This is a genomic window from Bradyrhizobium ferriligni (genome assembly GCF_056837965.1).
Window position 1 is genome coordinate 1 of the sequence record NZ_JBXEJO010000080.1, and the last position, 46,035, is coordinate 46,035.

Annotated in this window: 35 protein-coding genes; 23 read left to right on the forward strand and 12 right to left on the reverse strand. The window is 63.8% G+C overall.

Annotation, left to right across the window (positions count from 1 at the left end):
* Window positions 1–387: 387 nt before the first annotated feature.
* The 3 genes from AC1VNY_RS34945 to AC1VNY_RS34955 form a co-directional block, all read right to left on the reverse strand.
* Window positions 388–1,194: an IclR family transcriptional regulator gene (locus AC1VNY_RS34945; RefSeq protein ID WP_026193034.1), complete on the reverse strand. Its 807-nt coding sequence runs from the start codon at window positions 1,192–1,194 to the stop codon at window positions 388–390.
* Between the two features lie 200 nt (window positions 1,195–1,394).
* Window positions 1,395–3,128 carry an FAD-dependent oxidoreductase gene (locus AC1VNY_RS34950; protein ID WP_482408589.1) on the reverse strand — a complete coding sequence of 578 codons (1,734 nt, stop codon included), beginning with the start codon at window positions 3,126–3,128 and terminating at the stop codon, window positions 1,395–1,397.
* A gap of 10 nt (window positions 3,129–3,138) precedes the next feature.
* Window positions 3,139–4,341, reverse strand: a complete 1,203-nt coding sequence (locus AC1VNY_RS34955; protein ID WP_482408590.1) for an ABC transporter substrate-binding protein — start codon at window positions 4,339–4,341, stop codon at window positions 3,139–3,141.
* Between the two features lie 352 nt (window positions 4,342–4,693).
* Here AC1VNY_RS34955 and AC1VNY_RS34960 point away from each other — a divergent pair, with 352 nt between their 5' ends.
* From AC1VNY_RS34960 to AC1VNY_RS34970, 3 genes are all read left to right on the forward strand, one after another.
* Window positions 4,694–5,623: an aspartyl/asparaginyl beta-hydroxylase domain-containing protein gene (locus AC1VNY_RS34960; RefSeq protein ID WP_482408591.1), complete on the forward strand. Its 930-nt coding sequence runs from the start codon at window positions 4,694–4,696 to the stop codon at window positions 5,621–5,623.
* A 240-nt stretch (window positions 5,624–5,863) separates the two neighbouring features.
* The gene (locus tag AC1VNY_RS34965; protein WP_482408592.1) at window positions 5,864–6,763 is read left to right on the forward strand and encodes a helix-turn-helix domain-containing protein; all 900 of its coding nucleotides are present in this window, start codon (window positions 5,864–5,866) and stop codon (window positions 6,761–6,763) included.
* A gap of 136 nt (window positions 6,764–6,899) precedes the next feature.
* Entirely contained in the window at window positions 6,900–7,943 is a 1,044-nt protein-coding gene (locus AC1VNY_RS34970) for an alpha/beta hydrolase (protein ID WP_482408593.1), read from the forward strand.
* Window positions 7,944–8,185: 242 nt separating this feature from the next.
* Here the strand turns inward: AC1VNY_RS34970 and AC1VNY_RS34975 are convergent, their stop codons facing one another.
* The gene (locus tag AC1VNY_RS34975) at window positions 8,186–8,341 is read right to left on the reverse strand and encodes a hypothetical protein (protein WP_018272638.1); all 156 of its coding nucleotides are present in this window, start codon (window positions 8,339–8,341) and stop codon (window positions 8,186–8,188) included.
* Between the two features lie 431 nt (window positions 8,342–8,772).
* Here AC1VNY_RS34975 and AC1VNY_RS34980 point away from each other — a divergent pair, with 431 nt between their 5' ends.
* The 4 genes from AC1VNY_RS34980 (at window position 8,773) to AC1VNY_RS34995 (ending at window position 14,413) form a co-directional block, all read left to right on the forward strand.
* The gene (locus tag AC1VNY_RS34980) at window positions 8,773–10,470 is read left to right on the forward strand and encodes an NAD-dependent malic enzyme (protein ID WP_482408594.1); all 1,698 of its coding nucleotides are present in this window, start codon (window positions 8,773–8,775) and stop codon (window positions 10,468–10,470) included.
* Between the two features lie 224 nt (window positions 10,471–10,694).
* A complete protein-coding gene (gene ggt / locus AC1VNY_RS34985) occupies window positions 10,695–12,377 on the forward strand; it encodes a gamma-glutamyltransferase (protein ID WP_482408595.1) in 1,683 nt (560 codons plus the stop codon).
* 274 nt (window positions 12,378–12,651) lie between these two features.
* Window positions 12,652–14,016, forward strand: coding sequence for an MFS transporter (locus AC1VNY_RS34990; protein WP_482408596.1), 1,365 nt, complete (start codon window positions 12,652–12,654; stop codon window positions 14,014–14,016).
* A 19-nt stretch (window positions 14,017–14,035) separates the two neighbouring features.
* Window positions 14,036–14,413, forward strand: a complete 378-nt coding sequence (locus tag AC1VNY_RS34995; RefSeq protein WP_129965142.1) for an SPW repeat protein — start codon at window positions 14,036–14,038, stop codon at window positions 14,411–14,413.
* An 89-nt stretch (window positions 14,414–14,502) separates the two neighbouring features.
* Here the strand turns inward: AC1VNY_RS34995 and AC1VNY_RS35000 are convergent, their stop codons facing one another.
* The gene (locus AC1VNY_RS35000; protein ID WP_063710734.1) at window positions 14,503–14,775 is read right to left on the reverse strand and encodes a hypothetical protein; all 273 of its coding nucleotides are present in this window, start codon (window positions 14,773–14,775) and stop codon (window positions 14,503–14,505) included.
* A gap of 208 nt (window positions 14,776–14,983) precedes the next feature.
* Between AC1VNY_RS35000 and AC1VNY_RS35005 the strand changes: the two genes are divergently transcribed.
* Window positions 14,984–15,208, forward strand: coding sequence for a hypothetical protein (locus tag AC1VNY_RS35005; protein ID WP_080650390.1), 225 nt, complete (start codon window positions 14,984–14,986; stop codon window positions 15,206–15,208).
* 67 nt (window positions 15,209–15,275) lie between these two features.
* Here the strand turns inward: AC1VNY_RS35005 and AC1VNY_RS35010 are convergent, their stop codons facing one another.
* Window positions 15,276–15,977, reverse strand: a complete 702-nt coding sequence (locus tag AC1VNY_RS35010) for a fumarylacetoacetate hydrolase family protein (RefSeq protein WP_018272631.1) — start codon at window positions 15,975–15,977, stop codon at window positions 15,276–15,278.
* Window positions 15,978–16,130: 153 nt separating this feature from the next.
* Here AC1VNY_RS35010 and AC1VNY_RS35015 point away from each other — a divergent pair, with 153 nt between their 5' ends.
* Window positions 16,131–17,309: a dipeptidase gene (locus AC1VNY_RS35015; RefSeq protein ID WP_482408597.1), complete on the forward strand. Its 1,179-nt coding sequence runs from the start codon at window positions 16,131–16,133 to the stop codon at window positions 17,307–17,309.
* 7 nt (window positions 17,310–17,316) lie between these two features.
* On the opposite strand, the gene AC1VNY_RS35020 is transcribed toward AC1VNY_RS35015, so the two are convergent.
* On the reverse strand, window positions 17,317–19,128 hold the full coding sequence (locus AC1VNY_RS35020; RefSeq protein WP_018272629.1) for an ABC transporter ATP-binding protein: 1,812 nt from the start codon (window positions 19,126–19,128) through the stop codon (window positions 17,317–17,319).
* A 109-nt stretch (window positions 19,129–19,237) separates the two neighbouring features.
* Window positions 19,238–20,251, reverse strand: coding sequence for a UDP-glucose 4-epimerase GalE (gene galE, locus AC1VNY_RS35025; protein ID WP_018272628.1), 1,014 nt, complete (start codon window positions 20,249–20,251; stop codon window positions 19,238–19,240).
* Window positions 20,252–20,389: 138 nt separating this feature from the next.
* Here galE and AC1VNY_RS35030 point away from each other — a divergent pair, with 138 nt between their 5' ends.
* Window positions 20,390–21,430: a glycosyltransferase family 4 protein gene (locus AC1VNY_RS35030; protein ID WP_026193029.1), complete on the forward strand. Its 1,041-nt coding sequence runs from the start codon at window positions 20,390–20,392 to the stop codon at window positions 21,428–21,430.
* Here the strand turns inward: AC1VNY_RS35030 and waaF are convergent.
* Window positions 21,412–22,476 carry a lipopolysaccharide heptosyltransferase II gene (gene waaF / locus AC1VNY_RS35035; protein ID WP_018272626.1) on the reverse strand — a complete coding sequence of 355 codons (1,065 nt, stop codon included), beginning with the start codon at window positions 22,474–22,476 and terminating at the stop codon, window positions 21,412–21,414. The genes AC1VNY_RS35030 and waaF overlap by 19 nt on opposite strands.
* Before the next feature lie 135 nt (window positions 22,477–22,611).
* Between waaF and rfaD the strand changes: the two genes are divergently transcribed.
* From rfaD to AC1VNY_RS35065, 6 genes are all read left to right on the forward strand, one after another.
* On the forward strand, window positions 22,612–23,592 hold the full coding sequence (gene rfaD, locus AC1VNY_RS35040; protein WP_482408598.1) for an ADP-glyceromanno-heptose 6-epimerase: 981 nt from the start codon (window positions 22,612–22,614) through the stop codon (window positions 23,590–23,592).
* Window positions 23,593–23,610: 18 nt separating this feature from the next.
* Entirely contained in the window at window positions 23,611–25,083 is a 1,473-nt protein-coding gene (gene rfaE1 / locus AC1VNY_RS35045) for a D-glycero-beta-D-manno-heptose-7-phosphate kinase (protein ID WP_018272624.1), read from the forward strand.
* An 8-nt stretch (window positions 25,084–25,091) separates the two neighbouring features.
* Entirely contained in the window at window positions 25,092–26,372 is a 1,281-nt protein-coding gene (locus tag AC1VNY_RS35050) for an O-antigen ligase family protein (protein ID WP_018272623.1), read from the forward strand.
* A gap of 81 nt (window positions 26,373–26,453) precedes the next feature.
* Window positions 26,454–28,367 (forward strand): nucleoside-diphosphate sugar epimerase/dehydratase, encoded by a 1,914-nt coding sequence (locus AC1VNY_RS35055; protein WP_026193028.1) that lies wholly within the window; start codon window positions 26,454–26,456, stop codon window positions 28,365–28,367.
* Between the two features lie 36 nt (window positions 28,368–28,403).
* Window positions 28,404–29,618: a glycosyltransferase family 4 protein gene (locus AC1VNY_RS35060; RefSeq protein ID WP_041482679.1), complete on the forward strand. Its 1,215-nt coding sequence runs from the start codon at window positions 28,404–28,406 to the stop codon at window positions 29,616–29,618.
* On the forward strand, window positions 29,615–30,556 hold the full coding sequence (locus AC1VNY_RS35065; RefSeq protein WP_026193027.1) for an NAD-dependent epimerase/dehydratase family protein: 942 nt from the start codon (window positions 29,615–29,617) through the stop codon (window positions 30,554–30,556). The genes AC1VNY_RS35060 and AC1VNY_RS35065 overlap by 4 nt, the downstream gene beginning before the upstream one ends.
* Here the strand turns inward: AC1VNY_RS35065 and AC1VNY_RS35070 are convergent.
* Both AC1VNY_RS35070 and AC1VNY_RS35075 read right to left on the reverse strand, forming a co-directional pair.
* Complete coding sequence (locus tag AC1VNY_RS35070) at window positions 30,548–31,576, reverse strand: MraY family glycosyltransferase (protein ID WP_080650439.1); 1,029 nt, start codon at window positions 31,574–31,576, stop codon at window positions 30,548–30,550. The two genes, AC1VNY_RS35065 and AC1VNY_RS35070, sit on opposite strands and share 9 nt — an antisense overlap.
* 8 nt (window positions 31,577–31,584) lie before the next feature.
* Entirely contained in the window at window positions 31,585–32,550 is a 966-nt protein-coding gene (locus AC1VNY_RS35075; protein WP_018272618.1) for a lysylphosphatidylglycerol synthase transmembrane domain-containing protein, read from the reverse strand.
* A 353-nt stretch (window positions 32,551–32,903) separates the two neighbouring features.
* Here AC1VNY_RS35075 and AC1VNY_RS35080 point away from each other — a divergent pair, with 353 nt between their 5' ends.
* The 6 genes from AC1VNY_RS35080 (at window position 32,904) to AC1VNY_RS35105 (ending at window position 41,328) form a co-directional block, all read left to right on the forward strand.
* The gene (locus AC1VNY_RS35080; protein WP_482408599.1) at window positions 32,904–34,316 is read left to right on the forward strand and encodes a mannose-1-phosphate guanylyltransferase/mannose-6-phosphate isomerase; all 1,413 of its coding nucleotides are present in this window, start codon (window positions 32,904–32,906) and stop codon (window positions 34,314–34,316) included.
* Window positions 34,317–34,577: 261 nt separating this feature from the next.
* Window positions 34,578–35,582 (forward strand): Gfo/Idh/MocA family protein, encoded by a 1,005-nt coding sequence (locus AC1VNY_RS35085; RefSeq protein ID WP_026193025.1) that lies wholly within the window; start codon window positions 34,578–34,580, stop codon window positions 35,580–35,582.
* Between the two features lie 33 nt (window positions 35,583–35,615).
* Window positions 35,616–36,767 (forward strand): DegT/DnrJ/EryC1/StrS family aminotransferase, encoded by a 1,152-nt coding sequence (locus AC1VNY_RS35090; RefSeq protein WP_018272615.1) that lies wholly within the window; start codon window positions 35,616–35,618, stop codon window positions 36,765–36,767.
* A 43-nt stretch (window positions 36,768–36,810) separates the two neighbouring features.
* The gene (gene murJ / locus AC1VNY_RS35095; protein WP_018272614.1) at window positions 36,811–38,340 is read left to right on the forward strand and encodes a murein biosynthesis integral membrane protein MurJ; all 1,530 of its coding nucleotides are present in this window, start codon (window positions 36,811–36,813) and stop codon (window positions 38,338–38,340) included.
* Between the two features lie 128 nt (window positions 38,341–38,468).
* Window positions 38,469–40,778, forward strand: coding sequence for a xanthine dehydrogenase family protein molybdopterin-binding subunit (locus AC1VNY_RS35100; RefSeq protein ID WP_482408600.1), 2,310 nt, complete (start codon window positions 38,469–38,471; stop codon window positions 40,776–40,778).
* 103 nt (window positions 40,779–40,881) lie between these two features.
* Window positions 40,882–41,328 (forward strand): c-type cytochrome, encoded by a 447-nt coding sequence (locus tag AC1VNY_RS35105; RefSeq protein ID WP_018272612.1) that lies wholly within the window; start codon window positions 40,882–40,884, stop codon window positions 41,326–41,328.
* Window positions 41,329–43,827: 2,499 nt separating this feature from the next.
* On the opposite strand, the gene AC1VNY_RS35110 is transcribed toward AC1VNY_RS35105, so the two are convergent.
* A complete protein-coding gene (locus AC1VNY_RS35110) occupies window positions 43,828–44,337 on the reverse strand; it encodes a WbuC family cupin fold metalloprotein (protein ID WP_482408601.1) in 510 nt (169 codons plus the stop codon).
* Between the two features lie 354 nt (window positions 44,338–44,691).
* Between AC1VNY_RS35110 and AC1VNY_RS35115 the strand changes: the two genes are divergently transcribed.
* Window positions 44,692–44,826, forward strand: a complete 135-nt coding sequence (locus AC1VNY_RS35115; RefSeq protein ID WP_482408602.1) for a hypothetical protein — start codon at window positions 44,692–44,694, stop codon at window positions 44,824–44,826.
* Window positions 44,827–46,035 lie beyond the last annotated feature (1,209 nt).

Here is a 46,035-nt window from a genome sequence, read left to right on the forward strand (position 1 = left end):
ATGTCGATTCCGACGTAACGAAGAGCTATGATCACGGTGCCTGTCCCTGTGATGCGAGGTCTGTTGGCGCAGCCTCGTGCAACTGTTCAGGTTGATAGATGGAACGGGCGGGAGACCGAGCCGGCTCGCGGCGTCAAGCGCCAAGGACCCAACGGCTTCCCGCCCACCACATCCTGACAGACTTCCAAGACACAGGGACCCATACGCCGCGGCGGATGTAGTCGGCGGGACTCGTCATTCCAGCATCGCACAACAATGAACTTCGGTGGTTATGGGTCCCGGCCTTCGCCGGGACGACGATGAGGATGGTTCTGGGTTCATGATGTCTGCCAAGCTCTCGGTGTAATCACCCGCGCATACGCATGAGAGAGCGGCAGAACACTCGGATCACTTCACCTCAATATCGACAGCCCGCGCCGTGCCGTGCCCCAGCTGCCGTGAGATATCGCCGGCGCAGGCCCGCAACGCAGTTGCGATCGCACTGTCCCAGCTGGCGTCGAAGGTGCCTTCCGGCCCCATCGCGGTGATGACCAGCGCGACGTGGCCGGCGTGATCGAACACCGGCGCGGCGAAGGCGTTGACACCGGGCAGGGGATCTCCGATCGCCCGCGCCAGCCCGCGGCTGCGGACCTCGGCGAGGATCTCGTCCGTCTTCGCGTCCACCGGCGCACGTTTCGGATTGTAGCCGACGCCGAGGCGATCGAGGCCGCTCTCGAGCGCGGTCCTGATCGCGTTCGGCGGCATGAAGGCGGCGAAGGCGCGGCCGGTCGCGGTCTCGAGCAGCGCCACCACCGATCCGACGCGCATCGCGATATGCACCGGATGGCTCGGCTCCTCGAGCCGCACCACGGTCGCGCCGTGGGTGCCCCAGACCGACAGCGACACCGCGTGATTGATGCTGTCGGCGAGCGTTGCGATCCGCGGCGTCGCGATCCGCACCGCGGACTGCCGGCGCAGGCTGATCAGGCCGAGCTCGAGCGCCAGCGCCCCGATCTCGTAACGGCCGGTGACCTCGTCCTGCTCGATCAGGCCGATGCGGGAAAAGCTGACCAGATAGGGATGCGCCTTGGCCGGCGGCATGCCGGCTTCGCGCGCGAGATCGCGCAGCATCATCGGTTCGCCGCTGCGGGCCAGCGCGCGGAGCAATTCTCCGCCGACCTCGATCGACTGTATGCCGCGGCTCTCTCTCGTCATGTGGCCCTGTTCGCGTTCCGGATTCGCACTTAGCTGGAAAACCTTGCCGTCCGCGAGACGCGAGGCGGCGGGATCAATCTGGCGCGTCATATCCGCCTCTATCACCGTCACCCTGAGGAGCGCGCATCTCGCGTGCGTCTCGAAGGGTCGACGGCCCCACTGGTGGCCGTGCATCCTTCGAGGCTCGCTCCGCTCGCGCCTCAGGATGACGGGTTTGAACTGCCCCTCTGCTCCGCTGCCACACCTGCAATGTGCTTGCCCGCGATGTAGCCGAAGGTCAGCGCGGGCCCGAGCGTGATGCCGGCGCCGGGATAGTTGCCGCCCATGATGCTCGCCATGTCGTTGCCGGCGGCATAGAGGCCGGCGATCGGCTGGCCGTCGGCGTCGAGCGCGCGGGCATTGGCGTCGGTCCTTATGCCGGCATAGGTGCCGAGATCGCCGATCACCATCTTGATGGCGTAGAACGGCCCGCGCTGGATCGGCGCGATGCAGGGGTTGGGCCCGTGCAGCGTATCGCCCTGGTAGCGGTTATAGGCGCGCGAGCCCTTGCCGAAGGCGGGGTCACGGCCCTCCGCCGCGGTTGTGTTGAACTCCGCGACGGTCGTCTCGAGCGCCTTGGCGTCGATGCCGGCCTGCGCGGCGAGTTCTGAAAGCGTCGCGCCGCGCTTGAGATAGCCGGTCTTCAGATGATGGCCGAGCGGCATCGGGCGCGGCGGCACGCAGCCGAGGCCATATTTGCGGAGCGTCTCGTGATCGCAGATGAGATGTGCCGCAATCTCCTCGCCGGGCTTCGCCGCCTTGATCATCGCCTGCACGAAGTCGTGGTAGGAATTGCCTTCATTGGCAAAGCGCCTGCCGTCGGCCATCACCGCGATCACGCCCGGCTTGGCGCGATCGATGAAATGCGGCATCACGCCCTTCGAGCCGTCCTTGCGCGTCGTGACCGAGACCGGCACCCAGGCTGCGGCATTCGGCAACGAGTCGTCGACGCGGCCGCCGGCGGATTCCGCAAGGCGCAAGCCGTCGCCGGTGTTGCCGACAGGGCCCGGCGAGTAATGCTCTTTTCCGGTCGGCGCATGCGGAAACATCTTCTGCCGTCGTGCGACGTCGTGCGGAAAGCCACCGCAGGCGAGCACCACGCCATGCTTGGCGTTGACGCGGATCGTGCGCCCTTCGCGCACGACGATTGCGCCGCGCACCACACCGTTCTCGACGATCAATTCGCGCACCGGCGAGTTGAGCCAGAGCGGGATCTTGAGGTCGAAAGCGGATTTCGCCAGCCGGCCGGCAAGCGCGTTGCCGTTGGTCAGCGTCATGCCGCGGCCGTTGCGCATCACGTCGATGGCGTGTTTCGACAGCCGTTTGGCGACATAGGCCGCCGAGGTCAGCGATCTCGTCGCGCGCATGAAATGCACGATCTCCTTGCCGGAGCCGAGCATCATGCCGAACACGGTGAGCTCGGGCAGGGGGCTGCCGAGATCCTTGAGGGCGTCGCCGAGCTCGTGGGCGTCGAACGGCCGCGTCACCATCGAGCGGCCGCCCTGCGCGCCGCCGGGCGCTTCCGCATGATAGTCCGGGAAGGTCAGCGGCATGTCGAAGCGCACCGCGGTGCTGGTGGTGAAGAAGTCGACCGCCTTCGGCCCCTCGGTCAGGAACGCATCGACGCGCGCAGCGTCAAAGCTGTTGCCGGCCTCATGGCGCAGATAGGTTTTCGCCTGATCGGGGCTCTCCTCGATGCCCCAGGCCTTGGCCAGCGAGGTGCCGGGAATCCACAGCCAGCCGCCGGAGCGGGCGGTGGTGCCGCCGAACCGCAGCTCCTTCTCGACCACCAGGACCTTGAGGCCGTGATGGCCGGCGGTGACCGCCGCCGACAGCCCGGCGCAGCCGGAGCCGACGACCAGCGCGTCGCAATCATAAGCTTCTTCGTTGGCCACGCGATCGATCCTATTTCTTGAGCAGTGGGCACTTCGACTCGGAGACCGGACGATACGCGTCCTCGCCCTTCACCGTCTTGACGATGTCGAGATAATCCCACGGCTCCTTGGATTCCGAAGGCTTCTTCACCTTCGCCAGATACATGTCGCGGATCACGCGGCCGTCCTCGCGCAGCTTGCCGCCATGCACGAAGGTGTCCTCGATCGGCAGCTCGCGCATCTTGGCCATCACCGCTTTGGGATCGTCGGTGCCGGCGGCCTGGATCGCCTTGAGATAATGGAGCACCGAGCCGTAGACGCCGGTCTGGATCATGGTCGGCATCACATTGGCGCGGGCGTAGAACTTCTTTGACCAGGCGCGCGTTTTCTCGTCCATGTTCCAGTACGACGACGTCGTCATGTAGGTGCCCTGCGCGGCGTTGAGTCCGATCGCATGCACGTCGGTGTCGAACATCAAAAGGCCGACCAGCTTCTGGCCGTCCTGCACGAGGCCGAACTCGCCGGACTGCTTGATCGAATTGTCGGTGTCCTGGCCGGCATTGGCGAACGCCACCACGTCGGCCTTCGAGCTCTGCGCCTGTAGCGCAAAGGAGGAGAAGTCGGCGGTGTTGGTCGGATGCTTGACGCTGCCGAGCACCTTGCCGCCCATCTCGTTGATGAAGCGCGTCGCGTCCTTCTCGAGCTGCTGGCCGAAGGCGTAATCCGCGGTGACGAAGAACCAGGACTTGCCGCCTTCCTTGATCACGGCCGAGGCCGTCACCTTGGACAGTGCGTACGTGTCGTAGGCGAAATGCACCGTGTTGGGGCTGCACAGTTCGTCGGTCAGCGAGCTCGCGCCGGGACCGGAGAGGAGCGCGATCTTGTTGCGCTCGCGCACCATGTTGTGCACGGCGATCGCGATGCCGGAATTCGGGATGTCGACGACGGCGTCGACCTTGCCGTTATCGAACCAGCCGCGCACGATCTGTACGCCGACATCGGTCTTCATCTGGTGGTCGGCGGAGATGATCTCGATCGGCTTGCCGAGCACGGTGGGGCCGAATTCCTCCACCGCCATCTTGGCCGCCTCGACCGAACCCGGGCCCGAATTGTCGCGGCCCCAGCTCGACAGGTCGGTCAGCACCCCGATGCGCACGACGTCATCCGAAACCTGGGCGTGAGCGGCCGTGGTCATCGCCGCGACAATGGCTGCCGCCAGAAACTGTCTCATCATTCCTCCCTCTGGGTGTCCGCGCTCTTCGGCGGGTCATCTCAGGATTAGGAATTGTCTAATCGGTTTGTCAATGGCGAATTAAGTGTGTGAATAGTGTCACAAGGTTGGCGCCGGCGCGGCACGGCGCTTCACATTTGGTGAGCGAACGCTTACGTGGCTCATCCGGGACGGCACCGCGGCAAGGCTTCCGGCTCATTTGTCAGACCGCGCCGCAGTGCCAAGTCACTATGAAACAGGGGAATTTTCGCGGACGGCGACGCGTTTCGCCGCCCGGACCGGGCCACCCGTGAAGGGTAAGGCTCCTGCGGGGCGGGCACGAAGGGCGTCGGCGGGCAGCGATCATAGACGGATCATGTTGAGACAGCTCTTCGCGCCGCAGCTCGTCATTCTTTACGTGCTGGTGGCCTCTACGCTCTACGTTCACTTCCGCGGCAAGCAGCGGTTGCGCTTCGCCCGCCAGCTCGGCGATCACTCGACCTACCTCGCGCCCTACAATGTGCTGATGTATGCCGGCTCCGCGGTGCCCAACACGCCGGTGATCCCGGTCGAGCAGTTTCCCGAGCTCAAGAAGCTCTCCGACAATTGGGAGACGATCCGCGACGAGGCCACGCGGCTGTTCGACGAGGGCTTCATCCGCGCCGCGGCCAAGAACAACGACTGGGGCTTCTATTCCTTCTTCAAGAGCGGCTGGAAGCGCTTCTATCTGAAATGGTACGACGACTTCCTGCCCTCGGCGCGGACGCTGTGCCCGAAGACGGTGGAGCTGCTCAACTCGATCCCGAGCGTGCATGGCGCGATGTTCGCGATGCTGCCGCCGGGCGGCAAGCTTGGGGCGCACCGCGATCCCTTCGCCGGCTCGCTGCGCTATCACCTTGGCCTGGTGACGCCGAACTCGAAACAGTGCCGCATCCTCGTCGACGGTGTCGAATGCGTCTGGCGCGACGGCGAGGCCTTCATGTTCGACGAGACCTTCATCCACAGCGCCGAAAACAAGACCGACGTCAACCGCATCATCCTGTTCTGCGACGTCGAGCGCCCGATGAAGTACGGCTTCATGACGGCGATGAACCGCTGGGTCAGCCACAACATCGTCAAGGCGTCGGCCACCCAGAACGTCGACGGCGAGCATGTCGGCGCGCTGAACAAGGTGTTCGGCAAGCTCTACGAGGTCCATCTCGCCAGCCGCAAGGTCAAGGAGTGGAATCGGAACGTGTATTACACGCTCAAATATTCCGCGACCGCGCTGATCCTCGGCCTGATCGTAATGTCGGCGCTGCACTGATTGCAGAGGCGTTGCCGCGTTGAAAGCAAAAGCCCCGGAGCTTTTTTGGGCGTGCAATCAGCGATGCGCGACGCCCGCTCTCTGGAGCAGCAGCGGCATGTGCTCAGGACTTGTGTGGCCTTTTTGACCCAAACGAGAGCTTGAACGATAGCCGGAGCGGCTGTGGCGCGGATATTGCCTTTCTGCTTGGGATGCGCTTACGCAGTCTTAAGTGGTCCCGCAAGGCGGCTTGGAGATCTCATGCAAGGCCAAACACAGGGAAATCTGAAGTACCCGGATTCGACGCTGCTCAGGTCGTCCGATGGCTTGGGCTGGGCAACAATATCCGCCGACCTTCGAACGCACCGCAGCTGGCAAGGACAGCCTTCCACCGTCGCGTCGCACGTCGAAGTGACCGTAGCGGTCCGTGGTTCGGATGAGGCCGTCGCGACCTGCAAGGTGGCCGGAAAATGGCACCCGGTGCCGTTGCAGACAGGGACAATCTGGCTCAATCCGGTCGGAGCCAAGGCCGACGAAATCCGTATCTCCGCGAGCGAGGTGCGCGCCCTGCACTTGTATGTGCCCACTTCGGCATTTGCGCGGCTAAGTCATGATTACAATCTGCCCCTACTGCCTGGCAATTCGGTCCGCTACTCATCCGGTGTGCAGGATGAAATGATCAGGCAGATCGGGCTGTCGATGCTGTCGGAGATGGAATGCCCGACCGCGGCGGGGCGCATGCTGGCGGAAACCTCGTCACTCTTCCTCGCTGCGCGGCTCATGCAAGCGCACGCCGAGTCCATGATCGCCGGCGGCGTGTCGGTCTCCGCTCAACGTTTGGAAAATGGCAGGCTGAAGCGCGTGCTCGCCTACGTCGAAGAGCATATCGATGACGACGTTACGGTAACTGAACTCGCCGACGTCGCTTGTCTCAGCGTCTTTCATTTTACTCGGGCGTTCGCTGCGGCAATGGGGGTGCCTCCGCATCGTTACGTCAGCCAGCGCCGCCTCGAGGCGGCGAAGGCGTTGCTAGCGACGAACAGGTCGTCTCTGAGCGAAATCGCACTAAAGTCCCGGTTCTCCTCGCAATCGAGTTTTACGCGTGCCTTCAAAAGGGCGACCGGCGTCACGCCGGCGGAGTACCGGCAAAAGGCACGATAGCGGCGCTGCAAGATCGGTCAAAACAACAGCAGGCACGGGACAGACGCAGGGGAAGCTGCTTCCTAATGTTGGCTGAGGCCTGCTCTCGTCCGGATGGCGCGACCAGGCTCCACAGACGAACAGACGGAGCTCTCCCTTGAGCCGAATTGCGAAACTCGCAGCCTTGATTATCGGAGCAAATCTCGTGACCCACGTTGTCGCAGCGGCGCCCGACGCCGCGATCGATCCGCGGATTGATCCTCAGATTCGGTCCTTCCTCGCCAAGATCAACAAGGACGGAAGTCCCTTCTGGGAATTGCCGCAGCCGAAGCCGCAGGAGATTCTATCCGGTCTCCAATCGCAAACCGCCGTCGATATGTCCGGCGTCACGACGACCGAACGGACGATCAGTCAGGACGGTCGCATGGTGAAGCTGTTCATCATGAAGCCAGAGCACGTCGGAGAAAAGCCGGGTGTGCTGCTTTTCATCCACGGCGGCGTCTGGATCGTCGGTAACTTCCAGAACCACCAGCGCCTCTTGCGTGACCTCGTCGTCGGTTCGGGCCAGATTGGTGTGTTCGTCGAATACACGCCGCTTCCGTCGGCGAAGTTTCCGACGCAGCTGGAGGAATGCTATGCCGCGCTGAAATGCGTTGCCGCGCATGCAGGTGAGTTTGGCGCGGATGGCAGCCGCATTGCGGTGGCCGGCAATTCCGTCGGCGGCAACATGACCGCCGCGCTTACTATGATGGCGAAGGACCGCAACGGGCCCAAGGTCGGTTACCAGATACTCTTTGTTCCGGCGACAGACGCGAGCGTCGATACCGAGTCGTACCGCGAGTATGGAACAGGACGCTTCCTGGCGCGCGCTTTCATGAAATATGGCTGGGACCTCTATGCACCGGACGCTCGGACCCGAGACAATCCCTATGTCTCGCCGCTCCGCGCCAGCATCGATCACCTCAAGGGCCTGCCACCCGCGCTCGTGATCACCGCTGAGAACGATCCTCTGCGCGACGAGGGTGAAGCCTACGCGCGCAAGTTAAAGCAGGCAGGCGTCAGCGTCGATGCGGTTCGTTACAACGGGACTATCCACGACTTCATGCTGCTGAACGCCCTGCGCCATGAGCCCTCCACAGAGGCGGCGATCGAGCAAGCCAATGTGGGCGTGCGCCAGCGCCTTCAGCCCTTGGCGAACTAGCGGGTCCGATCACGACGCGGCGGCTAAGGCCGCCGCGTCCAAGACCCCGCGGAGCGAGCTCCGAGGCTTGTTTTCCGGGACGCATACTGAGAAATGCGCGATGTCCGAAGTCCAGGACTTATGGCGGGATGCGCTCATAACTTGAGCAGATCAACCATTGCTACTAACCGGACAAATGAGGTTGTGCAGAGCACTGCAGCACACGGTCCGAAGTGCGGGCGTGAGGAGCGAAACGGCCAGGATCAGTCGCGTTCGAAGACCTTGGCGCCGGGGTAGACGCGCCGGGCGTACGCGACGACCCACTCCCGGTCCTGCGTCTCCACGAATGGAGTTCGGATCTTGCACGACCCGACGATAAGGTGCCACAGGCCATTAAGCTTCTGAATGTTGACGATCATTTGAGTGTTCCTCGAACAACCCGCATGCGTGACGGTCTTGCTATTCACGAATCGGAGCAGTGATCCTGATCACAGATTCGGGAGCACAACTCGCGCCCTCTGTAGAACGAGGATCGCTACTGTTAGTCGCGCCTCCGAGGAGTGAAGTTCGGAGCTATTTGTGCGTCCGCTGGAGTAGCCCCGAGCATAAAATGGTCTCTCCATTGCTCAATTGTACGAGCGTCAGCACAGGTCATGACAAGGAATAGAGAAGTCATACCAACGTATGTCTGTCCGCAGGCGTAGCGGGAGTGGGTTGCCGGAACCTGGACGACCGTTCATCGCCTCTTAGCCAACATTCCGCTTGGCGCAGCACGACGCCCTTCACTCTCGATCCGTTACACTGAAGTGATACAGTCGTATCCGGCATTTCGCATTGAGGGGACCTTGTCATGTCGGAGTCATCAGGAGCGTTTGCGACCACCGCGCTGAGCGGCTACGAGCTGCTGGCCGATCCGCAGCTGAACAAGGGCACGGCGTTCTCCGAGGCCGAGCGCGAGGCGTTCGACCTGCACGGCCTGTTGCCGCCCAATATCCTGACGCTGGACGAGCAGGTCTCACGCCGCCTCGAGGCGTTGCGCGGCTTTGAGACCGATATCGAGCGCTATGCCTTTCTGCGCGAGCTACAGGACACCAACGAGACGCTGTTCTACGCGCTTCTGGTCGGCAATTTGGAAGAGCTGTTGCCGATCGTCTACACGCCGACCGTCGGCGAGGGCTGCCAAAAATTCAGTCGGCTGTTCCGCAAGCCGCGCGGGCTGTTCCTCAGCATCCCGCATCAGCACCGGATCGACCGCATTTTCGCCCATCCGCGCTTCGATCACGTCGAGGCGATCGTCGTCACTGACGGCGAGCGCATCCTCGGCCTCGGCGACCAGGGCGCCGGCGGCATGGGCATCCCGATCGGCAAGCTCGCGCTCTACACCGGCTGCGGCGGCCTGCATCCGGCGACGACCCTGCCGATCATGCTCGACGTCGGCACCGACAATCCCGATTGCCTCGCCGATCCGCTCTATGTCGGCTGGCGCAACGAGCGCGTCCGCGGCCAGGCCTATGACGACTTCATCGAGGCGTTCGTCGGGGCGGTGGTGAAGCGCTGGCCGCGCGTCCTGCTGCAATGGGAGGATTTCGCCAAGAACAACGCGACGCGCATGCTCGAGCGCTATCGCGACCGGCTCTTGACCTTCAACGATGACATTCAGGGCACCGCGGCGGTGGCGACCGGCGCCTTGCTCTCCGCGATCAACGTCACCGGCGTGCCGCTCACCGAGCAGCGGGTCGCCGTGCTCGGCGCGGGCTCGGCCGGCTGCGGCATCGCCAGCCTGATCCGCGCCGCGATGATCGATGCCGGCCTGTCGGAGAGCGAGGCGGCGAAGCGCTTCTTCATGGTCGACCGCGACGGGCTGCTGCTCGAGGGCATGAGCGGGCTCGCCCCGTTCCAGCTTCCGTTCGTGCAGAACAGGCAGGCGATCGCGGGCTGGCAGCTCAGCCATCCCGACAAAATCGCGCTGCTCGACGTCGTGCGCAACGCCAGGCCGACCGTGCTGATCGGCGTCTCCGGCCAGGCCGGCGCATTCTCCGAACCGATCGTCCGCGCGATGGCCGAATGCAACAAGCGGCCGGTGATCTTCCCGCTGTCCAACCCGACCTCGCGCGAGGAAGCGACACCGGTCGATATCGAGGCGTGGACGGAGGGGCGGGCGCTGATCGGTGTCGGCAGCCCGTTCCCGCCGATCATGCGCGACGGCGCGCGCTTCAAGGTCGACCAGACCAACAACTCCTACATCTTCCCGGGTGTCGGCGTCGGCGCGCTCGCGGTCGGCGCCAGCCGGGTCAGCGACGGCATGTTCATGGCCGCCGCCAAGGCGCTGGCCAGCGTCTCGCCGGCGCGCGACAACCCGAAGCACAATCTGCTGCCGCCGGTCAGCGCGCTGCGCGAGGTCTCGCAGACCGTGGCGCTTGCGGTCGCGCTGCAGGCCCACAAGGAGGGATTGGCGAGGGACGTTCCGATCGACCAGGTCGAGGCGCGGATTCACGCCAAGATCTGGACGCCGGGTTACGTGCCGTACCGCCGCAGCGATCGGGCTTAGACCCCGGCGCGGCCCCCGCATCGATTTTGCGACCATCGTGATCGGGGCAGGGGCGGGCTCGACCTCGCTCGCGCCTTCTCAACGGGCTTGACCGAAGTAAGAATTTTCTTCATTCTTGGTATGCCAAATGCCAGTGGCGTTCCTTCGGGGATTTGGACGTCGCGGTGTCCGCAGCCCGCGATCGCACAACATCGACACAACGAGGAAACGGGGAGGGAAGTCGAATGGCCAATCTTGGCATGTCGCGCAGGGAGTTGCTGGTCGGGTCCATGCTCACGGCGGTCGCCGCGGCGGCGCCGCGACCGCTCTGGGCCCTCGACAATACGGGCGCGCTGGCGCGATCGAAGACCGGCATGGTGACGAGCCCGCACGAGCTCGCGACGCAAGCCGGGCTCGAGGTGCTGCGCAAGGGCGGCAATGCGATCGAGGCGGTCATCGCCATCGGTGCCACGCTGTGCGTGACCTATCCGCATTTCAGCGGTCTCGGCGGCGACAGCTTCATGGTGATCAGTGACCGCACGGGGAATGTGCGGACGCTGTCCGGCGCAGGTCAGGCCGCGCTCAACCTGCCGAACTACAGCGGCTCGGTCCCGATCCGGGGGCCGGGGTCGGCGCTGACCGCGGCCACGACCGTCGACGTCTGGGACCAGGCGTTCGATTTCAGCCGCAAGTCCTGGTCCGGAAAGCAGAGCTGGGCGTCGCTGTTCGCGCGGCCGATCGAATACGCCAGCAAGGGCTTCCCGGTCACGCCGTCGCAGCGCTTCTGGCAGGACATGGAAGCGAAGAACCTGAAGGACTGGCCCGACATCCAGCGCATCTTCATGCCCGCCGGCCGGATGCCTGAAATCGGCGAACCGCTGGTTCAGGCCGAACTCGCGAAATCGCTGGAGATGCTGGCGGCAAATGGCGGGCGTGATTTCTACGAAGGAAAGCTCGCCGCGCGCATTGCGGCCGGACTGAAGCAGATCGGCTCGCCGCTGACCGCCGACGATCTGGCGCGCTGCCGCGCGCGCGACGAGACGCCGTTGCGCGTCGGCTATCGCGGCGGCGAGCTGCTCGGGCTGCGCCCGCCGACGCAGGGTCTCACGACGCTCGAGATCATGGGCATTCTCGACCGCTTCGAGCTCGCGAAATATCCGGAAGGGAGCGCGGACTACTATCACCTGCTGGTCGAAGCGGTGAAGCAGGCCTTCATCGACCGCGGCCGCTACATCGGCGATCCGGAATTCGTCGACGTTCCGGTCAATCAGCTGCTCTCGGCGAGCTACCTCGACGCGCGCGCGAAGGCGATCAGCCTCGAGAAGGCGATGCCCTGGCCGCACGTGTTCAAGAAGGGCGACACGGTTTATCTCGCCGCGACCGACCGGGACGGCAATTGCGTCAGCATGCTGCAAACCGTCTACTACGATTGGGGAAGCGGCATGGTGGCCGGCGACACCGGCATCATCTGGCACAACCGCGGTGCGTCGTTCAACCTCGACCCGGCCAGCCCCAACTGCCTCAAGCCGGGCAAGCGACCGTTCCACACGCTCAATCCGGGAATCTATCTCAAGGGCGGACGGCCGCATCTGCTGTATGGCACGCAGGGAGCCGACGGGCAGCCGCAGACGCTCGCGGCGGTGCTGACCCGGCTGATCGACTACAACATGGATCCGCTCACCGCGCTGTCGCGACCGCGCTTCCTGCTCGGCAAGACGTTCTCCGATGCGCGCGACAGCCTGAAGCTGGAGAAGGATGCCGGTGAAGAGGTCTTCAAGGCGCTCGCCGGGCGAGGCCACGAAATCAGTCCGATACCGGCCCAGAGCCCGCTCGCGGGACATCCGGGTGCGATCCGGATCGACGCCGACGGAAGCATCACCGGGGCGCACGATCCGCGCAGCGACGGGCGCGCCCTCGGCCTGTCATGAGACGAAGCGCGGCAGATTGACGGAGCGCCCGGCGGCTGCCGGGCGCCTCCGGCAGCCATGCGAAGCATGGTCCGCCACCCGGTGGGCGAGCCGTGGCGGACGACGCGTTCGGCGCGTTGCGACCTGTCGCTCGCCATGGCCGACTGAAGGCCGACTAAAGTTCAAGCCTCGACGGTCCCCTTCCGGTGGAACTTTCCGGGGCGCGTTATCGTTCGTACTCAAACGAACCACCGTCAATATCCGTCCGGGGGGCCTGCGCGAGGGACACACCCCGATGGCAACATTTGGCCCAACGCTTCGTCCAACCCCCGGCCTCGACGCCAACCAGCTCACACCCTCCGAGCACCAGCTCCAGATGCGCCGTGCGGTGATCGCCTCCACGGTCGGGACCGCGATCGAGTGGTATGACTTCTTCCTCTACAGCACCGTCACCGGCCTGGTTTTCGCAAAACTGTTCTTTCCGCATTCCGATCCCTGGGTCGGCACGCTGGAGGCCTTCGCCATCTATGCGGTCGGCTTCGTCGCGCGGCCGATCGGGGCTGCGATCTTCGGGCACTATGGCGACCGCATCGGCCGCAAGTCGACGCTGATCGCGACGCTGCTGTTGATGGGCCTGGCGACCGCTGCGGTCGCATTGGTGCCGACCTATTCCAGCATCGGCATCTGGGGCGCGGTGATCCTGACCGTGCTGCGCTTCATCCAGGGCGTCGGCGTCGGCGGCGAATGGGGCGGCTCGGTGCTGATGTCGATGGAATGGGCGCGCAACGATCGCTCCCGCGGCCTGATCGCGTCGTGGCCGCAATTCGGCGTGCCCTGCGGGCTGTTCCTCGCCAATCTCGCGGTGCTGGCTTTCAGCCAGATGTCGGGTGACCAGTTCCTGTCGTGGGGCTGGCGCGTTCCGTTCGCGCTCAGCATCGTCCTGGTCGGCGTCGGCCTCTACATCCGGCTCGGCATTCTGGAAACGCCTGTCTTCACCAGGCTGCTGGCCGAGCGTCAACTCGACCGCACGCCGATGCTGACGGTGATCCGCGATCATCCGAAGGAGATCCTGCTGTCCGCCTTCGCGCGGATGTCCGAGCAGGCGCCGTTCTACATCTTCACCGCCTTCGTGTTCTCCTACGGCACCGGCACGCTGCACGTCTCGCGCGATTTCCTGCTCACCGCGGTGCTCGCGGCCTCGGTGCTGTCGTTCGTCTCGATCCCGGTGTTCGGGCATCTGTCCGACCAGATCGGCCGCAAGAACATGTACATGATCGGCGCGTTGGTGACCGGCATCTTCGGCTTCATCTACTTCGCGATGCTCAATACCGGATCGGCGTCGATCATCTTCCTCGCGATCGTTCTCTCGCTCATTCCGCACGACATGCAGTACGGGCCGCAGGCCGCGCTGATCGCCGAAAGCTTTACCGGACGGCTGCGCTACAGCGGCGCCTCGCTCGGCTATCAGCTCGCATCCGTCATCGCCGGCGGTCCGGCGCCGCTGATCGCGGCGTGGCTGTTCGGCACCTATCATTCGTGGGTCGCGATCGCGGTCTACATCGCGATCTGCGCCGTCATCACGCTGGTCGCGACCGCGCTGATGACCGACTTCACCGGCAAAGACATCAATGCGGCCGGCGCGCATGAACGTCGGGCTTGAGACAGCAATGGAGCAGCAGATGATGAAATGGCGAAAGGAATCGACGCTTGATCTCTATAACCTCGTCGCGGCGATCTTCCTGCTCGCCGCGCCGTGGCTGTTCGTGCGGGCCAATCCGACCGCGGCGATCGATCTCAGGACCAGCGGCGCGGCGATAGCGATCATGTCGCTGGCGGCGATCGTCGCGTTCTCGATCTGGGAAGAATGGATCAACCTGGTCGTCGGCTGCTGGCTGATCGTCTCGCCCTGGCTGCTCGGCTTCGCGCATACCCGCGCGATGCATTTTGCCATCGCCGCCGGCGCGGTGGTGGCCTTCATGGCGCTGCTCGAGCTGTGGCTCGAGTACGAGAAGACGCATTTCGCGCCGGCCACATCGCAGGCCGCCGAACGGCAGTAAGATCCGCCACCGGGGAGACCGAGGTGTGGCTCTTTGCTTTGAGCATGGTCTGCTCGGAAAACCGCTTCGCAACTTTTCCGGATCATGCTCTAGCAGCCGCGGCAAATGCCCTTGATCTTGCGGTCGACGATCGCGTCCTCCTGATCGATGACCTGCTGCGATGTCGATGTCGTCGCCGGAACATCGGCGGCGCGCGGCTGGCGATGGCCGACCGGCGCCGACCACGGCCTGCTCGCGGTTTCGTTTGACGCATAGGCGCGGGGCTGCTGGACCGCCGCCTGTGCGAAGCAAGCGGTCGCCATTGCCGCGGACATAATCGCAGCCCAGCCAAGCCGTACGCCGGGTCGTCGAAGATCGATCATGAAAATCTCCATGCCGTCATCGCCGCGTTTGCGCGCGGCCTTGATGACATGGAGTGCTCCGGTCGCTCCGGTATTCCCCGCTCCATCTGATGTGATCGGGCGCTCGCGGCGCGGTGATCGCGCGTGATGAAATAATTTCCGGGCGCGCGCGGTCCTTGATCACAGGAGCCGAGCTAGGTCGGCTTCATCCACCGTACGGAGAAATCCCATGACCAAATTGACCTTCGCAGCGCTTGCGCTGGTTGCGGCAGCCGCCTGTTCGACGCAGGCGTCCGCCGCCGGCAACAACGCTGCGGTGCGGCGCGCCAATGCTTCGATGACGACAACGACGGTCAGCAGCAAGACCACCGATTGCGTGCGCGCGCCGAAGGTTGGATCGTTCGCGACCGCCCCCTTCACCGAGCCGCCCTGCATGCCCGGCACTATGCGCTGACCGCACACAGCAAAAAGCCCCGGACCTGAAGTCCGGGGCTTTGGGCCTGGCCTCGTTCCTGAGGCGGTTATTCCGGCTTGCCGATCGTCACCGCGAGCTTGCCGACGCCGTTGACGCCGCATTCGAGCTTGTCGCCCACCTGCAGCTGCGAGACGCCGGCGGGCGTGCCGGTCATGATGATGTCGCCGGCGGTGAGCTTCACCTGCTGCGAGAGCTGCCAGATGATTTCAGGCACGTTCCAGATCAGCTCGGTGAGGTCGCCCTTCTGGGCTTCCTTGCCGTTGACGGTGAGCCAGATCTTGCCCGCGGTCGGGTGGCCGATCTTCGCGGCCGGCTGGATCGCCGAGCAGGGCGCGGAATAGTCGAACGACTTGCCGATCTCCCACGGCCGCTCCTTCTTGCGCGAGGCGATCTGCAGGTCGCGGCGGGTCAGGTCGATGCCGACGGCATAGCCGTAGACATGCTCGAGCGCCTTGTCGGCGGGAATGTTCAGCCCGCCGCTCTTCATCGCCACCACCAGCTCGACCTCGTGATGCAGGTCCTTGGTCAGCGGCGGATAGGGGATGGTCGCGCCATCGGGCACCAGCATGTCGGCATGCTTGCCGAAGAAGAACGGCGGCGCGCGCTCGTCATTGCCCATCTCCCTGATATGCTCGAGATAGTTGCGGCCAACGCACCAGATGCGGCGGACCGGATAGGTGCCGGATTCGCCGACGACGGGAAGCGAGGGCTGCGGGGGAAGCGGAATGACGGTGGATGCGGCGTTCATGAACGGGTCCCGGAGGGTTGAAGGAGGGAGCGCGGGCGGTATTTACGCGCTTACGCCGCTCAGGGCTAGTGGCCGCGGCTGCATCCGGCGCAGAGGTGAGGCCAGCTTTCCGCCGAGCGCGGCCGCCTTTGGTCGACAAAGGCGGTGGTGCCCATGAGGAAATGGCTTTCGATCGGCCTGGTGCTGATCGTTGTGGTCCTGATCGTCGCCGCCGTCCGGTTTTTCGTGGTTGCCCCGGAGCGGATCGACCGGGCGCAGAACAGGGTCCAGCGCGTTGCGCTGGATATCACGCCCGCCGCAATGGCCTTGCAGGCGACGCTCGACGTGGCGGACATGCATGCGGACAGCCTGTTGTGGAAGCGTGACCTGATCGCGCGATCCGATCGCGGCCATATCGATCTGCCGCGCCTGATCGAAGGGCACTACGCGCTGCAGGTGTTCTCGTCGGTCACCAAGTCGCCCAAGGGCCAGAACTATGAGGCCAACGGCGCCGACACCGACACCATCACGAATCTGGCCATCATCGATCTGCAGCCGCCGCGGACATGGTTCTCGTTGCTGCAGCGCTCGCTGTGGCATGCCGAGAAACTGCGGAGCTTCGCCGAGCAGTCCGCTGGGCGGCTGCGCCTGATTACGACGCCGGCCGACCTCGATCGCCTGCTCGCCGACCGCAAGGGCGGCGCGACGGTGGTTGGCGGCATGCTCTCGATCGAGGGCTTGCAGGACATCGAGGGCAATATCGCCAATCTCGACGTGCTCTACGCCGCCGGATTCAGAATGGCCGGCCTCGCGCACTTCTTCGACAATGATGTCGCAGGCTCGATGCACGGCGTCGCAAAGGGCGGCCTGACGCCGCTCGGCCGGCAGGTGGTGCAGCGGATGGAGGCGATGGGCATGATCGTCGACCTCGCGCATGCGAGCCACGCGGCGGTCGCCGAGGTGCTGGCGACGGCGACGCGCCCCGTGGTCTCAAGCCATGGCGGCGTTCAGGCGACCTGCAAGGTCAACCGCAACCTCACCGATGACGAAGTCCGGGGTGTCGCGCGGACCGGCGGCGTGGTCGGCATCGGTTTCTGGCAAGGCGCGGTCTGCTCGCTCGATCCGAACAATGTGGCGCGGGCGATTGCCCATGTCCGCGACCTGGTCGGGATCGACCATGTCGGCCTCGGCTCGGATTTCGACGGCTCGACCACGACGGGCTTCGATGCCAGCGAGATCGTCGCCGTGACCCAGGCGCTGATGTCGCGCGGGTTCTCGGAGGACGACATCCGCAAGGTCATGGGCGGCAACGTGCTGCGCGTGCTCCGCGCAGGCATTGCCCCGAAGGGATGAGAGGGACCTAGCCGGTGGCGCTGATCGGTGCCAGCGCGAGCGGTGACGGGTCGTGGTGGTGCTGCAGGCGGAAGAACGAGGCGTAGCGGCCGCCGCGGCGCAGCAATTCCTCGTGCCGTCCGCGCTCGACGATCTCGCCGCCCTCAACCACCAGGATCGCATCGGCGTGCATGATGGTGTGCAGGCGGTGCGCGATCACGATCGTGGTGCGGCACTGGCAGAGATGCTCGATCGCTTCCTGCACCTGCTTCTCGGACTCCGAGTCGAGCGCGGCGGTGGCCTCGTCGAGCAGGATGATCGGCGCGTTCTTGATCAGCGCGCGGGCGACCGCGATCCGCTGGCGCTGCCCGCCGGACAGCTGGGTGCCGTGCTCGCCGACCGGCGTGTCATAGCCGAGCGGGAAGCTCATGATGAAGTCGTGCGCGCAGGCGGCTTTGGCGGCGTCGACGATCTCCTGCTCGGTGGCGCCCTGCTTGCCGAAGGCGATGTTGGCACGGATGGTATCGCGGAACAGATAGACGTCCTGCCCGACATAGGCGGTCTGCTGCCGCAGCGACTTGCGCGACACCGACGAGATCGACTGTCCGTCGATCAGGATGTCGCCATCGCGCGTCTCGTAGAAGCGCAGCAGCAAGGCCAGCACGGTCGATTTGCCGCCGCCGGAGGGGCCGACCAGCGCGGTCACCTTGCCGGGCTCGGCGACGAAGCTCATGCGGTTCAGCACCGGTTCGCCCGGCCGATAGGCGAAGCTGACGTCGCGCAGCTCGATCCGCGCGTCGGAGAGTTTCAGCGCCGGCTTGTCGTCATCGATCTGTTCGCTCGCCGGGCTGTCGACCACCTCGAGCAGCATCCGCGCGCCGACCAGCTGGCTGTTGAGGTCAATGTTGAGTCGCGCCAGCCGCTTGGCCGGCTCGGTCGCCATCAGGAACGCGGTCAGGAACGTGAAGAACTGGCCCGGCGTGGAGCCGAGCGCCACCACGCTGTAGCCGCCATACATCAGGCAGCCGGCGACCGCGAAGCCGCCGAGCATTTCCATCAGCGGATTGGAACGGTTGGCGACGCGCGCCATCTTGTTGGCATTGGTCTCGACGGTTGCGATGTGCTCGTCGATCCGCTGCTGCATGGTGCCTTCCAGCGTGAACGCCTTCACGGTGCGGATGCCCTGCAGCGATTCCTGCATCGTCTCCATGATGTCGGCGGTGCCGGTGAACTGGTTGTAGGCGAGCCCCTTGATCCGCTTCACCAGCCTGCGCAGCATCAGCATCGCCGGCGGCACCGCCACGAGCCCGATGAACGACATCAGCGGGTCCTGCCAGACCATGACGGCGACCATGCTGACCAGCATCAGGAAGTCGCGGCCGATCGCATTGACCAGCATGTTGAGCACGTCGGTGATCGACTTGGCGCCGGCGGTCAGCCGCGCCAGGAATTCCGACGAGTGCCGCTGCGAGAAGAAGCCGATGCTCTCGCTCATCAGCTTGGCGAAGAGCTGCCGCTGGTTGCTGGCGAGGATGGCGTTGGAGATCTTGTTCAGGATCACCATGTGGCCGTAGGTCGCCACGCCCTTGATGAACAGCAGCACCACCGTGATCCCGGCGAACATCGCGATGCCGGGGATGTTCTTGTCGACATAGGCTTGGTTGATCACCTGGCCGAGCACGTAGGTGGCGCCGGCCGTCGAGCCGGCCGCAACGGCCATCAGGGCGAACGCCGTCAGATAGCGCCGCCAATAGGTAATCCCTTGTTCCGTGACCAGGCGGCGAATCAGGATCGCCGCGCCATAGGGATCGTCGGTAATTTTCTTTGGAAACTGGGCCATCCGCGTTCCATTGACGGCGGGCAGCGCCGGCCGTCAGGGTTGCGGGACCTCCTTGCCCGCTTGGCGGGGCTTTTTCAAGCACAATAACTGCTTGATAACGGTTTGTTTTTTAGGCCGATTCCGCCTGTCGCGCGGAGCCCGCGCGCTCCCGGAACAGCTTCTCCTCCCAGGCCAGTGCGTGGCTCGCGATGGTCTCGAGATCGTCGTAATGCGGGGTCCAGTCGAGCAGCGAGCGGATCCTTGTCGTATCGGCCACCATGGTCATGATGTCGCCGGGCCGCCGCGCGGCGTAGGCGACCGCGAAATTGCGCATCGAGACCCGGCGCACCGCCTCGATGGTTTCGAGCACGGAATAGCCGCGGCCATAACCGCAATTCAGCGTCACCGATTGCCCGCCGGCACACAGATAGGACAACGCCGAGCGATGCGCCTCGACGAGGTCGCTGACATGGATGAAGTCCCTGATGCAGCTGCCGTCCTGGGTCGGATAGTCGGTGCCGAACACGTCGATCTTGGCGCGCTGGCCGGTTGCGGCCTCGACTGCGATCTTGAGCAGATGGGTGGCGCCGATGGTGGCAAGGCCGACGCGGCCCTTCGGGTCGGCGCCGGCGACGTTGAAGTAGCGCAGCACGACGTAGCTCATGCCATGAGCGGATGCGACATCGTGCAGCATGATCTCGGTCATCAGCTTCGACGAGCCGTAGGGCGACAGCGGACGGGTCGGTGCGATCTCCGGCACCGGCACCTGGTCCGGGTTGCCGTAGACGGCCGCGGTCGAGGAGAAGATGAAACGGCTGACGCCGCCCTTGACCGCCGCGTTGAGCAGGCTGCGCGTCGTCATGGTGTTGTTGCGGTAGTAGCCGAGCGGATCGCGCATCGAGTCCGGCACCACGACGGAGCCCGCGAAATGGATGATGCTGTCGATGCCGTGCTGGGCGATCACGCCTTCGACGAGGTTCTCGTCGCCGGCGTCGCCGATGAACAGCGGCACGCCTTCGGGCAGGAACGCGGAGAAGCCGGTGGAAAGGTTGTCGATCACGACGACGCTCTCGCCGGCATCGACCAGCGCATGAACCATGTGACTTCCGATATAGCCGGCGCCGCCGGTCACGAGCACGGTCATGGATGGAGCTCTCCCAATATTCTTTAATTGACGATGCTAGCGGGAGTGCGGTGAAGAGGGGGTTTCGCCGCGGCCGAACTGGCCACTATGCTTAATGTTGCGTATAGGAACTGGCACGAAACGGAGACTTGCGTGCCGATCGAGAACACACCTGCCGGCGAGCTCGAGCTCATCGTGCCCAATCTGCACCGACGTTATTCGGGTGTCACCGCGACCAACCGCATGGTCGCGCCGAAACTTGCAAAGATGCTTCGCGCAGGCTGGCTCGGCTCGCATCGGCCCGACGGCATCGACGCGATCGGATTTGCCGATCTCCTGCACCTGTGGCGGCGGGCGCGGCCCGTGATCTGGCATGCGCGGCGCAACGACGAGATGATTGCCGGGCTCGTGTTGCGCGCGCTTGGCTGGCCGCTGAAACTGATCTTCACCTCGGCGGCGCAGCGCCATCACACCTGGCTGACGCGCTGGCTGATCCGCAACATGGATGCGATCATCGCGACCAGTCCGCTGTCGGCCTCCTATCTGAAGCGCGACGCGACAGTGGTGATGCACGGCGTCGACACGGATCGTTATGCGCCGCCCGCCGATCGCGCGAGCGCCTTCGCCGAGAGCGGACTGCCGGGGCGCTATGCGATCGGCTGCTTCGGGCGGGTGCGCGCGCAGAAGGGCAGCGACGTGTTCGTCGAGGCGATGTGCAGGCTGCTGCCGCGCTATCCCGATTTCACCGCGGTCATCGTCGGCGCCGTGGTGCCGGAGCAGTTGGCCTTTGCCAACGAGCTGAAGCGGAAGATCGAGGCCGCCGGCCTGCAATCGCGCATCATCATCACGGGCGAACTGCCGATCGAGGATGTCGTGCGCTGGTACCAGCGGCTGACGATCTACGCCTTCACCTCGCGCAATGAAGGTTTCGGCCTGACCCTGATCGAGGCGATGTCGGCGGGCGCGGCGCTGGTGGCGGCGCGCGCGGGCGCTGCCGAGTTCGTGGTCGAGGACGGCGTCACCGGCGTGCTGACGTCGCCCGGCAACGCCGACGCGCTGGTGGCCGCGCTGGAGCCGTTGATGCGCGATCCGGCATCGGCCGCGGCGATGAGCGCGCGGGCGCGCCAACGAGTTGTGGATAAGTTCAGCCTCGATGCGGAAGCGGGCGCGATCGCCAAGGTCTATCGCGCGCTGACTTGAGCCAGCACGCGCTGCGCAATCTCCACGACCTCTTCGGGGAAGATGTCGCGCATGCAGCGATGGTCGTTCATGGTGCAGACCGTGCGCTGGCACGGCTGGCACGACAACTTGCTCCTGGTCTGCAGCACCGTCGCGGCGAGGCCGTTGAGGGGCGCCCAGAGATAAGGATCGGTCGGGCCGAAGATGCCCATGGTCGGCGTGCCGATTGCGGCGGCGATGTGCATCAGCCCGGAGTCGTTGGTCACAGCGACGCTGGCCGCGGCCATCGCAAGGATGCCGTTGCGCAGGTCGGTGCCGGTGAGGTCGCGGACCCGCGCGCCGCCGGCTGCCGTGATCTCCTGCGCCAGCGCCTTCTCGCCGGGGCCGCCGACCACCCAGACGTCGAAGCCATGTTCGGCGAACTGCCGCGCGGCCTCCGGATAATAGGTCCAGCGTTTCGAGACGCCGACCGAGCCGGGTCCGAGCGCGATGGCGGGCCCACGGCCGAGGCCGTTGGCCTGCCGCCAGCGTTCGATGTCGTCCGCGGGAACCCGGAGCTGCGGCACCGGCCATTCCGGCGGGCGGGCGGCGCCGTCAGGCAGCGCCAGGATCGCGTTCTTGTCGATGAAGCGCGGCTGCCGCTTTTCGCCCCATCGCATCGCGTTGATGAGGCCGAACCGCACCTCGCCAAAGAAGCCGACCCGTTCCGGGATGCCCGCCAGCGCCGGCGCGAGAGCGGCCTTCCAGGTCCGCGGCAGCACCAGCGCGGTGGCGTAGTTCCGGCTGCGAAGCTCGGCCGCGAGGGCCTGCTGCTGGGCCAGCGCCAGCCGGCTGCGCGGCAGGTCGAACACGATCCCGGCGCGAACATCGGGCATATAATCGACCAAAGGGGCGCAAAGCCGGGATGTCAGAAGGTCGATCGGCCGGTTCGGCCAGCGCTTGCGGAGCACCCTGACCACGGTGTGGCCGCGCACGAAATCGCCGATCCAAACATAGGGCACGACGAGGATAGGTCTGGTATCCTCGGTGTCCTGTGTTTCGATATCAGATATTGAATCAATATTCATTTCTAAATGGGCCAGGGCCAGTCGGGCGCGGCCAAGTCGGTAACCGGTTCGCGATGAGAGGTAAAGCCGTCGTTGCCTGCGACGCGGGAGTGGGGCAAAGCTGACGGCTGCAAAGGAATCTGGCGGGATTTCATCATGTTTCTGGTAACCGGGGGCGCCGGTTTTATCGGATCGAACGTCGTGGCCGCGTTGAACGACGCCGGGCACAGCGACGTCGCGGTCTGTGACGTGCTTGGACAGGACGGCAAGTGGCGGAACCTGGCCAAGCGCCAGCTTGCCGATGTCGTTCCGCCGGCCGAGCTTGGCGACTGGCTGAAGGGGCGGCGGCTCACCGCCGTGATCCATCTCGGCGCCATCTCCGAGACCACGGCAACCGACGGCGATCTCGTGATCGAGACCAATTTCCGCCTCTCGATGCGGCTGCTCGACTGGTGCACGGCGAATGCCACGCCGTTCATCTATGCCTCCTCGGCCGCGACCTATGGCGACGGCGAACGGGGGTTTGACGACGACGCGTCGGTCGAGGCGCTGAAGCGGCTGCGGCCGATGAACCTGTACGGCTGGAGCAAGAACCTGTTCGACCTTGCGGTCGCCGAGCGCGTGGCGAAGAGCGAGCGTCTGCCGCCGCAATGGGCCGGGCTGAAATTCTTCAACGTGTTCGGCCCCAATGAATATCACAAGGGTCCGATGATGAGCGTGCTGGCGCGCCGCTTCGACGACATCAAGGCGGGCCGTGTCGTGCAGCTGTTCAAGTCGCATCGCGAGGGCATCGCCGACGGCGATCAACGCCGCGACTTCATCTATGTCGACGACGTCGTGCGGGTGATGATGTGGCTGATCGCGACGCCGCGTGTCTCCGGGCTGTTCAATGTCGGTACCGGCAAGGCGCGCAGCTTCAAGGACCTGATCGTCTCGGCCTATGGCGCGCTCGGGCTGGAGCCGAACATCCAGTATGTCGACATGCCCGAGCAGATTCGGGGCAGCTACCAGTACTTCACCCAGAGCGTCGTCGATCGTCTCGGGCGCGCCGGATACAATGGCGGTTTCACCCGCCTGGAAGACGCAGTCGGGGCCTATGTGACGGGCTTTCTCGATCGCGCGGATCGCTATCGCTAGTGCGGATGACGGTGACTGATGTTCGATTTTGAAGCGATCTCGCGTGCAATGTCCGGCCAGACCGTGCTCTGCGTCGGCGACCTCATGCTCGACGAGTTCGTCTATGGCGAGGTGTCGCGAATCTCGCCGGAGGCGCCGGCGCCGGTGATCGCGGTCAGGCGCAGCGAGACCAATATCGGCGGTGCCGGCAACGTTGCGCGCAACATCGCCGCGCTTGGCGGGCGCTGCATCTTCGTCGGCCTGATCGGCGAGGACGCCGCCGGCGCGGTGTTGGCCGAGGCGCTGGCGAAGGAGGCCGCTATCGAGGCCGTGCTGGTGCGCGACGCCGCGCGTCCGACCACGCGCAAGGTGCGCTTCGTCTCCGAGCAATTCTCGACCCACATGCTGCGCTCCGACTGGGAACTCGCCGCGCCAGCCGCGCCGGCCACCGAGCAGCAGCTGATCGACGCGATCCTGCCGCGTCTTGCGCGGGCCGACATCGTGCTGCTGTCGGACTACGCCAAGGGCGTGCTCACCGCGCGCGTGATCCGCAACGTGATCGACGCGGCGCGCCAGGCGCAAAAGCGCGTGATCGTCGACCCCAAGAGCGCCAATCTCGCGATCTATCGCGGTGCGACCATGCTGACGCCGAACCGCAAGGAATTCGCCGAGGCGACCCGCAGCCGCGCCGATAGCCAGGACAGCATCGCGCAGGCCGCGCCCGATGCGATGTACCTCGCGGATTGCGAGGCGATGCTGGTGACGCAGGGCGAGCGCGGCATGACGCTGGTGACGCGGGGCGGCGAGTCGATCCATGTGCCGGCGCTGCCGGTCAAGGTGCGCGACGTGTCCGGCGCCGGCGATACCGTTGCCGCGGCGCTGGCGCTGGCGCTGGCGGGTGGCGCCGATTGGGAAGGCGCGCTGCGGATCGCGAGCGCGGCGGCGGCGGTTGCGGTCGGCAAGACCGGTACCGCGATCGTCAAGTCCGCCGAATTGCGCCGAAGAATCCTGCCGCACGCTTCGCTGGCGGCCGAGGAGAAGATCGTCCCGGCCGGCGGCGACATCGATGCACATCTCGAGGAGTGGCGCCGGCAGGATCTGCGCATCGGCTTTACCAATGGCTGCTTCGACATCCTGCATCCCGGCCACGTCAAGGTGCTGACCGCCGCGCGCGGCGCCTGCGACCGCCTGGTCGTCGGGCTGAACAGCGACGCTTCGGTGAAGCGGCTGAAGGGCGAGGGACGTCCGGTGCAGGACGAGCGCGCCCGTGCCGAGGTGCTGGCGGCGCTGGAAGCCGTCGACCTCGTCGCGATCTTCGAGGAGGACACGCCGATCAATCTGATCACGCAGGTGCGGCCGAGCGTGCTTGTCAAGGGCGGCGACTATACCCGCGAGCAGGTGGTCGGCCACGAGATCGTCGAAGCCGCCGGCGGCGAGGTGGTGCTGGTCGAGATCCTGCCCGGCCACAGCACGACGTCGCTGGTTGCGCGGGCCCGTGAGGGCAAGGCGTGAGCGCAAGCATGGCAACCCCGGCAGGCGCCGCGGCGTGTCCGGCCTGGCGCGATCCGGCGCGCTGGCAGACCGCGACCGATGTGGTCGCGGTCCTGATTGCGCTGTCGCTGCCGTGGTCGACCTCGCTGGTCGGCATCTTCGGTGTGGTGCTGCTGATCGCGATTGCGCCGACGGTCGATCTGAAGGCATTCTGGGCGCTGCTGAAGCGGCCGATCTGCCTGGCGCCGGTGGCGTTGTTTTGCCTCGCGCTTGTCGGCACGCTCTGGTCGGACGCGGCCTGGGGCGCGCGATTCTACGCGGTCGGGCCGACCGCAAAGCTCCTCGTGCTTCCGGTCCTGCTCTATCATTTCCAGCGCTCGGCCCGCGGGACCTGGGTGTTTGTCGCTTTCCTCGTCTCCTGCACGCTGCTGATGCTGATGTCCTGGCTGGTGCTTGCCTATCCGCACCTCGCGCTGAGGGCGCCCGCGCCTGGCGAGCAGGGAGTCTTCGTCAAGAACTACATCGACCAGAGCCAGGAATTCACGTTATGCGCGGTCGCGCTGGCCTATCCGATCGTGATGCTGCTGCGGGCCAAACGCATCCTGCCGGCCATGTTGCTGATCGCGATTGCGCTCAGCCTGTTCGCCAACATGGCGATGGTGGTGGTGTCGCGCACTGCATTGGTGACGGTTCCGATTATGTTCGCGGTGTTTGCGCTGCTCCATCTGCGCTGGCGCAGCATCGTCCTGATCCTTTGCGCGGCCGCCGCGTTAGCCATAGTGGCGTGGTACGGCTCGCCGCAATTGCGCTCGACGGCGGAGTCATTCGAGCGCGATTACAAGCTCTACATGGAGCGCAACGAGCCCACGTCGCTCGGCTTGCGGCTCGAGTTCTGGCGCAAGTCGCTCGGCTTTTTTGCCGAGGCCCCGGTCATCGGCCATGGCACCGGAGCGACGCGGGGCCTGTTCGAGCGCGTCGCGAAGGGCGGTGCGACCCAGGCTTCCGGCGAAGTGATCGGAAACCCACACAATCAAACGTTGAACGTCGCCGTGCAGTGGGGCATTGTGGGTGTGGCGATACTGTACGCGATGTGGCTTCTGCACCTTTTGCTGTTCCGCGGCGACGGTCTCGTCAACTGGATCGGGCTTCTCGTCGTCGTCCAGAATATCTTTACTTCGTTGTTTAATTCACACATTTTCGACTTTCACGAAGGCTGGATGTATGTGCTGGGCGTCGGGGTTGCCGGCGGCATGGTGTTGAAGGGACCGATCCGGGGCAATGTGGAACCTGAACCTCCAATCCGCCCATGATCGCTGGCATGCGCTCCACAGATGCGCTATCAGCAGCCTACTCTCATCCCGAACCCCTAATTACCGGCAAATTCCCATTACATGATGCGCCTTTCACGGTTCACTTTGCGCAACTTCCTGATCTTGGTCCATGACGCGGTGGCGACGGCGTTTGCGTTGCTCGCGAGCTTTTATCTACGTTTTGAGGGCAGTCAGCTTTCTGATCGACAACCTCATTTGTGGCACATTCTGCCATGGTTCGTGCTGTTCAGTGTTGCGGTCAGCTACTTCTGCAATCTGACTACCGCGAAATGGCGGTTCACCTCGTTACCAGACGCGGTCAATATACTGCGGGTCGCAGCGGTGCTGACCTTGGCGCTCGTAGTGCTGGACTACGTATACTTCTTTGCCGGATCGAGTTCGCAGGCGCCAGTGTTCCTCGGCCGGATTACCATCATCCTCTTCTTTTTCCTTGAGGTATTCGCGTTAAGCGCGCTGCGCCTCGGCTATCGCTATTTCCGTTATTCACGCACGCGCCTGCATGCCCGATCGGACAATGCCGCGCCGGCCCTGCTGGTCGGACGTACGGCCGACGCGGAGGTCGTGCTGCGCGGCATCGAGAATGGCGCCATCAAGCGGCTCTGGCCGGTCGGCGTGCTCTCGCCGTCGAACGCGGATCGCGGCCAGATGATTCGCAACATTCCCGTGGTCGGCGGCGTCGACGACATCGAGGCCGTGATCAGGGATTTCGAGACCCGCCAGCGGCCGATCAAGCGCGTCGTCATGACCCCGTCGGCGTTTGAGCCCGAAGCGCATCCGGAAGGCGTGCTGATGCGCGCCAAGCGGCTCGGTCTGATGGTCAGTCGCCTGCCGTCGCTGGAGGGCGGCGACGCGCCGCGACTGACCAACGTCGCCGTCGAGGATCTGCTGCTGCGCCCGAGCCAGAAGATCGACTACGCGCGGCTCGAGACGCTGGTGAGGGGCAAGTCGGTCATTGTGACCGGCGGCGGCGGCTCGATCGGCGCGGAAATCTGCGACAGGGTCGCGACCTTCGGCGCGGCGCGCCTCCTGGTCGTGGAGAACTCGGAGCCGGCGCTCTATGCGGTCACCGAGGCGCTGTCCGCGCGCGACTCCGGTCCCGAGATCGAGGGCCGGATCGCCGATATCCGGGATCGCGAGCGCATCACGCGGCTGATGAGCGAGTTCAAGCCCGACATCGTGTTCCATGCCGCGGCGCTCAAGCATGTGCCGATCCTGGAGCGCGATTGGAGCGAAGGGGTCAAGACCAACATCTTCGGGTCGGTGAACGTGGCCGACGCCGCGCATGCTGCGGGCGCGAACGCGATGGTGATGATCTCGACCGACAAGGCGATCGAGCCGGTGTCGATGCTGGGCCTGACCAAGCGGTTCGCCGAGATGTATTGTCAGGCGCTGGACTATGACCTGATGACCGAGGCAAAGGGCGAGCCGCATATGCGGCTGATCTCGGTGCGGTTCGGCAATGTGCTGGCGTCCAATGGATCGGTGGTGCCTAAATTCAAGGCGCAAATCGAAGCCGGCGGACCGATCACAGTGACCCATCCCGACATGGTCCGTTATTTCATGACGATCCGCGAGGCCTGCGATCTCGTAATCACTGCGGCGACGCATGCAATGACGCCTGCGCGGCCGGATGTGTCGGTCTATGTCCTGAACATGGGGCAGCCGGTCAAGATCGTAGATCTCGCCGAGCGAATGATCCGTCTGTCAGGCCTGCAGCCCGGTGTTGATATCGAGGTGGTATTTAGCGGCATGCGTCCCGGAGAACGGCTGAACGAGATATTGTTTGCAAGCGAAGAGCCGACCATTGAGATCGGCGTCGATGGGATGATGGCGGCCAAGCCGAACCAGCCTCCGATGTCGACGTTGCGCAAATGGCTGGTGGCGCTGGACGACGCAATCCAGAGGGACGACCGCAAGACCATCCGCTCGGTACTTCAAGACGCCGTGCCTGAGTTCGGGTCGAATGCCGCCTGACCGCTCCGCGGTACACGAGCGCCTCGAAAGCCATTGATGAGCAGCTCCCGAAAAGTGGTTGTCGTCAGCCAGCACTATCCACCGGATTATAGCACGACCGCCGCGATCATGGCCGCCATCTCCGAGCGGATCGCGCGGGAGTCGAAGGTGGTGGTGATCTCTGGGATGCCGGGCTCGGCGCGCGCGCCGGCGCCCGGGCGGCCAGCCGTTATCGAGATCAGGAACTGGCTGCCTGGAAAGGCGGCGCTGATCAAGCGCGCGCTGGCCGAGGCGCTGTTCACGGGCCGGATTTTCTTTGCGCTGTTGTGGCGGCTGCGTCGGGGCGACGTGGCGCTGACGGTGACAGCCCCTTTCGCGCTTCCTTATGCCGTTGCCGCCGCGTCAAGGTTGAAGGGGGCGAAGCCGGTGCTGATCCTGCACGATCTGTTTCCCGACGTGCTTGTGATGGCCGGGCTGCTGCGGCCGTTCTCGCTGGTCGCGCGGGCAATGCGAGCGATCAACACGCTGATGTTCCGTGCCTTGAACGTCGTCATCGTGATCGGCCGCGATACCGAGAAGCTTGTGCTGCGGTATGGCGGAATGACGCCTGACAAGATTAAATTCATCCCGAACTGGACCACGCTCAGTCCCGCCAACCGTCCCGTCAGCCCGGACAATCCATTTCGTAAGGCTATCGCCGCCCGCTTCGTCGTCGGCCTCTCCGGCAATCTGGGCTTTACCCACGATCCGGAGATTGTCTTCGGGGCAGCGCGGCTCCTGCGAGCCGAACGCGATATCCATTTCCTGCTCTCGGGATGGGGTATAGGCTTTGCGCGACTGAAGGAGATGCAGGCCACAGCGCGGCTTGCCAATGTCACATTGGTCGACCGCGTTGCGGACGGTGAACTTGGTGCCCTTCTCTCAAGTGCGGACGTTTGGCTCGTTCCCTATCGCAAAAATGTCGCCGGTGTGTCGGTTCCGAGCCGGTTCTACAATCTTCTTGCAGTCGGTCGGCCCGTCATTCTCGTATCTGAGGCTGAGGCCGAGGCCGCACTTGCCGTCAGGGAGAATAGGTTAGGCTGGGTTGTGACACCCGGCAGGCCCGATCAACTCGCCAACGCGATTAGGTCGGCGTCGTGTTCGAAGGATGTCGGCATGGCAGAGCGTGCAGTTGCGACCGCGATGACCTTTAGTCCTGAGCGGGCCCTGGCCAGCTACGCCGCTGTGGTTCGGGAACTGCTATCCAATCACGATATGGAGCAGATCGCATGAGTAATCGACGCCCGACGGTTCTTGTGACTGGCGCGAGCGGTTTCGTCGGTCGCCACGTAGTACCTTTATTGGCTGGTCATGGCTGGTTGGTGCGGCGTGCCATGCGAACTCCGTCGCGGGATCCGAACGATATCATGATTGATACGTTGGGACCGAGCGCAGATTGGAGCGATGCGGTTGTTGGTGCAAATGCCGTAGTTCACCTCGCAGCTCGCGTTCATCACAAGAACGAAGAGCATGCGATCGAGCTTTATCAGACCGTAAATGTCGAGGGCACGCTGCACTTGGCGCGTGCGGCGATGGCCGCCGGCGTGCAGCATTTCATCTTTATCAGCACAATACTGGTGCACGGGCGCAGCAATAGCGGGCGCCCACCATTTCGCGAAGATGATTTCTTGACGCCCCGTGGCCTCTATGGAATGTCAAAGGCTGCTGCGGAGGCAGGTCTTAAGGAACTGGTAGCAGGTGGCAGCATGAGGGTCACCGTCATCCGTCCGCCAATGATCTATGGTGCCGGAGCAAAGGGAAATTTTGCGTATCTCGAAAAGGCCGTGAAACGCGGTGTCCCACTTCCGTTAGCCAATATCCGCAACCGCCGTGCCTTCCTATCGGTGGAGAACCTAGCTTCATTCATCCTACACCGCCTCTCGCAGCCAGGGCAGGATTTCGACGTGTTTCTTGTGGCTGATAGCGAGCAGGTTTCGACGCCGCTTTTCATCGAACGTCTCGCCCACGCAGCGCAGACTCCTCCACGTTTATTCCGATTGCCCGCGTCGCTTCTTAGGGCAATGCTGATGTTGATTGGTCGAAGTGACGCGTGCGACAGCTTGCTTGGCTCGCTCGAGCTAGATCTTTCGAAAGTTGCCACGACCGGATGGCAACCGCCACTCAGCCTCGATGACGGCTTGAAACGTGTCGTTAGTCCAAGGCTACCTTAACTTAGCGGGAGGAGCGAGACGCGAAAATCGGCGGAGCAGGAGGGTAACGGCGAGCGCACCGACTAATAGTAAGGTAATGTCTGCGGTAAGAGAGGTGAGGGCGACCGAGGCGAATGCGAGCACAACCAACACTAAGTTAAGCACAAAGACCTCGCCGACGACGCGCCACACGGTAAAACCGTTGTCGGTCGCGCGCTGATAGAAGTGTGAGCGATGTGCGGCCCAGAACGGCTCGCGCCGCGCCATGCGGCGAAACAGCGTCACTGTAGCATCCGTCAAATAATATAGCGGCAGCAGCAGTGCGGCGGCGAACTGCTGATGTAGAGCGAGCTCGAGCAGGCACCAGCCCAGCAACAAGCCGATTGGTAAGCTGCCGACATCGCCGAGGAATATCCTTGCGACCGGTCGGTTGGACGGCGCGAAGCCGAGCAACGCGCCACACAGCGCTGCCGCGACCAGTGCGGGAGCTGCGGGGACATAGCCGAAGCCGCCGAGCAGCACGATCGCGACGGTGATCGGCACTACCTCGGCCGCGGTCATCAAATCGAGCCCGTCCATGAAGTTGACGAGGTTTACGAACCAGAGGCCGGCGATCAGCAGCAGGCCGCGTTCGAGCCAGACCGGGCTGGATTGCGCGAGCCTGAGATCACTAGGTACCGAAAACACCACGGCTGCAACGGCGGCGGCCTGCAGCAACAGCCGCGGAACGACGGGCAAGGAAAGGATGTCGTCGGCCAAGCCGACCACCGCGATGAATAGGCAGGCCGCGAAAACAGTGAATGGAATTGTCAGGTCCGGCGATCCGGCCAGCCCGATGACGATCCCGCCCGCGAGTAGCGTGGCCGCCGTGACCGCAACACCGGCACCCTGCGGTGTTGGAACTCGGTGCGATGATCGTGCATTCGGTTTGGCCAGCGCTACGCGCTGCAGGATTGGTCGCGTCGCCCGGACTAAAACGACCGAGATCAATGCGGCCAGAACTGTCGCGATAAGCGAGAGTAGGATTTGGGGGCTGCTCATGGTAAAAGTCACTTTGATCCTGGGACTTCGATCGGCTCAGCGCCCTTGGCGGCTTTCTCGGCACTCAATATCCAGACGAGACCGCCAAACACACCGACCACGAACGATACCGCGCCGAACAACAGGGAGATGTTGATGCCTTCATTGGCGATCAATCCAGCGTAGCCGAACGCCAGCGCCATCGTAGCCTCGCGCACGCCCCAGCCGGCGATCGAGATCGGCATCATCGTGATCAGCATCACGGGCGGCAACAACTGGAAGATCTGGCCGAAGGTGACGGGGGCGGTGATCGACTTGATCACGCACCAGGCGATCACGACGGTCACGACGTGAATGGCGATCGAGAGGGTTGCGACCCTCAATCCGTGCTTGCGGCTGAACAGCACCCGGTTCGCGATGACCGCGCAGGCGTAGATGTGATGTGTTGCCCACCATTGCTTCAGCCAGGCCCATGGCAACACGCCGATCAGCAGGAAGCCAAATCCGGCCGCGAGTGCGGCGAGGTCAAGAAGCAGCAACGCCATCCAGCCGTGGGAATCGGAAATCAGCCGATAACTCCAGGGCAGGGTGGCGGCGATGACGACGGCAAGAGCGATCAGTCCGATCGCGCGGTCGACGAAAATCGAATAGGTGGCTGCGCGCCAGCCCGCACCGGCGCGCGCGACGAGCCAAAGCCGGACCGCGTCGCCGCCGATCGAGGACGGCAGTGTCTGGTTGAAGAAGGTGCCGATCACATTGAAGCGCATGGCTTGGCCGGTCTTCAGCGGGGCGCCGCACTCCACGCTGATCTCCCGCCAGCGCAGCACCCCGAGGAAGATCTGCAGGAACGTGACCGCGATCGCGAGGCTGAGCCAGCCCAAGCTCTCGACCTGGATACGGGAGGCAAGGTCGTACAGATTGACCTTGCGCAGCGAGAAATAGAGCAGCGCGGCCGAGATCAGGATCTTGACGGTCGAAAGCAGGATTCGGCGCATTTCCGTTCGCGCTGCCAGGTTTCAGAATGTGTCAAAAACAGCGCAAAACGCTTTCGCGCGCCCAAATTCGCCGCCTTGGTATTGTTTCCGCGCCGATCTGGCAATACCCGTACTGGTCCCTATTGCGGCAGGCGCGAAGGGGCGGCTAAAGAGGCCGGAACCGGGGACGGCCGGCCACTCACCGGGGGTTTACGTTACCGCTAAAATCCGACCAGACGCGCGGGGGGCGCGTGCTACTGCTTGGATAGTGCTTCCGAGGCAACAGGGCCGCCGGCCGCGACGGCCTGGGCCGATTTGGTGTGTCGTCCGCAGGCGGATACGACAGGACTTGCACGACAGGATTTGAGGCATCGATGGATCGACGAATTATTCCCCTAATCATGTGCGGCGGCGCGGGCACGCGGTTGTGGCCGGCGTCGCGCGAGGTGCATCCGAAGCAGTTCCTGTCGCTGTTCGGGGCGCGCTCGACCTTCCAGGAGACGCTGCTGAGGGTTTCCGATGCCGGCCTGTTCGAGCGTCCGATCGTGATCACCAACGAGGCCTATCGCTTCATGGTGCTGGAGCAACTGGCCGAGATCGGCCGCGAGGCCGACGTGCTGCTGGAGCCGATGCGCCGCGACTCGGGGCCGGCGATCGCGGCCGGTGCGGCGTTCGCGCAGAGCCGCGACAGCGAAGCGATCGTGCTGGCGCTGGCCGCCGACCATCTGGTGCGGGATACCCAGGCCTTCGTCGCCGCGTGCCGCGGCGGGTTGGTGGCCGCGGACGCCGGCCGCATCGTGACGTTCGGCGTCAAGCCGGAGCGGCCGGCTACCGAATACGGCTACATCAATCCGGGTGAGGCGGTCGCCGGCGAGGTGCGCACGGTGGCGAAATTCGTCGAGAAGCCGGATGCCGCGACGGCGGCGGGCTATATCGATGCAGGTTATCTCTGGAACAGCGGCAACTTCATGTTCCGCGCCGGCGTGCTGCTCGACGAGTACCGCAATGTCGATGCGGACAGCGTGGCATCGGTGGAGCAGTCGGTTGCGTCGGCGGCGCGCGATCTCGGCTTCATCAAGCTCGATGCGCAGGCCTTCGGCGCGGCGAAGGTGATCTCGATCGACTACGCTGTGATGGAGAAGACTTCGCATGCCGCGGTGGTGCCGGTGGCGTGCGGCTGGTCCGACATCGGCTCGTGGCGCCAGGTCTGGGAGCTCGCCGACAAGGACAGCCTCGGCAACGCTTCGCGCGGCAAGGCGGTGTTCGAGGACTCCCGCAATTGCAACGTCTCGACCGACCGGGCGCTGGTTGCGCTCGAAGGCGTCGACGATCTCGTCGTGGTCGCGACCCAGGATGCCGTGCTGGTGTCACGGCAGAAGGACGCCAACGGGCTGAAGCGGCTGGTCGCGAAATTGAAAGTGGCGGCACCGGAGGTGACCGAGAACCACATCAAGGTGCATCGCCCCTGGGGCTCCTATCAGTCGGTCGACAATGGCGATCGCCACCAGGTCAAGCGGATCGTCGTCAAGCCGGGCGGACGGCTGTCCCTGCAGAAGCACCATCACCGCTCCGAGCACTGGATCGTGGTGCGCGGCACCGCGCAGGTCACCGTCAACGAGCTGATCAAGACGGTGCACGAGAACGAATCGATCTACATCCCGATCGGCGCGGTGCACAGGCTGGAGAACCCGGGCAAGATCCAGCTCGAGCTGATCGAGGTGCAGACCGGCAGCTACCTCGGCGAGGACGACATCATTCGCATCGAGGATGACTATCGGCGCACCTGAGGCGAACGGGCCCCGCGCTAGATCGAGTCGCGGGCGATGTAACTCTTTGAATCAAAACGTGTCCGGATTTCGCCGTTGGCATTCGCCACATTTGTGACGCCGTGCTATAGCGGCTGCTAACGAAGCGGGTCGTGATTTGCGCCAAAGGCGTGGATCGGGCAGAGGGGCCTTGGTGCTGATTCCCTCGGAGCTGGGATGGCTCCCTGAGAAGCCTGGACAACCGCCAGAACGTTACTTGGGGTCTACGATATGAATGCAAAAATGTCCGCAGCCGGCGCGACGGCCGATACCGGCCGCGCATTGCGCGTCGGCGTGATCGGCGCCGGCGTGATGGGCAGCAACCATGCCCGCGTGCTGGCCGGACTGCCCGGGGTGCTGTTGATCGGCATCGTCGATCCGCTGCCGGAACATCGCACCCGCGCCATCGACCTGGTCGGCTGCCGCGCCTTCGAAAGCCTCGATCAGCTGTTCGCCGAGGGCATCGATGCGGTGACGATCGCAGCCCCCACCCATCTGCATCACGAGATCGCGCTCGCCTGCATCGCGCGCAACGTTCACATCCTAGTCGAGAAGCCGGTCGCATCGACGGTCGAAGAGGGCCGCGAGATCGTCGCGGCCGCCGAGCGGGCTGGCGTCACGCTGATGGTCGGCCATGTCGAGCGTTTCAATCCGGCGGTCGCCGCGATCAAGAAGGCGATCTCGGGCGAGGACATCCTGTCGATCGGCATCACCCGGGTCGGCCCGTTCCCGCCGCGAATGTCCAATGTCGGCGTCGTGATCGATCTTGCCGTGCACGACATCGACCTGATCCGGTGGTTCACCGAGTCCGATATCATCGAGGTGCAGCCGCAGCTTTCGAGCGCCGTCGCCGAGCGCGAGGATATCGCGCTGCTGCAGTTCCGCACCGCTTCCGGCGTCCTCGCCCATATCAACACCAACTGGCTGACGCCGTTCAAGGCGCGCAACGTGACGGTCGCAACCCGCGGCAAGTATGTGATGGGCGATCTGCTCACGCGTCAGGTCACCGAATGCTTCGGCTTCAAGCCGGACGGCAGCTATTCGATGCGTCATCTGCCGGTCGGTCACGACGAGCCGTTGCGCGCCGAACTGATCGCCTTCCTCGATGCCGTGCGTGGCGGCAAGCTGCCGGCAGTGTCCGGCGACGAGGGCGTGGCGAGCCTCGAGATCGCGATCCGCTGCCTGGAATCGCCCGCCAGGCCCGCCGCCTCGACGATGCGCAAGGGGCCGCGCCGCATCGCCGGCTGATTTTCATTCATTCAACACGTGCAAAGAGCTTCCATGAACCAGCATATGCAGCTTGAGCCCATTCCCTTCATCGATATCGCCGCGCAGCGCCGGCGGCTCGGCAAGTCGGTCGATGACGCGGTCGCGCGCGTGCTTGACCATTGCCAGTTCATCAACGGTCCCGAAGTGACCGCGCTGGAGAAGGCGCTGGCGGAATACAGCGGCGCAAAGCATGTGGTCAGCTGTGCGAGCGGCACCGACGCGCTCTTGATGGTCCTGATGGCGAAGAATGTCGGGCCGGGCGACGCGGTGTTGTGCCCGACCTTCACCTTCTGTGCGACCGGCGAGGTCGTGACGCTGACCGGAGCGACGCCGGTTTTCGTCGACGTCGATGAGGGGACCTTCAACATCGACGTCAACTCGCTCAAGCGCGGCATCGCGACGGCGCGCGCGCGGGGGCTGAAGCCGGTCGCCGTGATCCCGGTCGACCTGTTCGGCCAGAGCGCCGATCACGATGCGATCGGCGCGGTCGCCGAGGCCGAGGGCCTGTTCGTGCTCGATGACGCCGCGCAGGGCTTTGGCGCGACCTACAGGAACCGCAAGCTCGGCACCTTCGGGCTCGCGACCGGGACCAGCTTCTTCCCGGCCAAGCCGCTCGGCTGCTTCGGCGACGGCGGCGCGATCTTCACCGACGACGAGGAACTCGCACGCACCCTGCGCAGCATCCGCGTGCACGGCCAGGGCTCGGACAAGTACGACAACGTGCGGCTCGGCCTCACGGCGCGGCTCGACACCATGCAAGCGGCGATCCTGCTCGAGAAGCTGAAGATTTTCGACGACGAGATCGCGGCGCGCAACAAGGTGGCGGAGCGCTATTCGCGCGCGCTCGGCAACCTCGTCGCGGTGCCGCGCCTTGCCCCGGGCTGTACCTCGGTGTGGGCGCAATACACCATCCGTCTGTCCGACGGCATCTATCGTGACACCTTCGCGGCTGCCCTGAAGGCGCAGGGCGTCCCGACCATGATCTACTATCCCAAATCGGTGCACCAGCAGACGGCCTACAGCCACTATCCGGTTGCCGACGGCGGCCTGCCAGTCAGCGAGCGCCTGTCCAAGGATGTCATCGCCCTGCCGATGCACCCCTATCTCGACGAGGCGACGCAGGACCGCGTCATCGCGGCTGTGCGCAGCGCACTTTCGGCCTGATAGGAAACTTTTTCAGACCGCAATCATGCGCTAGAAGCAGCGTATGCTTGGGCGCATATTCACCGTCGGCGGCTATACCCTGCTATCGCGGGTCACCGGGTTCGCGCGCGACATTATGCTCGCGGCAATCCTCGGTGCCGGACCGGCTGCCGACGCCTTCTTCGTGGCGCTGCGGCTGCCCAATCATTTCCGCGCGATCTTCGCCGAAGGCGCCTTCAACGCCGCCTTCGTGCCGGCCTATGCCCACGTCCATGGCGAGCGCGGCGAAGCGTCGGCACGGCTGTTCGCCGACCGCATCTTCACGCTGCTGTTCGCCTCGCAGGTGATCCTGCTGGCGGTGGCGACGGCGTTCATGCCGCAGGCGATGAGCATCCTCGCGCCGGGCTTCACCGAGGACGCGGCGCAGCGCAAGCTCGCGATCGAGCTGACGCGGATCACGTTTCCCTATCTGCTCCTGATCACGCTGGTGACGCTCTATGGCGGCATGCTCAATGTGATGCATCGCTTCGCCAGCGCTGCCGCGGCGCCGATCTTCCTGAACCTCGCCATGATGATGACGCTGGCGCTCGCGGCGTTCTTCCCGAGCGCGGGCCATGCCGCGGCCTGGGGCGTGCTGATCTCGGGCTTGCTGCAATTCTTCCTGCTCGCCGGCGACCTCGCGCGCCATGGCGGCCTGCCGCGGTTCGCGCCCTTGCGGCTCGACGAGGACGTTCGCGGCTTCTTCCGCGCGCTGGGGCCGGCGACGCTGGGCTCGATGGGCACGCAGGTGGCGCTGTTCGCCGACACCATCATCGCGACCTTCCTCCCAGCGGGCGCGCTCTCGGCGCTCTATTATGCCGATCGCCTCAATCAATTGCCGATCGGCGTGATCGGGATTGCGATCGGCACCGTGCTGCTGCCGGAGATGTCGCGGCGGCTGAGCGCCGACGATCACGCCGGCGCGATGGCGGCGCAGCGCCGCGCCTTCGATTTCACGCTGCTGTTCTCGGTGCCGTTCGTGGCGGCGTTCCTGACGGTCGCCGATCCGATCATGCGCGCGATGTTCGCCCGCGGCGCCTTCTCCAAGGCCGATGCGGCAAGCGCCGGCGCCACGCTCGCAGCCTACGCGGTGGGGCTCATTCCGTTCGTGATGATCCGCAGCGCGGTTGCGACCTTCTACGCCCGTAAGGACACCGCAACGCCGGTAAAAGCGGCGCTGACCGGGGTCGCGGTCAACGTCGCGCTGAAGATCGCGCTGGTCGGCACGCTGGCGCAGGTCGGGCTCGCGCTCGCGACCGCGATCGGGGCCTGGGTCAATCTGCTGCTTGTGCTGATGTTTGCCGTGCGCCGCGGCTACCTCGCGCTCGATCGCGCGCTGATCCGCTCATTCGGCACCTTCGCGCTGTGCGGCGCGCTGCTCGCGGTCGCGCTGTGGCTGACCTCGCATTTCGCGGTGGTGTGGTTCGCGCCGATGCAGATCTTTCGCGACGAACTGATCCTGCTGCTGCTGATTGCGGTCGGCGTCTTCGTCTATGCCCTCTCGATCCTCACGCTGTTCGGCCGCGGCTGGTTGTTCGCGCTCCGCCGCGTATAGTTTTGCCTGTCAAATCAAATGCATAGGAGGCGGCTGTGGGATAGCGCCGCGCGCGGCGGAAAGCGGTTTGCGCTTCGCTGACAACCACGCCAATATGCACGCAAACAACCAAGGCAATTGGAGAGACGATGGCAGCTCCCATCAAATTTGGCGTCGGACAAAGTGTGCGGCGCAAGGAGGACGACGCTCTGATTCGCGGCAGGGGCCGCTACACCGACGACGTTGCGCCGTCTCCCGCATTGCACGCTCTGATGCTGCGTTCGCCGCATGCGCACGCGACCTACACGATCGATGCCGGCAAGGCCCGCGGCATGCCCGGCGTGGCGCTGATCCTGACCGCCGCCGACGTCGCCGATCTCGGCGGCCTGCCGTGCCTGTTCAATCTCGAAACCGATCCGTTCACCGCACCGCCTTATCCGATCCTCGCCAAGGACGAGGTGCGCCATGTCGGCGACGCGGTAGCCTTCGTGGTCGCCGATACCGTCGATCATGCCCGTGACGCGATCGAGGCGATCGACGTCAAATGGACGCCGCTGCCGGCGGCGGTCGGCCTCGTCAATGCGGTGAAGAAGGACGCGCCGCAGGTCTGGCCGGACAAGCCCGGCAATGTGCTGTTCGACGTCTCGATCGGCGACAAGAAGGCCGCCGAGGACGCGTTCGCCAAGGCGCATGCGGTGGCCGAGATCACCATCGTCAATCCGCGCGTCATCACCAATTTCATGGAGACGCGCGCCGCGGTCGCGGAATACGACGCCAAGAAGGATCATCTGACGCTGACGATCGGCAGCCAGGGCAGCCACCGCCTGCGCGAGATCCTCTGCGACATGATCCTGAAGATGCCGAAGGAGAACATGCGGGTGATCTGCCCGGATGTCGGCGGCGGTTTCGGCACCAAGCTGTTTCCCTATCGCGAATATGCGCTGATCTCGGTCGCCGCGCGCAAGCTCAAGAAGAGCATCAAATGGACGGCCGAGCGCTCCGACCACTTCATGGGCGACGCGCAGGGCCGCGACAATCTCACCACCGCGAAGATGGCGCTCGCCGAGGACGGCAAATTCCTCGGCATGGATGTCGACCTGATGGGCGACATGGGCGCCTATCTCTCGACCTTTGCGCCTTACATCCCGCATGGCGGCGCCGGCATGCTGCCGGGCCTCTATGACATCCAGGCCTTCCACTGCCGGGTCCGCACCGTGTTCACCAACACGGTGCCGGTCGATGCCTATCGCGGCGCCGGCCGCCCGGAGGCCGCCTATGTCATCGAGCGCCTGGTCGATGCCGCCGCGCGCAAGCTCGGCACGACGCCGGACGCCATCCGGCGGAAGAATTTCATTCCGCCGAAGTCGCTGCCCTACACGACCGCGACCGGCAAGGTGTACGACTCCGGCGACTTCGTCGCACACATGAAGCGCGCGATGGAAATTGCCAACTGGAAGGAATTTCCGAAGCGCGCCAAGGCGGCCAGAAAGGACGGCCTGGTGCGGGGCATCGGCATGGCGAGCTATGTCGAGGTCTGCGGCACCATGGGCGAGGAGACCGCCAATGTGGCGCTCGATCCCAATGGCGATATCTCGGTCCTGATCGGCACGCAGTCGAGCGGGCAGGGCCACCAGACCGCCTATGCGCAGATCGTCGCCGAGCAGTTCGGCGTGCCGCCCGAGCGCGTCCATGTGCTGCAGGGCGATACCGACAAGATCGCGACCGGCCTCGGCACCGGCGGCTCGGCATCGATCCCGTCCGGCGGCGTCAGCGTGCAGCGCGCGACGCATGATCTCGGCAACAAGCTGAAGGAGCTTGCGGCGCAAGCGCTGGAAGCCGGCGCCGGCGATCTCGAGATCGCCGACGGCCGCATCCGCATCGCCGGCACCGACCGCTCGATCAGCTTTGCCGATCTCGCCAAACGCCCCGGCGGAGATACGTCGAAGATGACTGCGAGCGCGACCTTCGCCAGCGCCGACGGCACCTATCCGAACGGCACGCATCTCGCCGAGGTCGAGATCGATCCCGCCACCGGTATCATCAAGATCGTCGGCTACGTCATCGTCGACGATTTCGGCGTCACGCTCAATCCGCTGATGCTGGCGGGCCAGGTTCATGGCGGCGCGATGCAGGGCATCGGTCAGGCGCTGATGGAGCAGGCGGTGTACAGCCCGGCCGACGGTCAGCTCGTCACCGGCACCTTCATGGACTATGCGCTGCCGCGCGCCTCCGACGGGCCGTCCTTCGTGTTCGAGACCCATAACGTTCCCTGCACGACCAATCCAATGGGCGTGAAGGGCGCGGGCGAGGCCGGCGCGATCGGCTCGTGCCCGGCGGTTGTCAACGCGATCGTCGAGGGGCTGCATCGCGAGTACAAGATCGACCACATCGACATGCCGGCGACGCCGGAGCGGGTCTGGATCGCGATCCGCGAGGCGCAGCGCCGCCATAATCTCTGATAAATTGTCGCAGGCGGAATGAAGATTCCGCCTGCGGTGTTTTGCAAACCAGGCCGGCCGCAGATCGCGGACCGGGACAGAGCGGAATTGAGGGGTTTTGCCGATGAAGCGGATTGTCGTCGTCGCAGCGATGCTTGCGTTGAGTGCAGGGGCGGTGGTGGCCGACCAAAATCAGGTCAAGCAGACCCAGGCCCAGATGAAGGAGACCGGCAAAAATGCGGGCGCGATAGCGGCGATGATCAAGGGCGAGAAGCCCTACGATCAGGCAGCGGTCGATGCCGCGCTGGTGAAGTTCGAAGACACCGCCAAGAAGCTGCCGACGCTGTTCCCGGAAAGCAGCAAGGGCCTCAAGCCGGATGGCGACTATTCCCCCGCGCCGAAGGTCTGGGAAGACAAGGCCGGCTTCGAGCAGCACATTGCGAGCTACGCCAAGGCGGTCGCCGATACCAAAGGCAAGGTCAAGGACCTCGACACGCTGAAGGCGGAAATGCCGCCGCTGTTCAAGCAGTGCGGCGGCTGCCACGAGACCTATCGCCTCAAGAGGAGCTGATTGTCATTTGCTTTGATGCCACGGATTTTCAAAAATCGCCGCGATCTGTACTAGACCTAGTCGCCGGCCTCTGTTCCTCGGCACGGTCGGGCAGAGCAAACGCGGCAACGGCGTTATTGCAGCCGAGGTTGACCCTCTGCGGCTCGTTGCTGTTGTGTTTGCGGCACTCGGTCTCGATCAAGTCGAACAGATCGGCTAATTGCTCTCCATTCTATATGGACCATCTTAATGGCTCGTCCTTCGCTCGAAACGCCACAATTTAACCTCGCCTTGTCTTTCCATGAGAACTGTCGATCGACGTACGTGGCCCGCAATAATTGAAGCCGCAGCCATGCATGTTTGCGTTGTGGGTCTTGTCGGGGATGAAAGCGATGTTTGCTGCCCGGACTTTGCAATCGAGTCTGTTGCTTCGCCGCAGCGCGATTTCTTCCCTTTTCATCGCTCATGAACGCCCTAAGGACATACCCGCTCGCATCAAGCGAGGTTCCTACGCCGCCTCACTGTCGAAGACTTGCGGCGGTCACGCGCCGAACGGGCCGTGACTTAATAGACCGGTCAAGACTTCAAGACGAACCGACTGCTGCGCGACCGTCAGACAGCCGTCACTGACGCCCAGGGGGGAGCCTTGTCGACAATCAGAAGTGTAAGACGATTGGATCGAACAAATAGATATCATTTGTTCGATCGAGCGTTTACGTGACGAACAGCTGTATGACGGGAAAGCTCCAAGGCGCTTCTCGTATCCCACGCAGAATTTATCAAAGGTCTCAATCTTGGATCAACATGGTCCGGGCCGTTCGTCGTCTGGCCGCACTGAAGCGAGCTCGTGGTTGTTTGGCTTCGCGACCAGGATCCGTTGTCTCTGAAGCAGGAGTTGTTGCGCTACTTTGGAGCTATACGAACGATAGTTTCGAAATTCGGTCGGATGTCCACGCCAACCCTGCCGCAAACATTGCATTTGTATTGCTGCTCAAGATCGGACAGTCGAGCGCTGTCTGGCCAGTCTTCCGCGCTGCGGGTAATCCAATGGCTGCACGTAAAGTCGGTGCAGTAGATCAGGACTCCGCTTACACCTTCGGCTCGCATTTCGCCAACGGTGATCTTTTGAGTACGGTTAGTCATTGTTGAGCAGGCAGGGCCTAATTCCTCTGGCAGTCTAACATCAGCCGCAATGCCGCCGTAAGGTTCCAGTCATCAGCCGCGGCGGATCGGGGTTACCTTACACGCGGTTCGAAAAGCAGCCAAGACGCACAAGGGCTTGAGATAAACCGCAGCTCATCACCGTTCAATCCAACAAAATGAAGCTGAAGATAACAAGCAAATTGCCGGCGCGCAGGCTATGCCTGATTGGCGGATTTGTGCACGTCGACCGACGCTCGACAGGCGTTTCGTCTGACTAACGATAGAAAACGGTGCGGGCAATTTAGGCTATCGGTTGGCCCATCCAAGGGGTGGATTCGTTTGCAAATAGGCAGGCGACGGAATGGATGCCCTCGTCGCATCCTTTCGCGTAGCCTAAGCGCCAGCCTCCAAAAACGCAAACGCCGGCGAGCAGCAGCACTAACGCAACAAAGCACACGTTGGTGGTCCCTCGAAGGTCGGTAACTGCTCGCAAGCTACAGCACTTTCCTAGACGAGGTCTACCAAACCGAGGTCAGCCACTCGGGAATTGAGCGTATTGGCCTAACCAGATGCACTGGGCCGGAACTATTTGCGCGCTCGGAAGTCCATCCAGTTCTTGTGGGCATGATTGCATACGTACCATTTCCTTCACTCTTGCCGCCGCCACGAGACTGATGGCGTTGCTGAACCAGCAGGACCTACTAACGGATACGGGCTTCATCCTGTTTGTCACTTTGAACGAGATGCAAAAATGAGCTGATAGTCGTGCATAAGCACTAAGTTGTAAGGAGCGATGAAGAAGGCAGAACGCTTGTTATCGCCTCCTTGCCGCCAGCGCCGGAGCGCTTTGCCAAGGTCGCCTGACTTTCTTTTTCGCCTTCAGGCTCGGCAGGGACCGGGAGGGCCGTCGCATAATGCTCTTCAGATTGCCTAGGTGGCCTGAAAAATAATGCCCTCATCGCATGCAGTGAGTGGTCCCCGCACGTCACGAACTGAAGAGAGTTGCTGTTTATGCTTGATGCGCTGGGGCTAACTCGGCGCCGCCTTGTCCGAGGGCGCAGATATGGTTCAATTCCATAGGTCGGCTCCACTGCCGGCGCACTGGCGATCACGGTCCCCTGTTCTTCGTCAGCGCGCAATAGCGAGCACTCAGTCGCTTGATAATTCGCGTTACTCCCTTCCAGCGCCCCGCTCGCGATCAGCTCGGACTCGTCAGTATGGGGCTCAAATCGTTCAAGCTTCGCTTGGAGATTGGACATCGTACGGTTTCGGACAGCCGATGTGGAATACGACGCGACTGCGTTGATTGTGTCTAGTGGACGATTATCGGGTAGAACCATATTCAATCGCGGCGCGCCGCGCAGCCCGATGCGCCGGTTAGTGAGGCGAGTCTGCAAATCGATCGCCTTGCTTCGCATCTGCCAACCATGCTGTGGCGAGCGCCGCCATCGTTGTGCATTCTGACGGGAACCAAGGCGCGAATTCTGCTGGCCGAAACGGGCCTGGTTTTATTTCGAGCATCTGCACGCGTTCGGAGACGGGTGCGAGCGTATGCCAAAAGCCTGCTGGTATCTCAATTACTCTCGTATTGCCTGGGGCAATCTCGAACCTCTCCGTGATGGCTCCAGCGTCGGAAAACACATAGACGGCCAATGTGCCTTGTAGCGGCACGATTAGCTCCCATTGCTTGGGATGCTTGTGCGGTTGAACGTACGTGCCTCGCTGAAGGCTGATGATAAGCCGTTGCACCCGATCCGCGTGGCTCTCGTGCAAGAGCATGTGTGTTCGGAGCCGTGTCGCAGATGTCGCGGCCTCGAGTAGTTCATCGCCTGCGTTGCCTCCAACGAGTTGGATCGGTCCTACTGTGTGCGGCCAGTTAGAGAACATTGATGTCAGATCCTCTTCTCTCTACGTCGTTAACGGCGATAAAGTATAGACAATGTGCGGCGCCGCCGTACGCGCGTTGGTTAGGCGATGCCCGGCCCGTTGCTTCATTTTCTATAGGTCCAGACTTAGCTTCGGGCCTCGCGCCAATTTTAGCAGTCGGCGTGTGCGATGTTGGATTCCATGCGGCCGCAATGGCCTCGACTTCGTCGGCGTCGACCAATCGTACGTTCTCGTTCATCCCCTTCTTCACCAATTTGCGGGAGCTCCCGCAATTGTCGCGCGTAGCGGATTGTCCTCCGATGGGTGGATGACTTTTTGGCTGCTGGCTCATTCCCCGGCTGCACCAATCTACGCATGGTTGCGCTGAAAGTGGAGAGAAAGAAGCTGTTGCTACCGGCCGCAGCTGTGTTCGGGCTCGCCGCGCCCGTGGTTGGTGCCGACATGGCGGTCAAGGCACCCGATGCCGCGCCCGCAATTGCGACGGCGTAAATTGGACCGGTTTACGGCGGCGCGAACGTCGAACACGCTTGGAAGCGGGGAATGGGCCGATCCGGGGGTAGGCCACCCTTCAACGACCAATCCATTGTTACCCTGAATTCCGACGGCAGGAGCCTCTACGCTCACCGAGCGAGTTGATGGGACCTGAAACAACTGGTTGTTTTATGCAAGGGAGCGGCGCCTAGGTCAGGGATGCAAATGCATATTGAACTCTCCTAAGGCTTTTAAAGTAGCCGCATTGATAGTCCGGTTCGAGATCGGACAGTAGTGCACTGTCAGGCGAATCTTTCGCAGTGCGGGATACCAGTGCGCTTTTGGTTCGTGTGGCAGATCAGGGCCCGATCACCATCTCGATAGTCGCCGATAGCTCCCTCGGAAGAACGTTTGTCAACAATACCAGTGTCACTGGCAACATTGTGATTGGCCGGCAGTAGCGGCGCTGCCGCCTCCAGCGTGGGTGGCATGCGCCTGGGACGATCAGTTGCGTTTTTGATCGATGGTGATCAATTCTGGGACCCGTCCACCCAAGTTGGCGGCTTCTCGCTTCGCACCGGCGCTGCGACCGCAACCAACGTCACGTTTGGCAGCAATATGGCTAACGGGTTCACGGTATCTGCAATAGTGGGCCTGTTTGTCAGCACCCGGGCGGGCTCTCAACCTAGAGGGATACGGTTCAATGATGCGAATTGGACCTTGATGGGCAAACGATGCCGATCTTGTTGTTGCGGGGGCTAATAGCGCGGGCGCCAAAATCGCATCGAGACGGACATGGTCAACCTCATGCGCAGTAAAATCGGCCCATTCGCCGAGCGATTACCTGTAATTCGGGATGGTCCGACGTGCCCGGCCTCGCCGCGTCGAGGCCTCCTACTAGGCAAAAGACTCCTAACGCGGGCGTTGGTGTCACTCCTCGAAATTTAGAGATCAAACAACGTACACACGATGCAGAGATTCCGGTCAATTTACGCCCTAGCCAAGCACGCAGACCAACCGCCGCACATTTGCTTATAGGATGCATGCCGAAGCTTATTGCGGCCGTTTAGGTCTATTTCGCCGACAAGGTCATTTGTTCGGTATCCCTCCGTTGAGGGCCGCCTTGTTTGACGAACGCGATCGCTGCAGGTCCTAGGGGTAATCCTAGGAGAAGCGCTATGACGATTTCGAGGGCGGAGGTGATCACGTCGGTCGAGCGGCGGCGCC

Excerpts from the sequence above, each read along its gene's own strand:
- AC1VNY_RS34945 (WP_026193034.1), bottom strand. The coding sequence starts at position 1,194 with ATGACGAGAGAGAGCCGCGGCATACAGTCGATCGAGGTCGGCGGAGAA.
- AC1VNY_RS34955 (WP_482408590.1), bottom strand. The coding sequence starts at position 4,341 with ATGATGAGACAGTTTCTGGCGGCAGCCATTGTCGCGGCGATGACCACG.
- AC1VNY_RS34960 (WP_482408591.1), top strand. The coding sequence starts at position 4,694 with ATGTTGAGACAGCTCTTCGCGCCGCAGCTCGTCATTCTTTACGTGCTG.
- AC1VNY_RS34965 (WP_482408592.1), top strand. The coding sequence starts at position 5,864 with ATGCAAGGCCAAACACAGGGAAATCTGAAGTACCCGGATTCGACGCTG.
- AC1VNY_RS34975 (WP_018272638.1), bottom strand. The coding sequence starts at position 8,341 with ATGATCGTCAACATTCAGAAGCTTAATGGCCTGTGGCACCTTATCGTC.
- AC1VNY_RS34980 (WP_482408594.1), top strand. The coding sequence starts at position 8,773 with ATGTCGGAGTCATCAGGAGCGTTTGCGACCACCGCGCTGAGCGGCTAC.
- ggt (WP_482408595.1), top strand. The coding sequence starts at position 10,695 with ATGGCCAATCTTGGCATGTCGCGCAGGGAGTTGCTGGTCGGGTCCATG.
- AC1VNY_RS34990 (WP_482408596.1), top strand. The coding sequence starts at position 12,652 with ATGGCAACATTTGGCCCAACGCTTCGTCCAACCCCCGGCCTCGACGCC.
- AC1VNY_RS34995 (WP_129965142.1), top strand. The coding sequence starts at position 14,036 with ATGATGAAATGGCGAAAGGAATCGACGCTTGATCTCTATAACCTCGTC.
- AC1VNY_RS35000 (WP_063710734.1), bottom strand. The coding sequence starts at position 14,775 with ATGATCGATCTTCGACGACCCGGCGTACGGCTTGGCTGGGCTGCGATT.
- AC1VNY_RS35005 (WP_080650390.1), top strand. The coding sequence starts at position 14,984 with ATGACCAAATTGACCTTCGCAGCGCTTGCGCTGGTTGCGGCAGCCGCC.
- AC1VNY_RS35010 (WP_018272631.1), bottom strand. The coding sequence starts at position 15,977 with ATGAACGCCGCATCCACCGTCATTCCGCTTCCCCCGCAGCCCTCGCTT.
- AC1VNY_RS35015 (WP_482408597.1), top strand. The coding sequence starts at position 16,131 with ATGAGGAAATGGCTTTCGATCGGCCTGGTGCTGATCGTTGTGGTCCTG.
- AC1VNY_RS35020 (WP_018272629.1), bottom strand. The coding sequence starts at position 19,128 with ATGGCCCAGTTTCCAAAGAAAATTACCGACGATCCCTATGGCGCGGCG.
- galE (WP_018272628.1), bottom strand. The coding sequence starts at position 20,251 with ATGACCGTGCTCGTGACCGGCGGCGCCGGCTATATCGGAAGTCACATG.
- waaF (WP_018272626.1), bottom strand. The coding sequence starts at position 22,476 with ATGAATATTGATTCAATATCTGATATCGAAACACAGGACACCGAGGAT.
- rfaD (WP_482408598.1), top strand. The coding sequence starts at position 22,612 with ATGTTTCTGGTAACCGGGGGCGCCGGTTTTATCGGATCGAACGTCGTG.
- rfaE1 (WP_018272624.1), top strand. The coding sequence starts at position 23,611 with ATGTTCGATTTTGAAGCGATCTCGCGTGCAATGTCCGGCCAGACCGTG.
- AC1VNY_RS35050 (WP_018272623.1), top strand. The coding sequence starts at position 25,092 with ATGGCAACCCCGGCAGGCGCCGCGGCGTGTCCGGCCTGGCGCGATCCG.
- AC1VNY_RS35055 (WP_026193028.1), top strand. The coding sequence starts at position 26,454 with ATGATGCGCCTTTCACGGTTCACTTTGCGCAACTTCCTGATCTTGGTC.
- AC1VNY_RS35060 (WP_041482679.1), top strand. The coding sequence starts at position 28,404 with ATGAGCAGCTCCCGAAAAGTGGTTGTCGTCAGCCAGCACTATCCACCG.
- AC1VNY_RS35065 (WP_026193027.1), top strand. The coding sequence starts at position 29,615 with ATGAGTAATCGACGCCCGACGGTTCTTGTGACTGGCGCGAGCGGTTTC.
- AC1VNY_RS35070 (WP_080650439.1), bottom strand. The coding sequence starts at position 31,576 with ATGAGCAGCCCCCAAATCCTACTCTCGCTTATCGCGACAGTTCTGGCC.
- AC1VNY_RS35075 (WP_018272618.1), bottom strand. The coding sequence starts at position 32,550 with ATGCGCCGAATCCTGCTTTCGACCGTCAAGATCCTGATCTCGGCCGCG.
- AC1VNY_RS35080 (WP_482408599.1), top strand. The coding sequence starts at position 32,904 with ATGGATCGACGAATTATTCCCCTAATCATGTGCGGCGGCGCGGGCACG.
- AC1VNY_RS35085 (WP_026193025.1), top strand. The coding sequence starts at position 34,578 with ATGTCCGCAGCCGGCGCGACGGCCGATACCGGCCGCGCATTGCGCGTC.
- AC1VNY_RS35090 (WP_018272615.1), top strand. The coding sequence starts at position 35,616 with ATGAACCAGCATATGCAGCTTGAGCCCATTCCCTTCATCGATATCGCC.
- murJ (WP_018272614.1), top strand. The coding sequence starts at position 36,811 with ATGCTTGGGCGCATATTCACCGTCGGCGGCTATACCCTGCTATCGCGG.
- AC1VNY_RS35100 (WP_482408600.1), top strand. The coding sequence starts at position 38,469 with ATGGCAGCTCCCATCAAATTTGGCGTCGGACAAAGTGTGCGGCGCAAG.
- AC1VNY_RS35105 (WP_018272612.1), top strand. The coding sequence starts at position 40,882 with ATGAAGCGGATTGTCGTCGTCGCAGCGATGCTTGCGTTGAGTGCAGGG.
- AC1VNY_RS35110 (WP_482408601.1), bottom strand. The coding sequence starts at position 44,337 with ATGTTCTCTAACTGGCCGCACACAGTAGGACCGATCCAACTCGTTGGA.
- AC1VNY_RS35115 (WP_482408602.1), top strand. The coding sequence starts at position 44,692 with ATGGTTGCGCTGAAAGTGGAGAGAAAGAAGCTGTTGCTACCGGCCGCA.